Below are 54,764 nucleotides of genomic sequence, written 5' to 3'. Positions count from 1 at the left end.
AGTTTGTATTGCCCGTACTGCTGCTGGTCGGCCTGCTGACCCGTCTCGCCGCCCTTGGCATGATTGGATTTGTCTGGGTGCAGACCCTGACCGATGTTACTGGACATGGCGTCAAACTAGGTGGCTTGTTCGACAACGCGATCACGCTGATGGATCAGCGCGTGATGTGGACATTCCTATTGCTGGTGATCGTAATCAACGGCGCAGGCCCGCTATCACTGGATCGGCTGCTGCGCCTGAAGTGACTTAAAAATGCGCCTTGGGCTCGTCCGGTTTTCCAGCCGCGAGCCCAAGCATTCCTGCTGCTCCGGCAAAGGCAATTGGGAACATTGTGAAGACGCCAAAGCCAAAGGCGTAATACATCCCCGCCGCAGAAATTAGCAGTAATATGCCCGCGACCAGAGCACGTGAATGAGCCATCGCTCCACCCACTATCGCCAATAGTGGTGCCACAATCGAAGCGGTCTGGGTCAGTTCCGGGTTATCGACCTGCTCGGCAATCCCTTCGATCTCACCAAATTGGTCGATCAGTTCCACAAAGCCATAGCCGAAAAATCCGACGACCATTCCGATCAGCCCGGCAATCACACCTAGTATCATGGCAGCGTTTCGCATTCACAGGTCTCCGCTTGTTGTCCATGTCACATAGGCAATTGATTAGGCAACACCAAGGGCCTGACGCGTTTCAGGCGTCCAGCCCAAATACATCCGGCCATCTGCCTCAATCAATGGTCGCTTCATCAAGGTAGGATGATCAACCAACAGCTCAAGCACCGGCCGATTTCGTGTATACTCATCCAATCCGCGCCAGGTTGTTGACCGCGTATTGAGCAAGGCTTTGCCGAAAGCCTCATACGCCTCCGACAGGATATTTTCGGGAACACCTTGCCCCCGCACGTCGACAAACTCCGCATTCGGAAGCGATTTCAATGCCTTGCGACATGTGTCGCAATTCTTCAATCCATAGAGGCGCATAGTTTGATTGATCCTGTCTTCACTGCAAAATCGGGCAATTCCATTGGCATGGCCCAGTTATTCTTGATTTTTTACTTCACCGTGCAATGTTGAAAAAGGCGAAACACGCGACCCGGGCTGTATCGTTTGGGCGAACAGTGATGTGTTGCGGTATTGCCATCCACTACCCCCACCAATTTGTGGGACAACGTGTAAGTAGAAGGAGACACGGGAAATGCCAACTGGCACCGTGAAATGGTTTAATACAACCAAAGGCTATGGTTTTATTGCGCCCGATGAGGGTGGCAAAGATGTGTTTGTACATATCTCGGCCGTAGAACGATCCGGCCTGACCGGACTCGCTGACAATCAGAAGGTCTCGTACGAGCTGGAAGACGGACGTGATGGCCGACAGATGGCGTCTGATTTGAAGCCGCTGTAAGGCAAGGCCCGCCCCGGCGGGAAAGACAAATAAGGTTGGCGGCCAATTTCCGGCCGTTAACCGTTAGCTACCCCTAAAAAACGCGCCCACCTCGGGACGCGCTATTTCTTTTTTCCTGACTATTCAGCTTTCGCGGATAACGCCTTCGAACTCGCGCCACTCACGCGCTGTCATGCCTGAATTTTCCTGAGTAACGGTCTCACCGCTTAGCATGCGGCGCAGGCAGGTCACCATCTGAGCCGAGAGATTGACAGCACCCAAACGATAATCCTCGAACGCGCGATAGGCAAACGGCACCCAGTCAGCGACGATCTTACACATGGTATCAGCATAAACGCGGATTTCGTACTGCGCATGAGGGTCAGCGCGTAGACGCAAAAAGTGGAACAGGTTGTGCAGATCCACCTTCCAATACCATTGCGTATAGATATTGGCTGGCAGGTTCATCCGCGCCAGTTCTCGTGCCAACCCTTGCTGGCCATCCTGACCAATCATAGCTTCGTAGTTGTCATAGCATCGCGCGCTGTCGGCCTTCAAAATCTCCAACACCCGTGCGGCCTCTTCGCCCTGCAACGTGTCGCCACGGCCCTGATTGTTCACCTCAGACTGTGCGGCCACATGTTCGGGCGCGGGGATGTAGAATTCCCGATCCAGAATCGAGTAACGGGCCGAGTATTCGTTCACATTAGCAGTCCGATGGCGAATCCACTGGCGGGCGACAAAAACCGGCAATTTGACGTGCAGTTTGATCTCGCACATTTCAAAAGGGGTCGAATGCCAATGCCGCATCAGATAACGGATCAGGCCTTCGTCATTCTGCACCGATTTGGTGCCTTTGCCGTAGGATACCCGCGCGGCCTGACAGATCGCGGCGTCATCGCCCATATAGTCGATGACCCGAACAAATCCGTGATCCAGAACCTGATGCGCCGTGTACAGGTGATCTTCCATACCTTCGGCAACGACGCGGCGGGTCGGGCTCGATTGTGCGCGTTGCGCTTCAATCTCGGCCAGTTGGTCGGAAGACAGAGGCATGAAATCATCCTTTCCAGCAATGAGTCGCCCACCACTATATATCGGCTTATCAACCACCGGAACCGCGATATGTGCGGCGTAGCGCGCAATTTGCGAATTGTGTCATTCCTTCCCTCTCGACACCGCATCGCGGCGCGCTAAGGTGCTGGGCATCACAATCAATGTAAGGAAAGTCGCGATGGGGCTGACATACCTCCACACTATGGTCCGCGTGAAGGATCTTGAGAAATCCATGGCATTTTATGAGCTTCTTGGCCTGAAAGAGACCCGCCGCTACGACAGTGAAGCAGGTCGATTCACACTGGTTTTCCTCGCCCCTCCTGGTCAGGAAGACGCCCCGATCGAACTGACCTATAACTGGGATGGCGACGATAAACTGCCCAGCGACAGCCGCCATTTTGGTCACCTCGCCTATGGTGTCGACAATATTTATGAGACCTGCCATCACCTTCAGGACAACGGGATCGTAATCAACCGCCCACCCCGCGACGGGCGAATGGCGTTTGTGCGCTCGCCCGACAACATCTCTGTCGAATTACTGCAAAACGGAGAGGCACTGGAACCGGCGGAACCGTGGGCAAGCATGGAAAGCACCGGTCATTGGTGATCCGCCGGATAACATCTCTGGGGTTGCTCGTTTTAGGCGGCCCCGTTTGGGCCGAGCAATGTCGCCTTGCACTTGCCCTTGCTATGGACATCTCAACTTCGGTCGATGCTGTCGAAGATGCATTACAGCGCAAAGGGTTGGCCGCCGCCCTGATCGCACCAGAAGTGCAAGAGGCATTTTTTAGGTCTCCGCAGCCGGTTGCACTGGCGGTCTACGAATGGTCCGGCAGTTTCAACCAGAAACTTCTTTTGGATTGGCTCTTGATCGAGACGCCTGCAGACCTGCTTGCTGCCGCACACAGCATCGGCGATTCCGAGAGGTCTGCCAATGATTATCCAACAGCGATGGGACATGCTTTGGCATACGGTGCAACGCTCATGCAACGCGCGCCCCGCTGCCTGTTCCAAACCATCGACATTTCAGGTGACGGGAAAAACAACGATGGCTACGGGCCTCAAATCGCCTACAAGCATTTTCCGTTCCAGAACACGACCGTGAATGGTCTGGTCATCAACGCTGGCGACTTTGAGGGCGAAATCGACCTGATCCCGTTTTTTCAGTCCAACGTCCTGCACGGCCCCGGAGCTTTCCTTGAAATCGCAAATGGATTTGAAGACTTTGAAAACGCAATGCGGCGCAAGCTGGAACGAGAATTGAAGGGCATTGAACTTACCGAGCTGCACCCCTGATGAATGTTTCACATCTGCAGGCATGAGGTGCCGCTTCATTGGACAGTCCAATGAAATCTGGCCTCTGACCGCTTAGACAGCTAGTAAATATAGCGGATTTGATCTGTCCAGTACCGCTCGACCCGTCGCAATGAACCCGATATCTCTTCAATCCCATCCGCACCAATCACGCCACGATTTTGCAGCCCTTCTGCATGACGGGCAAATAGATCAGATACTATATCGCGAATCTCTCGCCCGCGTTGGGTCAATCGCACCCTGACAGAACGCCGGTCAATTTCGCATCTTTGATGGTGCATATACCCCATCTCGACCAGCTTCTTGAGGTTGTAGCTGACATTGCTGCCTTGATAGTAGCCTCGGCTCGTCAACTCGCCGGCAGTCACTTCATGATCGCCTATGTTAAACAATAATAAGGCCTGCACGGCGTTAATTTCCAACACACCGACACGTTCAAATTCATCTTTGATGACATCAAGAAGCAAGCGGTGCAGACGCTCAACCAGCGCCAGTGCCTCAAGATAACCCGTCATGAACCCTTTGGTCCCTGGCGCGGCGACCTGTAACTCCATACTCATCCGATCCTCCGATTCATCGCGCTGTTTCTGAAAACATGACGCGAATTTCCGAAAAATCGGTTAAGTTGAATTATCGCTTATTTCTGAAATGTTTGCGCAATGTCTGCGATCAAATCTGACAGCTCTGTCGGAGGGCTGGCCTGACCGGTGACCCACTGATACAAATCTTGGTCATTTTCGTGCAGCAACGCATCATAGGTATTCAGCCCGTCGTCATCCATCAAAGTCAGGTTGCGATCAGCGTAGGCTGTCAGGATCAAATCCATCTCTTTGATACCACGTCGCATCGAGCGCATTTTCATGCGCTTGATCCGAGTTTCTCGGGATTCGGTCATTGACTGCGTTCCAGCTTCAGGCGCAGCGACTTTTCCACCCTGGCCAAACGCTCTGAACTGGCACGCATCTCACCCCTGATTGTACGCAGTTCTGCCACCAGATCACGCAGCTCCGAGTCGACATCGCCGTTCAGGCTGGTCTCATCCATGCCGTCGCCTTCGCCGGTCAAAAGCCACATGATCGAGACATTCAACAGCCCGGCCATCATCGACAGCTTGTTGGCACGGGGTTCGGACAGATCATCTTCCCAAGAAATTATCGTCGCCTTTTTAACCCCTAGACGACGGGCCAATTGTGTCTGTGTCATACCCGCAACCTCGCGCGCGCCCGCGACGCGATCTCCAAAGGTTGCAGTGTCCGGTCCGAACCAGTCCGTTTCGTCGTTCATTGGGGTCTCCAATAGGTGAGGTTCAATTGGCTTGATCGATATTTCGGCGCACCCTATGACAGTCAGGCTGAACATACAAACTGAGGCCACCCATGAGTTTCCTGTCTGCGACATTGTCACGCGTAAAACCCTCGCCCACCATCGCCATGACAGCCAAAGCGGCCGAGTTGAAAGCTGCCGGACGCGATGTCATTGGGCTGAGTGCTGGTGAGCCGGATTTTGACACACCGCAGAACATCAAGGACGCCGCTGTTGCTGCTATCGCCGCAGGCAAGACGAAATACACTGCGCCAGATGGTATCCCTGAGCTGAAACAGGCGGTCTGCGCCAAGATGAAGCGTGACCACGGGTTGGATTATACGCCCGCTCAGGTCTCGGTCGGGACCGGGGGCAAGCAGACGCTTTACAACGCCCTTATGGCCACGCTCAATGAGGGGGATGAGGTCGTCATCCCCGCACCCTATTGGGTCAGCTATCCGGATATGGTCTTGCTGGCAGGCGGGACACCGGTGATTACTGAAACCTCGCTTCAGACCAACTTTAAACTGACGGCCGATCAGTTAGAAGCAGCGATTACGCCCAAGACCAAATGGTTCATCTTCAATTCTCCGTCCAATCCAACCGGTGCGGGCTACAGCCGAGCAGAGCTGAAAGAGCTGACTGACGTGCTGATGCGGCACCCGCATGTCTGGGTGATGACCGACGATATGTATGAGCATCTGGCCTATGACGGATTCGAATTCTGCACACCTGCACAAGTGGAACCGGGGCTTTACGACCGGACGCTAACCTGCAACGGCGTCTCCAAAGCCTATGCCATGACCGGCTGGCGCATCGGATATGCTGCGGGCCCGGTCGAGTTGATCGCGGCAATGCGTAAAGTGCAGTCGCAGTCCACGTCGAATCCCTGCTCGGTCAGCCAATGGGCTGCGGTCGAAGCGTTGAATGGGACTCAGGCGTTTCTTGCGCCAAATAACGAGATATTCAAACGCCGTCGCAATCTGGTGGTCGATATGCTTAGCCAGATCGATGGCATTTCATGCCCAACACCTGAAGGCGCATTCTATGTCTACCCGTCCATCGCTGGCCTGATCGGAAAGACCACCCCGGCAGGGACGGTGATTGACTCGGACGAAGCATTTGCCACTGCCCTGCTGGAAGAAGCCGACGTTGCGGTGGTGTTTGGCGCGGCCTTTGGTCTATCTCCCAATTTCCGAGTCAGCTACGCGACATCTGATGAAGCTCTGACCGAGGCTTGCACCCGTATCCAACGCTTCTGCGCGTCCCTGACCTGAGGTTTCCATGTCCACAATCCTGCCCGAATATTACTTCCGCGTACGCGAGAATGGCGCAGCAGTGTTCAAGATCGATACGGAAAACCGCCAACGTCGGATCGAAATGGATCAGATCGCAGTGGTCAACATCCGCAATGGTGAGGTCAAACCACAGGGTCGACGTAGTCTGTCCGACGCGGACAAAGCCGAAATCACGCGCTGGATGGAAGAGCGGAAAGCCCTGCTATCCCTCCGCGACTTGGATGATATTCATCGCGCCGTCGACCATCTGAATCTGACGACGCAATGGGCGCAGTCCAAGGCCACGGATGAGCAGTTGGAGGACGTCACGGATCGGCTATTGATGGCTATGCATGATCTGCGCTCGGTGCTTGTCCGCAAAAAATCAGATCGGATCAGCAAAGGTTGATCCCTTAGGCCGGAACTTCGCCAACCTCGCGCACAGACCGCAGCCAGAATCGCGACATCAAAAGGACAGCGGCACAGGCAAGGCCCAGCACCAGGCCAAGCCACACTCCGATCCCTTCCATGCCCTGAACGAAGCCGAAGTAATACGATGCAGGTATCCCGATCGCCCAATAGCTGAGCGCGGCCATCACCATCGGCACTTTGGCATCCTGCAATCCGCGCAAAAGACCCAGTGCGATCACCTGTGCGCCATCGACCAGTTGGAACAAAGCAGCCATTGCCAGCAGCCCGGTGCCAATCAACAGAATTTCTGGCCGTTTCGGATCATCAAATTCCATAAACAAGGAAATGAGAGGCTCTGCACAGGTCAAGAACAGAATAATGGTCAAGACTGAAACCACCAGCGACATTCCGGTCACTGTAATGGCGCCTTTTTCAAGATGTGCACGATCTCGACGACCCAATGCATTTCCCGCGCGGATTGTTGCTACATTTGACAGTCCCAGATGCACCATGAATGTCGCAGACGCGAGATTCAGAGCAATACCATGCGCCGCCAGTGGCACCGGACCCAGCCAGCCCATCATCACCGCTGAAATAGCGAACAAAGACACCTCTGCCAGTGTCGTCAGGCCTATCGGAACGCCCAGGCGTAGAACGCTCATGAACATTTCCCAATCCGGACGCCAAAAACGTTGGAACAGACTGTGTTCCGGCAACGCCTTCACCGCATAGATCACCACCGCCACCAGTGACACGATCTGCGTCACGACCGAAGCGATGGCCGCGCCCATCACTCCCAACTCAGGCGCACCCAAATTGCCGAAAATCAACGCATAGTTCGTCAATCCATTCACAACAGCGGCAACAACCGTGATCCAGAGCACAATCTGCGTTCGTTCAAGTGCGGCCAAATAGGACTTGAGGGTCATAACCAACAATGCGGGGAACAGTCCCCACCCTGCCACACGCAGGTAAATCGCTGCAGTTTCAGCGACTTGTGGTTCTTGCTTCAATGCAATCAGTATAGGTTGTGACCACCACAGAAGGGGCATCATCACCGTCGCATAGATCAAAGACAGCCACAGACCCATGCGAGTCGACCGGCGTATGCTGGTCTCATTCTCTTCAGCCGCAGCAGTCGCCACCATCGGCATAACGGCCAAGCCAAACCCTGCGCCAAACAGAAAAAGAACAAAGAAATAGCTGCTGGCCAGTGTCACTGCGGCCAGTGCCTCGACCCCGTACCATCCCAGCATGATGGTGTCGGTCAGACCGATCGCATATTGTGCCAAATGCCCACCAATCAATGGCAGGCCCAGCACTGTAATTGCCCGCAAATGGCCGGGATATGTCATCACCTTGTTCATCCCGCCAGCCTTAGGCTTGCCCGCAGCGCAAGACAAGAGCAGAACAGGTTTATTTCAATGTGAGACTTACTTGACTTGTACCAAGTGGGCCATCACCCTGTCTGGTGATGACCCGACCCGTTAGCCAATTTTCACATCCGGATGCAGTGCCGTTCCAAGAATATGGTCCGAGCGATGAATCACATGATGCGCCTGCCCCACGATCAGAGGGTCAGGTTCAACAACAATCTCGTGATCCTTGTCAGGATAATCCAACGTCGACAAAAAGTGACGCATGCAATTCAGACGCGCGCGTTTTTTGTCATTGGATTTTACAATGGTCCAGGGCGCGTCGGCCGTGTCGGTGTAGAAGAACATCGCCTCTTTCGCCTCAGTATAGTCATCCCATTTACTCAGGCTGGCTTTGTCAATCGGCGACAATTTCCATTGTTTCAATGGGTCGGTTTCACGGCTCCGAAAGCGCCGTTGCTGTTCTTCCTGCGTGACCGAGAACCAGTATTTGTAAAGCTGAATGCCCGAGCGTACCAACATCCGCTCTAACTCAGGAGTCTGGCGCATGAATTCCAAGTACTCGTTGGGAGAGCAGAACCCCATAACCCGTTCGACACCCGCGCGATTGTACCAAGACCGGTCATAAAACACCATCTCACCCAAGGTCGGCAACTGTTGCACGTACCGCTGGTAATACCACTGCCCTTTCTCTTCATCCGTCGGCTTGTTCAACGCAACGACACGGGCCTGGCGTGGGTTCAGATGCTCCATAAACCGCTTGATTGTCCCGCCCTTGCCAGCGGCATCTCGGCCCTCGAACAACAACACAAATCGCTGTCCGGTTTCCTGTGCCCACAACTGAACCTTTAGCAACTCGGCCTGTAACTCAGCCTTCTGCGCTTCATAATCCTTGCGCGCCATCTTTCGGCCATAGGGATAGTTACCGCTTTCAAAAGCTTGCCGAATTTTTTCGAGCGTCGGCGCAGAGGCCTCCGCACTCGGGGCAGTTGCCGAATTAATATGAGGTGATTTCTGACTGATCTGGGGCGTTGCATCCATACATTCTCTCCTCGGTTTCCTGTCGAAGAGAAATCTAGCAGTTCGGCACAATCAGCGCTTTGATTGGTGTCAAACAGACTTGTGTTTTAACTGAGCCTCCGGGCAGGCGCGCCGATCTGCCCTTCATCTGGCCAAAAACATCTCGGGGAGCGCGAGGGGCTCGGCCCCTCGCTCCTGTCCTCACCGATGGCCCCAATCATCCGGATTTTCCGAGTTGTTCGGCGACAGTCCCAGAACGTCCCCATCCGTCGAGCACCCTAACCCAAGTACGGTTCGGTTCGCATAGGAAAAGTACGAGCATACCTGATTGATCTCAAGAATCTCTCCATCATCCCAACCAGCGGAGCGCAAACGCTCAACATCGGCTTCAGTCAAATCCGCCGGAGCTTCGGTCAGTAGACGTGCATAATACATCGCAGCAACCTGCGCCGCGTCCAAAGGCGCCTGCCCCGGCTCGCCTGCCTCAATCGCCGCCCAGATCGCGTTCCCTCGTGCTTCATCCTGCAACAACCGCTGCAGACCCGCGAAATGATGCTCGACACAATACCCGCATCGGTTCAGAGAGCTGACCCACACGCCCAGCACCTCAAGAAACCACTTCGGGATAACGTTGCCAGAATGATGCAGTACAGCCTTATACATCGCCATATGGCCTTCCATCGAGTGCGGGCGCAGGCTGTGCGCCATCATGATGTTGTCCACATTGTTGTCCGGGCCGGTGACCCGGTCATAGAGTTTGCGCAGCCTGCCCGTCGCCTCGACATAGGGTATGGTCTTGATCCAGCTCATTTGGGTTCCTGTTGTCGTAACTGATTAATGTCCACAGACTAGGAGTGCTTTGAGCAGGTGGCGAGACGAATTCGACATGTATCCGTTAGATATCGTTTGCGCAGAATGAAATACTACTTGCTTCCTGACGTTTTCAGCGTGCCTGACTTAGGGCGACGAAAAGTTGCGTTAAACGCAACGGTTACACGGCTGTCCTCGCTTTGATTTGGGTGGACCCAATGGGTCAGATAGGATGGAAACAGGATCATTTCACCCGGAGATGGGCGCAGCTTCTTTTTATTCCGAAATGCACTCGCCTCAAGTATCCGCCAATGAGGCAACTCATTCCGAGGGTCGAGAAATTCAATCATTCCAGACGAACCTTCTTCGACCTCGGGTTGAGAGACATAGTATACACCTGACCAATGCGCTCCGGGGTGCGTATGTGGTGCATTGTAACCGCCGGAGGGATTGGCGTTCATCCAGCCGAACAGTTTCAGACGAAGTTCGTCCGGTTTAACCTTGTCCGAGACCTTTCGTGTCATCTGGAAAACCGCATCTTTTGCTGCGTCGCGCAAAGTCTGAATGGCCGGCGCATCGCGTTCAAATAGATTCCCTCGTGAGTGCCAACCCCCGCGATTGGACTTTGAGACGCCTTCATCTTCCTCACGCATCTTTTCTGCCTCAAACAACAACGCCGCATTTAATGCTGCGCTGTTGGGCACTTGGAATCGCATCATTGGAGTGGAGAAAAGCTTCTCGAATTTCTTGGCTTCGGGCATGTCCTTGGCGTTACCTTCAACTAAACTGTTGGTCAAAATATTCAGATCACCCCGAGCGCACCTGCAAGAGTCTTCCTTGCCAGATCTCCTAGGGCTTTCCAAACCCACACCTTAATACTTTACGTGCGTTACCCCCTATCGTTGAGGAAATAGATCTTTGGTTCAAGTATGGCGAAACCATCCAAAGTTATATTCCCAGCTTCAGCGGCGAGTGCTCTAAATTAATCAGCAAAATTGTTGAGGATAGGAACATGAACAAGAAAACTATGGGTCTTACGACAACCTTTGTTTTGATGGCTACAACAGCACTCTCGCAAACCACCAAACAAGACGTCATCGACGAGCTTACTGAACAAGGTTTCCAGAGAATTGAAATAACAAACACGCTTTTTGGGAATCTCCGCTTTGAGGCAACTGGGCCTGGGATCGAGAGAGAAGTGGTATTGGGAAAAGATGGAACCATCGTCCGCGATCGATCTGAGCGTGACGATGAGTACGATGACGAAGAAGACGACGACAGAGATTTTGACGATGAAGATGATGATGAAGGATTTGATGACGAAGAAGATGACGGCGAAGGTGATGATAGCGAACGTGACGACGAAGGCGATGATGGCGAGCGTGACGACGGCGGCGAAAGCGACGGCGAAGGCGACAACGGTGGCGAAAGTGATGGCGAAGGCGACGACGGCGGCGAAAGCGATGGCGAAGGCGACGACGGTGGCGAAAGCGATGGCGAAGGCGACGACGGCGGCGAAAGCGATGGCGAAGGCGACGACGGTGGCGAAAGCGATGGCGAAGGTGACGATGGTGAGGGAGATGATGACTAAGGTGTATTTCCGCTTGCCCGCAAGTGAGTCTCAAGTTTGAACAATTGGTTTAACAAGGACGCCATGTTCAAGGCGGGGATCGCTATATATGCGATCTCCGCATTTGCGTTTGCGGCTGAATTGGTTGGCGAAATCACCGGATATTATCTTTTCTCTGCGAGCTGGGTGGTGCACGAAATCACCGCGCTCATCACCCTGTTCGGCTTTGTTATTGGGGGGGTGTTGATCTGGCAGAGCCACAAACTTTTTTTGCGGCGACATCAGGAGATCAAGCATAGTCTTCAGATGGCTCAAGGTGAGTTTTTCCGGATGCTAGAGCTGCAATTCGACCGCTGGAATCTGAGCGCTGCGGAGCGAGATGTTGCACTACTCACTGTGAAGGGTTTGTCTGTCGCAGAGATAGCTAAATTGCGTGAGACCAGTGAGGGCACAATTAAGTCGCAGAACAACTCCATCTACAGAAAGGCCAATGTTAAATCGAGAACGCAACTTTTGTGTGTTCTGATTGAAGAGCTATTGATTGAAGAGAAAGAGTGAACTCCTCAGTCCTTCGAATCTAGTTTCTTAAGTGTTCTGAAAGCCCGTCCGGAAATCGCCTAAAAGCAAACGTTCAAGAGCGTTTAAAGCAGAGGCTAAGCGTGCTTACAAAGTCCCGTTCTCGCGTAACGCAACAAGCGGTTGATTCAATGCCGCAAAAACTGCTCAGATCAATCGCAGTTCAAAACACCCACAACACCTCGCGTCCCTCTTCCCCCGGACCACATCACCTGCCATAATAGGGGAAACTCAAAAACAAGAGCAGCACCCATGCCCGACGATCTGTTGACGCCAGAAGCGACCACAACTTATGACGCCTCGTCCATTGAGGTGCTCGAAGGGCTGGAACCGGTTCGAAAACGGCCCGGCATGTATATCGGTGGTACCGATGAGCGTGCCTTGCACCATATGGTGGCCGAAATCCTAGACAACTCGATGGACGAAGCCGTAGCGGGCCATGCCAACCGGATCGAGGTCGAACTGCATTCCGATTACGCCCTGACCGTACGCGACAACGGGCGTGGTATCCCGATCGATCCGCACCCCAAGTTCCCCGACAAATCGGCGCTAGAGGTCATCCTGTGCACCTTGCACGCGGGTGGAAAATTCTCGGGCAAGGCTTATCAGACCTCGGGCGGTTTGCACGGCGTGGGTGCGTCTGTGGTCAATGCCCTATCGGATTCGATGGTCGTGCAGGTAGCGCGCGACAAGCAGCTGTTCGAGCAACGCTTTTCACGCGGTATCCCACTGGGCCCCGTCGAAAAGGTCGGCGCGGCGCCCAACCGGCGCGGCACCACTGTCACCTTCCATGCGGACGCCGACATCTTCGGCCATCACAAGTTCAAACCCGCGCGGCTGTTCAAATCCATCCGCTCCAAGGCCTACCTGTTCTCGGGCGTCGAAATCCGCTGGAAATCTGCCATCGATGACGGTGAAACGCCAACCGAGGCCACATTCCACTTCCCCGGCGGGCTCTCTGACTATCTTAAAGAAACTATGAACGGCTCGTCCACCTACGCCGAGCAACCCTTTGCTGGCACCGTGGACTTTCAGGAGAAGTTCAACGCCCCCGGCAAGGTCGAATGGGCGATCAACTGGACACCGTCGCGCGATGGGTTCATCCAGTCCTACTGCAATACCGTCCCCACCCCCGAAGGCGGCACCCATGTGGCCGGGTTCTGGGCCGCCGTCCTCAAAGGAATCAAGGCGTATGGCGAGCTGATCAACAACAAGAAGGCCGCGCAGATCACCCGCGACGACCTGATTACAGGCGGCTGTGCGCTGGTATCCTGCTTTATCAGTGAACCGGAATTTGTTGGTCAGACCAAGGATCGCCTCGCCACTGTCGAGGCGCAACGGCTGGTCGAAAACTCGGTCCGCGACCATTTCGACAACTGGCTGGCCGCGGACACCAAATCCGCCGGCGCCATTCTGGACTTTCTGATCTTGCGATCCGAGGAACGCCTGCGCCGACGGGCCGAGAAGGAAACACAACGCAAGTCCGCCACAAAAAAACTTCGTCTCCCCGGCAAGCTGGTGGACTGTTCCAGCTCAACACGGGACGGAACCGAATTATTCATCGTCGAGGGCGACTCAGCGGGCGGTTCCGCCAAGATGGGTCGCAACCGCAAAACGCAGGCGCTTCTGCCCCTGCGCGGCAAAATCCTGAACGTGCTGGGCGCGGCCAGTTCCAAGCTGGGCACCAATGCCGAGATCAATGATCTGACCCAAGCCTTGGGCGTTGGCCTCGGCACCCGCTTCAACGTCGATGACCTGCGCTATGACAAGATCATCATCATGACCGACGCGGATGTGGACGGCGCGCATATCGCCGCTCTGCTGATGACATTCTTCTTTACACAGATGCGGCCCATGATCGACGCGGGCCACCTCTACCTCGCCTGCCCGCCGCTGTATCGCCTGACCCAAGGCGCCAAGCGCGTCTATTGTCTGGACGAGGCCGAGCGGGACGAATGGCTGGAAAAAGGTCTGGGCGGCAAAGGCAAGATCGACGTCTCGCGCTTCAAGGGTCTGGGCGAAATGGACGCCAAGGACCTGAAAGAGACTACGATGGACCCGGCCTCGCGCAAACTGATCCGCGTCACCATCGACGAGGACGAACCCGGCGAGACCGGCGATCTGGTCGAGCGCCTGATGGGCAAAAAACCCGAACTGCGGTTCCAATACATTCAGGAAAACGCGCGGTTTGTTGAGGAGCTGGATGTTTGATTTTGTGCTTTGAGAAGTGAGCGTCGAAGATTGTGCATCGTCAGTCTAAATGACGCTAAAACTCTTTAGTTCTATCCCTTATAGATTCACAATTAGTTGTTAAAAAAATGAGAAAATTTAAGTTCAATATCGCAGCAGGTTCAATACTTCTCGCCTTCGCAACAGCCGCAAGTTCCGAGCTGTCAAAACCTGCGTGTGATTTCATTGAACTCTATGAGAGCATTGAGGGTGAGGGTTCCTTCTCAGACTTGGTCACGCATATGCCACATGACGTTGAGTACTGCCACTTGGCTGATGGCTGCGACAATGGACTGAAGAAAAGAACAAGCCCCATACAAATTACTATCGAAGATGGTGGTTCTGAGGAAACTAGAAAGCTATTTAATGTTAACTTGGCATACACCGTTAACATAGTGAGCCACTTGTCGGGGCTAAAGTTCTATCTTGATGAATATCCGGATACAGTAACAGGATTCATCCATGTAATTTTGGTTGGCGACTCTGAAGAGATAGATCAAACTACTCTGGTGCCAGAGTTTTTTGCAAAATTCCTGAAATCCGAAAAGCTAACCTGCCTCGCCACGAACTTTGACTGGCACAACGCTGATATTGAGTATTCCGAGGTTTGGATCAAAACATCGATTTCACCAAAGAAGTTTGCAAATTGTGTGAAAGAAGAAATTTTCAACGCAAGTGGCGTGCCGGGAGATCCGTTAGGTTTGGATTCCTTGTATTCGGAAGACACGTTCTCAAGTGAGACCTTTGGCCCCCCCATATTTCAAAATTTCGATGCCCGGCCTCTGATCGCCATGCAGTTAATATATCTGGATGAGATGGTGAATGGGCAGAGCCGCGCTCAAACAGAAGAGACGGTAAAACGTGTCATCGATGAATTCTGCTAGGCTCACGCAAGATTTCGCGCCCGCCTTGAGAAGTAGGCTAGGAGCGTCCATGACGCAAATCTCCGAGGATTGGTTGAATGGCGCGGAAGGTCTCCACAAGCGACGCATTAACACGCCCCTTGCCTAACCCGTTGATCCCGTTCACACTTACCCTCAATCTGTCATCCAAGAACGAGTTTTGAGGTTCCGAGCGTCCAAGACCCAATTGACCACCATCACATTTCCGAACGGGAGGACGACATGAAAACACTAACCCTCGGGCTGGCCCTGACCCTGCTGGCCTCGGCAGCCCCCGCGCAGCAGATGCTCAGCACCGCATCGCCCATTCCAGACGGCGCCGAGACGCGGTTTTGCTACTATGACGGCATGGCCTATTCGCCGGATGCGTTCGTCTTGCTGACCGGTGACAATACCGTCACCTCAACCATCAGCACGCGCGAGGAACGCTTGCTGCGGTGTCATCGCAATGACGATGGCTCTCTGGTCTGGAAACCGCAAAGCACGTTTCAAACCAACAACTGACGTAGGATAGGTTTCCAACCCATCAAAGCGTACCGGGAGCGATGGGGTGAAACCCCATCCTACCCCAATTTCTGGTCCAGCCAATCGGCGATCTGTCCGGCTGGGCCTTCCCAGCCCGGTTCCATGAACAGAAAATGCGCGTGGTTCTCGACTGGCAGAAACGTCGAGCGATCTCCGTAAAGATTCGCCAGCGCACGGCAGGTGTTGGGGTTCACAGCCCGATCCTCGGTGCCTGAAACGATCAGAACCGGGCAGTCGACCTTGTCGATATCCACCTTCATCGCGTGGTGATCGTCGAACATCCAGAAGAACATCTCGAACATCACCCGCCCGCTTTCCGGGCCGAGCTGGTCGAACACCTCATGCTGCTGCGCCTCGGGCATCTTGTTCAGCGCAAAGGGGGCCATCAGGTCGAAATCGACGCGCATGGACTGTTTCCAGAACGCCCCGCCCTCCATCAAAGCGCGCGGCACAGCACGTTCGTCGTCAGTTTCAGGCAAGGTGCCCCAAGCCGCGTTCGGGTTGATCAGGACAATTGCGCTGGCCAAACCGCGAGAGGCCACCTGTTGTGCCACTACCCCCGCGATGGCATGGCCCAGCAGCACCGGTTTGCTGTCCAAACCCTGAACGAATTCAGCTACGTCATTAGCGTAATCCAAGACGCTGGTTTCGGTCAGGCCCGGATCGGGTTCGGCGTTAGGGTCGCCGCCATGATACCGCAACGCAGGTGTGTGTACCGACCAGCCACGTGCGCGAAAGAACTCCGCGTAATCCTGCATGCACCACGGCCCGGCAAAAGCTCCGTGGATCAGAACAATCTCTTTTGTCATGAAAAACTCCCTCACCTGTGACCAATATGTGAGGTGAAGGACGAGGTCTGCAAGCCCGTTACTGCACTGCGCTCAAAGGACTGGGGTATTGTCCCCGGTCCGTTGGATGGCATTCGGGTCGATGAAGGCACATTCGACGAAGTCTGGCTGGGGTATTGGAAACGTTCGGATGAATGCGTCTCGCAGGCCCATGTTGGTAGATTGTGTGCCTGACAGAGCGCCGCGCCCGATGTCGCAGGATCAAATAAACTCGTCCAGTTTGATTGATAATTACCAACGAAAATTTTTTGCGCAGTTGCGACCGGCCCGCTCGCTCGCGGACCGGTCGAGTTGGGTCAGCCGTAGCGATAGGGCCGACCGGCCTTTTGCATTTCGGCGTTATATTTCTTGAAGATTTCAACAACCTTGGCCTTGGTCTCGGATTCAGCTGCAATCTCATCCCAGAATTTGACAGCCGCTTCTTCGACCTGCGCCCATTCGGCATCTGGAATTGTGGTCAGTTGCATCTTGGTGCCATTGACGCGAAGGTTGGCTTCACCACCCCAATACCACCACTGGCGATAATAGTGCGACTGATCACAGCAAGCGCGGAACAACGTCTGCAAGTCTTCGGGCAGTTCGTTCCAACGGTCCATATTGGCAAAGAAGTGACCCGCCCAGGCGCCCGATACGTTGTTGGTCAGGAAGTAGTTGGTCACATCGGCCCAACCGACGGTGTAGTCTTCGGTAATGCCTGACCACGCGATGCCGTCCAGCTCTCCGGTTTGCACCGCGACTTCGATGTCTTCCCACGGCAGGGTCACAGGAACCACGCCGAACTGCGACAGGAACCGACCCGCCGTCGGGAAGGTGAAGATGCGCTTGCCCTTCATATCCTCCAGCGAGTTGATCGGATCCTTGGTGGCAAAGTGGCAGGGGTCCCACGCGCCGGCACTGATATGCTTCACGCCGACCTTGGAATATTCCTCATCCCAGATCTCGTTCAGGCCCCACTGGTTAAACAGAACCGGTACATCCAGCGAATAGCGCGAAGCAAATGGGAAATAGCCGCCGAAAACAGTGACCTCGGTGGGTGAAGCCATCGAGTCATCATCCGACTGCACCGCATCGATGGTGCCCTTCTGCATGGCACGGAACAGCTCTCCGGTGGGCACAAGCTGATCGGCATAGAACAGCTCGATCTGCATCCGGTCACCTGCGATCTTGTTGAACATCTCGATGGCTGGATCGATCACATGGGCCGCAAGCGCTGGCCCCGCATAGGTCTGCATCCGCCATGTAATCGTACTTTGCGCCAGCGCCGGTGCGGCCAATGGTGCAGCTGCAACCCCCACCCCGGCAGTTTTCAGAAACTTACGTCTTGTCGTCATGTCAATTTCCTCTCCGTTAAAGTTCAAGTGCCCGTTTGCCGGGCCTTCTGGTTAATTTCCGTAAACATATCCGGGCAGCCAAAGCGCTATTTCCGGGAAGATCATGATTATCGCGAGCGCCAGAACCATTACGCCCACAAAAGGAAAGATCGAGCGATAGATATCGCGCAGCGTAATCTCGGGCGGGGCCATCGCTCGCATCAGGAACAGATTGTAACCGAACGGCGGCGTCATATAGGCGATCTGGGTCGTGATCGTATAAAGCACGCCATACCAGATCAGATCAAAACCCAATGCCCCCACCAGCGGTACATATAGCGGAGCAACGATGACGAGCATCGCGGTATCATCGAGGAACGTGCCCATGACGATAAAGCTGAGCTGCATCAGGATCAGGATCATCCATGGTGAAAGATTGAGTTGTTCGGTGAACAGATTGTCGATGGCCTTAACCGCACCCAATCCATCAAATACGGCTCCAAATCCCAGCGCGGCCAGAATGATCCACATGAACATGCAGGATATGGCCAGCGTTTGCTTGGTGCAGTCCTCAAAGATTTTCCACGTCATCCGGCGTTTGAGAACCGAGGCCGCTAAAGCCGCCAGCGCCCCGATCGCTGAACTTTCAACAAGCGAGGTCCAGCCATTGACGAAGGGGATCATCATGGACGCGAAGATAATCAGCGGCAGAGCGCCTGCCCCCAACAACCGGATTTTTTCGGCCCGAGGCACTTCGTGCGCGTCCTCCATCGCTGGGCCGAGCTGAGGTTGAATGCGACAGCGTATCCATATGTAGAGGATGAACATTGACGCCATCAGCAGCCCGGGCACAATACCGGCCAACCACAGCTGACCCACAGGTTGCCGCGCGATCATGGCATAGAGCACTAGAACCACGGAAGGCGGCACGAGAATCCCCAGGCTCGATCCGGCTTGAATGACCCCGGTCACCATGGTCTTGTCGTATCCGCGCCGCAAAAGCTCGGGCAAAGCAATTGTCGCCCCAATGGCCATTCCGGCGACACTGAGGCCGTTCATAGCAGAAACCAGAACCATCAGCCCGATTGTACCGATCGCAAGGCCTCCGTTCACCGGCCCCATCCAAACGTGAAACATGCGATAGAGGTCGTCAGCCAGGCGGCTTTCGCTCAGAACATAACCCATGAAGATAAACATCGGCAGCGTGAGCAGCGGATACCACTTCATCAGTTTCATCGCGGCCGAAAAGGGAATATCCTGCCCGCCTGTTCCCCACAGTGCCAGCGCCGCAATCGCCGAAACCGCGCCGATGGCCCCGAAAACGCGCTGGCCTGTAAACAGCATCAGCATCATTGAGGCAAACATGAAAATGGCGATATATTCCTGACTCATGCCCGGCTGACCCCGATTTCCTGCCCGTTGATCCGTGCGATGTCTTTGAAGAGTTCAGAAATTGCTTGCAGCAGCATAAGAAAGAAGCCGAACACCATAATTGCCTTGACCGGCCAGATATAGGGCCTCCATGCAGTCGATGAGCGTTCAAGTCTCCCGATCTCTTCACTGCCGGTCAGAAGACCTGTGAAATAGGAAACCGGTTCATCGCCCCAATAGCCGAGGCTGTAGGCGGTCGAACCAAGTCCACCGTAGAACAGCACGCCAAGATATAGGATCAGTAACAACACCGTGCAGGCGTCGAACCAAGCTTTCCGGCGCGGACTCCAATTGTGATAAAACAGATCCATCCGTACGTTCGAACCCAATTGGATCGAGTACGGACCTCCTATGATGTAGTAGGTCACCATTGCAAACTGCGCCATTTCCAGCGTCCAGAGCGAAGGTAGAAAGAACGTTTTCGAGATCGAGGACCACAGCAAAATACCCATCATCACAAACAGGCCCCACATCATGACCCGCCCGATCCGATAGTTCACCGCATCAACGATGCGCACATATGCGGCCATCATTTTCATTGCCGCGCGCCCTCGCTTTGGATCGCGCTCATCGTGTTTTCGATCCAGTGCACCAGATCATCAGCAATCGCTTGTTGTTGTTCAGGCGTCTCGATCAGATCATTGCGAATTTCGATCATGACGTTCAGCAAACCTCTTGGTTTCGCGTGAACATCCAGCGTATGTGCTACGCCATCGCGGGCTGAGTATGGCTCATTCAGGCGCGTCTTCAGCGGCAGGTCTGCAGGGGCCTTTTCCAGCATTTTCAACGCAAAGCGCTCGTCTTCGCCATGCAATAAGCCCAATTCGACGGTCCGTTTCTGTCCCCGATACACGGGCGTAAAGCTGTGTATTGTCACCATCAACTCAAGTGTTTCGCGATGACGATCCAACATTCCTGCAAGTTCCAAACAAAATGGCTTATAGACCTCATCGACTCGGGCCTTGCGATCAGCGTCGGACAGGGAGGCGTTGCCCGGAATGGCGAAATCCTCGCTGTTAGCAGGCATCGCATCGTCGGCTTCAGGTGGCCGATTACAATCATAAACAAGCCGCGAAACGCCTCCGTAGATCAATGAAGCAGACATTTGTCGTGCCATAGCCTGCGCGACAGGCAAAGCACCCGGATCCCATGCGATATGGCTGCGCAAAGCATCCGCGTTTAGACCCAAGTCCCTCAATTCTTTGGGTATCCGGCACGATGCATGTTCACAGACCACGATGACCGATGGGCTGCCCGCCGGTTCGCGTGCGTGAACAACTGGTCCAAAATCCAGATCCCCGACCGGCGAAAGGTTGTTTTGCGATTCCATGGGGAAAAATTTCTACACCCAGCCTTAACCTGTCAATAATTTTCCTGTAAAATATTCCACACAACCGTTTCAGATGTCAAAAATTGCACATCAGATGGTGGTCAACCAAAGAGGATGTAATCCGTGCGCGTAACTGAAAGACTCCTTGCCCATCGCGAAACGATGACCCCATCGGAGCGGCAATTGGTGAATGTGCTGCTGGATGATTATCCAATGGCAGGTCTTGGCAGCATTACGGAACTCGCAAGCATCGCCTCGGTTTCAACCACGACAGTCGCGCGTATGCTGCAGAAAACCGGATTTGTCGGCTATCCTCAGTTTCAGGCCGCTATCCGCAGCGAAGTGAAAGAGATGATCTCGGGTCCCGTTGCCAAGCGGGATGTCTGGCAAAATGATCTGCCAGAGGAACATATCCTAAACCGCTATTCCCGGCAGGCGCTGGACAACCAACGGCGTTCAATCGATGAGGTGGCTCCGGAAGAGTTCGACAGCTTTTGCCGCCTATTGTGCGATCCAGATCGACGCATTTTCATAACCGGAGGACGCATTACCGGGACGCTGGCGCAGTATCTGTATCTGCACCTGCAAATGATACGACCCGACGTGAAACTGCTATCAGATGCGGCCTCCTGGACTCATGATCTGCTTGAGGTGCGTGAAGGAGACGTGTTGGTGGCCTTGGATGTGCGGCGGTACGAAAACACCACGCTGCTGATCGGACAGCTTTGCCATGAACGAGGCGCCGAGGTCGTGCTGCTGACGGATCAATGGCGTTCGCCGATCCATCGGCTGGCAAAGCACACATTTGCAGCGCGTATCGCGGTTCCGTCTGCGTGGGATTCCATGGCCTCGATCCTGGTACTGTTGGAATGTGTGATCGCCGAAATGCAAGAACGTCTGTGGGACAGCGTGAAAGAACGTACGGAAGAGCTTGAGCAGGCATTCGACAGGACCAAACTGTTCCGCAAATTCGGCCAAAGCTCGGGATCCTGACGCCTTTTTCGTGGTGTCATGAGATACAACTGCGCGTGAACACTATTGTCTGAACAACCTCAGATCGTACATTCTGTACACATGACATTTATTGCCGACAATCAACTACCGTTGCTTATTCTTTCGTTTCTGATCGGCCTATTGGGAACGGGCTTCTTATTCCGGAAGCCAGCGGGACATCGAGCCTGGAAACTGGCAGATCTTGTCTGGGTGGTTTTGGGCGGGATCGGCGCATTGGTCGCCGTACTGGCGGGGCTCTATACATCAGACAGTTCACGATTGGATCGGCAAATTGACGTCGCTTATGCTGCAACTTTGGCCTTCGACCGCGATGCAGCACGCTTTCGACTGCGGTTTTGCGACCCGGCATATGATCCCGATACCGCCGTTTTGTGTGAAAAGGTGGAATTCTTGTCTGCCTCGACCGCCAGCAATGCGGATTTACCGCTCTTTATTGCGGTCACAAACGAAGTTGCACCGCTGCAAGGGCTGCATTTTCTGTTTGGCCGGACATCAAAGGACGAGATGGAAGAGGCTCGCGATATGGCCGCTAAGGCCGATGCTTTTGATATCCAGCAGTTTCTGGTGTTCACCTCTCTGGATGAAACCACGCAAGCCGCCGTTGACAACATGCGCCGCAAAGTACCTGCCATCGCAGGCGACTACCTGATCCTCGCCCAGAGCTATGACGATCTGATTGATCAGGTGGGCAAATTGAAGGAGGAATGGGAATATCTGCAGGCCAATGCGCATATTCTGGTCTTACAGATCATCGCCCTATGTCTGGTCAGTTTTGCGGCCCCGTTTCGCCTAGGGAAGTCCATTGTTGAACTGCGCACCGCCTTTATCCCCGATATGCCTTCGCCAACTTCGCCGGATCAGCCCCAAGAAAATAGCGCGCCAATGTCCAGAGATTCCGCGCACCCCGCCGAAACCAGCCCTGACGGATATAGCGTTCCGCATTCGTAACCGCATTCGCTTTTAACAGCACCGAGCGCGGCAGGGCGCGAACCAGGGCAACATCTTCCATCAATGGCTGATCCGGATACCCACCCGCCGACAGATAGGTCTGGCGCTGGACCAACAGTCCCTGATCGCCGTAAGGCAACCCGAACAGGCGGCTGCGCAAGTTCGCCCAGCCAGCAACCCAGAGTGGGGCCACACCCTTGGCGCGGAACCGCAAACGAAAGGCCGCAGGTTGGCCTGTGTTCAGATGTTCTGCAACCGCTGCGGTCCAGCCCGGTTGCAACTCGGTATCCGCGTGCAGGATCAGCAACCAGTCAGCCTTGGCCTCAGCGCATCCCCTCCGCAATTGCCCGCCGCGTGATGGGGCACCTGACACGATCCGGGCCCCTGCCTCATCAGCGATCTCTAGCGTGTGATCATCCGAACCAGCATCGCTGACGATCAACTCGCGGATCAGTCCCTGTTGCAGACCTTCCATCAGCGATTGCAGTGTACTTGGCAGCTCCTGCCCTGCATTCAATGTCGGGATTACGATGCTGATTGGGGCGGACACGTCTGATACCCTCTGGTCATGGCGGCGCGTTCTCCTATATCACGAGGCCAGACCAAATGACGAGGATCAACCCATGCCCAATCGCCGCATTCTGCGCCTGACCGGCAAGGATACAGACAGCTTTCTGCAAGGGCTGATCACAAATGACGTACAGCGGTTGAATGAGGGATTGGTCTACGCTGCCCTGCTGACCCCGCAGGGCAAGTATCTGGCTGATTTCTTTTTGAAACGGGACGGATCATCGGTTCTGCTGGACGTGGCAGAGGATCTGGCCGACGCGCTGAATAAGCGCCTGACGATGTACAAGCTGCGAGCTGATGTTGCGATCGAAGCAACCGACCTCAATCTGCAGCGCGGCACAGGCCCCGCGCCAGAAGGCGCCCTGGCCGATCCAAGGCATCCTGATCTTGGCTGGCGCGGCTATTCTTCGGCACCGGAAGACGAAGATGGTACAGACTGGGATGCGATCCGCGTACGTCATTGCATTCCAGAGACAAATATCGAACTAACGCCAGACAGCTATATACTTGAAGCCGGTTTCGAAGCCCTGAATGGCCTCGACTTCAAAAAAGGTTGCTATGTTGGTCAGGAAGTCACCGCGCGCATGAAGCACAAAACCGAACTGCGCAAAGGCTTGCGTGTTGTTGAAATTATGGGCGCTGCACCGATCGGATCCGAGATACAGTCTAGTGGGAAGCCCGCCGGAACTTTGTTTACGCAATCCAATGGCAAGGCTATTGCCTATCTGCGCCTTGATCGCGCCCAAGGGGACATGCTGGCGGGCGATGCGATCGTGCGTTTGACCGACTAACCCCACGGATAGCCACGCGCCACGTTTTCGCTGGAACCCATCGCGCTGCGCGGTAACACTGGCGCCGGAACTGCAAGAGGGATGTAAAAGATGTTCCGGCTGTATCGGGCAATCTGGCGGGCCAGTGCGGGCCGGCAAGTAATACTAATCCTGCTGTCATTGGCAGTTGCAGCGCTGGCTGCAGTTCCGCTGGAATTTCAGCGCGACATCATCAATCACCTGACATCCGCAGATGTCGGGGTTGAGCGATTGTTGACATTGGGTGCTGGCATGATGGCTGTCATTTTGCTGAGCCTTGCGCTGAAATGGGTGCTGGGCTATCGGGCGGGCACTTTGGGCGAGGACCTGATCCGCCTGATCCGTCAACGCCTGTTGGTGCGCGCAGCTGATCTCAACCAAACCGGAGAATCCTTTCGCAAGGGAACCATGAGCACAGCCGTCTCTGCCGAGGCTGAAGAGCTTGGTAAATTTGCAGGCGGCGCCTTTTCCGACCCCGTTGTTCAGATCGGAACGTTGATCAGTGTGATTGGCTATATCTCTTCCACACAACCCGGCCTGGGTCTGATCGCGTTTTCGATGATCCTTCCACAAATCATCATTGTTCTGGTCTCGCAACGGCGCGTGAACGTCTTTGTCGCCGAACGGGTCCGTATTCTGCGCAATTCGACCGACCGTTTGACGACCGAAGATATCGAGGCTGTATCTACAGATATCGACGCACTGTTTGATGACATTTACGAAACACGCCGTCGCATGTTCATCTGGAAATTGTCTGCCAAATTCTTGCTGAGCGTTATCAACGGCGCCGGGACGGTTGGCATTCTGATGCTTGGCGGATGGCTGGTTTTGCAGGGGCGTACGGACGTCGGCACGGTGGTTGCTGCCACCAGCGGGCTAACACGCATACAAGGTCCAACCGCATTCCTAATCGCATTCTATCGCCAAGTCAGTGCCAATCGCATCAAGTTCGAATTGATGCTTGAACTGTTCGGTCCAGACCCCGAGCGATACCGGCGACCGCGCAACAAAAAAGACCGCACCTGAAGGATGCGGTCTTTCGAATGTGGTTGGAACAAGCTTAGGCGCGCTCGGAATATTCCATCGTTTCTGTATTCACGATGATCATTTCATCCTGACCAATAAACGGTGGAACCATGACCTTGACGCCATTATCCAAGATTGCAGGTTTGAACGAGTTTGCAGCGGTTTGCCCTTTGACGACCGGTTCGGTCTCGACAATCTTGCAGGTCACCTTTTGCGGCAGCGTCGCATTCAACGCCTCGCTCTCATAGAATTCGACAACAATGGTCATGCCGTCCTGCAGAAACGGGCGGCGCTCGCCCAGCAATTCCGACGGCAGCTCGATCTGTTCGTATGTCTCAGAATCCATGAACACCAACATGCCATCGGATTCGTACAGGAACTGCTGATCTTTTTGCTCAAGCCGTACGCGCTCAACCTTGTCCGCAGAACGAAAGCGTTCGTTCAGTTTTGAGCCATTACGCAGGTTGCGCAGTTCGACCTGTGCAAAAGCACCGCCTTTACCGGGCTTTACGTGATCCACCTTAACAGCCGCCCACAGCCCATCGTTATGCTCAAGCACATTGCCAGGGCGTATTTCGTTCCCATTTATCTTGGGCATGACTTAAATCCTTCACAAACGGTTGATGCGTCAGTTGTTGTCCCTATATCTGGCGTGACCACACCTGACAAGACAACGAAACCTAGTGCTGCACATGCAGCGAGCCATGCAAATGACGCAACGTAGTTATGCAATTTAGGTGTATCCGAATCGCATGTAATAGGTCATAAGGACCGTCACGCCGAAAATTGCAAGAGCAAGAAAAACAGGAAAAACGAGATGAGAGATTTCGTTGACGGCACTGCCTTCAATAACGAACAAGGCAATCGTGCACGCAAACTTTTCGCAGCCGTTGTACTGGCTGCTCTGGATGATGCCATCGCTGACGACAAGAAATACGGCAATGGGCCAGAACAAATTGCCCGCTGGGCCCGTTCACGCGATGGTCGCGAAGTACTGTCCTGCGCCGGTATCGACCCCAATGAGCGGGTTGTTGGCGGATTGATGGAATTCGTCGGTCGCGGCGTCCGGACTTCGGTGGCTCTGTCACGCGAAGAAAGCGAACGCCGGAATGCGGCTCAGCAGGCCGAAGCGGCCTGATTGAACCCCGCATCCGATTGAAAAAACGCGCCCTGACGACGGGGCGCGTTTTTCATTGACCAGGCTAAAAGTACATTATCCATTGCCTTGCAACCCAGAGCTCGGCTGCAAGAAAAACAGCAAAAAAGAGCTTAGCCCCTATCGAAAGGCCGCGTTGCCACAACACCGCATAGGCCGCCAAACACACCGCCATGGATATGGGCGCGACCCAAATGGCGTGATGCGTACTGTCCCAATAGCTGATGGGGCTTTCGAAGACCCAAGAACTGAGCGGCCAGAATTGTGGCCGACCATCTCCTGCGTGCAATAAGAAATCCATCACCAAGTGCAGCAGCCCTGCGGACGCACCTATGGGTCAATAGGTGCCAACCTCGCCACAGCCCTAGGCCAAGCGCGGTTCCCCACACAAAGAACGAGTTGTCGACGGCGAACACCGTTTGCCAGGCTGGCGAAAAGTAAAGCTGGTCGAATACAACCTGTGCCGGGATGTTCAGAATATACAGCGAGGCACTTGCCATCACATACAACGACAAGTCCGGCAACACCGATCCAAGTAACGCTGCGCATAATGCGGCTCCTTGGGCTGGGCGTGCAAAAGCGGCGGCGCCGATCAAAAGATGCGCAGGTGTGTTCATAGGGGGCTTTTCCTTTGCCCTTAAATCAGGTCATCTGCGCGTCAACATAGGAGACAGGCCATGGCGCGGTCCATCATGATTCAAGGCACCGGCAGCAATGTCGGAAAATCGGTTTTGGTGGCCGGACTGGCACGCGCATATACCCGACGCGGGCTGAGGGTTGTGCCGTTCAAACCACAGAACATGTCGAACAACGCCGCTGTCACCGAAAACGGCGGAGAAATCGGGCGCGCGCAAGCCCTGCAGGCGCGGGCGGCGAAACGGCCGACGCATACCGACATGAACCCGATCCTGTTGAAGCCAGAAACCGACACAGGCGCGCAAATCATCCTTCAGGGCAAGCGCGCAGGCACAATGAAAGCGGGCGACTATCGCAAAGATAAATCCAAGCTTCTGGGTGCAGCTTTGGAAAGCTTCGGCCGGTTGTGCAGCGACGCCGATTTGGTGCTGATCGAGGGCGCAGGCAGCCCGGCTGAGACCAATTTGCGCAAGGGTGATATTGCCAATATGGGATTTGCGTGTGCCGCTGACGTTCCGGTTGTTCTGGTCGGGGATATCCATCGTGGCGGAGTGATCGCCCAAATCGTTGGAACACAGGCAGTCCTGGACGCAAGGGATCTCGAGATGATCCGAGGCTTTGCCATAAATCGGTTCAAAGGCGACGTGTCCCTATTTGATGAAGGTCGCGATGACATCGCGGCCCGGACCGGTTGGCCCTGTGTCGGCGTGGTGCCCTGGTTTCACGATGCATGGAAGCTGCCCGCCGAGGATATGATGGATATTCGTTCTCATGCCGGAGGCGCGTGCAAGATCGTTGTGCCTCAGCTAGAGCGGATGGCGAATTTCGATGATCTTGACCCGCTGTCGGCAGAACCGGGTGTGACGGTAGAGATCATTCCTGCCGGCCGCCCCCTGCCCGGCGATGCCGATCTGGTGTTGCTGCCCGGCAGCAAATCCACGATTGGCGATCTGGCCTATTTTCGAGCGCAAGGCTGGGACATAGACCTCTATGCCCATGTCCGTCGGGGAGGACACGTTCTGGGCCTTTGCGGCGGATATCAGATGCTGGGAAAAACCATCGCGGATCCGGATGGCGTAGACGGTCGCCCAGGTCACGTCGAAGGTTTGGGGCTGCTGGATGTCACCACCACTATGGCCGGTGAAAAGCAGGTTACATTGCGATCAGCGACCACCCTACCCGGTAAGGAACCTGTCAGCGGTTATGAAATCCATATGGGTAGGACCGAAGGTCCGGATTGCGCCCGCGCGTGGCTGCAGGTCGGGGGGAGGCCAGAAGGTGCCGCCAGCGCCAATGGACGCGTACGCGGCAGTTATTTGCACGGGATTTTCACATCAGACGCGTTTCGCGCCAGCTATCTGTCCGGATTGGGCGTTGTATCAGAAAACGCCTATGAAGACGGCGTCGAACAGGTTCTGGACGACCTTGCCGACCATCTTGAGCGGCACATGGATTTGGACCTGCTTCTCTCGATGGCGCAGACACCAAATCGGGGCTGAGGATTAGTCTCGATCCCCAGCGGCCAATGCGCGCACAATTTCACGCCGAACCATCTTGCGCAGGTTCTTGGTAATCCGCTCGCCCAATGCGCCTTGCAGCTCCTCTCGGACGATCTGCGCAACAAGCTCGCGCAACTGCTGCTCCTCAAACACCGCACCGGTGGGCTTTGGTGTCGGATCCGCTTTGACCGAACGATCGCGTATGAACACGGCCTCTGTTTTGGACTCTGTGTCAGGTTGTGCGACTTTAGACTGCGCAAATCCCTTGTCCACTGGCCACTCGACAGCCTTTGTCTTTGTACCAGAGTACTCATCGTCGCTTTCACCATCCGGTTCCCACTGATCTTCAGTCCGGGCGATCGCGGCTTCCAAGGCTTCGATTTTTGCGCTCAAACTCCCCGCAAGGTCACGCTTTGGTTCTCCGGTGCTGACCTCCGCATGTTTGGCAGGCACAACATCGTTGGGCTGCAAACGCATCGGTTCGTCTGGGTTGTCAGGCGTATTCGCGGCCTGTCTTTCTGCCTCATCGCCCGCGCTGCTATGAGGCATCAACTTCAGAGGTGCCCGCTTCTTGGCAATCAGCGGTTCCTCGCTGACACGCAGGGCGTCGGTCAAAACCAGCCGCCCAGGCTTGGACGCCGGGGGCGAAGGGACAAAGATAAATTCCGATTCGCCACTGGCGTCTTCGTCGACCATTCGTTTAACCGACGAGAGAACGTCCTGAATATTGGCGTTTACAACACGATCCGACATATTTTTCTACCGCTCTAACCTTGGTTCGATTGTAGCCAATCAAAACCATCGCCACAACAGGTAGCGATACTGTTTAATCCCGGCGCAATGCCTTGAGCACCCGATCCAAATCGCGGCTTTGCTTGCTAACCTGCGATGGCGCCTTTTTGACGAGGTTGTAATACAAGGTCGGGTCATAAATCTGCACCGCCAGCCCCAAACGTTCTGCCGTCAACAAACCCTGCGCCTGCAGCAACTCATACGCAGCACGAGACCGCTCAGTCCGAGACGCAACTTCAGCCAACTGTGCGTCCAACAAATCCTGCTGAGCGTTCAGAACATCCAAAGTTGTACGCGCACCTAGCGTCGCTTCTTCGCGGATACCGTCAAAGGCAACTTGCGAGGCGCGAACACGCTCGGTCGAAGCCCGCAAGCTGGCCGTAGCGGCCTGAAATGCCGCATAGCGATCCGCAACTCCTTGCGTGATGTTTTTCTGTACATTCAGCAAATTCGCGCGAGACGCGTCACGCGTTGCCATCGCCCGACGCACTGCAGCCGCCAGACCACCGCCAGCATAGATCGGCTGATTGAAATTCAACGAGATCGTTGCATCGTTGATATAGTCATCGTTGTCATAGCTCTCGGTAATACCTGCATCAGCATTCAAGCTGACATTCGGTCCAAGATTGGCTCGCTGTTGCTGCACGATCAGATCCAGCGCGCGAACCTGATGCTGCGCCGAAAGTATAGCCGGGTGGTTACGCTGTGCCAGATTGACAGCATCGGATTCCGAACGCGGCAGATTTGGCAACCTCGGCTGGCCAGCCGTCCTTCCTGGCGTTTTGCCAACTGCATTCACGTATTCAGCCTGAGCAATGCTCAGGTTACCACGGGCAACGGCCAAGTCCGCTTGCGAACTGGCCAACTGTGCCTCGGACAGCGCAACGTCTGTACGTGTCACTTCACCAACCTCGAAACGGTCTTGCGAGGCACGGAGTTCCTCGGCTGACACTTCCACGTTGTTTTGGCGGATCGCGACAGTTTCTTCCTGCAGTAAAACACCTAAATAAGCATTCGCTGCACGAATTAGGATTTGCTGTTCGATATCGATCAAAGACTGACGCGTGGAAAGAACGGTTTCCTGCGCCGATTGCTTGCCCAGAACCGAAGCGCCACCGTCATAGATCAACTGGCTAAGCGTAAGGCCCGAGAAAAAACTGGAGGGTTCGGTCGTGTTGATTAGGCTGCTTGTATTGGTCCGCGTGTAGTCGCGGCTAACACGCACCGTCCAGTTGATGATGGGACGTAATGCAGACAGCGCAATTGCGACGTCTTCATCCGCTGCCCGCAGCAATGCACGGTTCTGTTCGAGCAGACCGCTGGTATTATACGCACCGATAAACGCATCTGTCAGATTGTCAGCCCAAACTGACCGTCCGGGTATTGCACTAAACGCAATACCAGCAGCCAAAGTGAGACCTTTGAGCAGCTTTCCTGTCGTCGTCCCGCGCATTACCAAATCCTCTCAAATCGAAATTACGCAACCACCGGAGCAGTTTGCGCCGGTGTTTTCAAGTAATCAAGGCATCAAAAATACTTCTATTGCCAACTATAGCGAAAATGCACACTCAGCGCAAAACGCGGGCAAAACCGGAGCGCTGGCATTAAACGCATAGCGCCACGAAATCCGGCCTGCAGCCTTAATACCTACCCGCACAGTCCCAAGACTGCCCTCCATGAACAGGCAGACGATCCGTCCACCATCCTTGAGCTGATCCAGCAGCGTGGCGGGCAACTGCTCAACACCGCCCTGAACCAAGATTACATCATAAGGGCCATGCTCAACGGCACCCATTTCGAGAGGGCCTGTGTGAACAATTGCATTATCTGCATCGGCTTCCATCAGAAGTGTCTGCGCTTCTGCCGCCAAATAGTCTTCGGATTCCACAGCCACGACTAACTCAGCCATTCGCGCCACAATCGCAGTCGAATAGCCCAATCCAGGTGCAATATCCAAAACCACTTCATCGTTGGAAATATTCACTGCATCCAACATCTTGGCCAAAGTTCTGGGCTCCAGCAGGCAACGCCCGCCTCCCAATTCAATCAGATCGCCGACATAGGCTGCCTCGCGCTGCGAATCCGGCACGAAATTTTCACGTGCCACTGACAGCATCGCATCAATGATCGGGAATTTTGTCACATCCGAGGGCCTGACTTGAGTATCAACCATCGTAAGACGCCGGGCTGCGAAATCTGTCATTTGATCGCTCAATCCTTGTCATTCTGCTTATTGGCTTGTGCCACATCCGCCTGCCAGCAGCAACGGCTCAGACGGCAAATTCGGGCGCGGCAAAATGATCATATCAGAGCGCTTCGGAATTTCGTACAAGAGCAGAAACAATCGCACTTAAAGCTCTGGACGTTCACTCAGAAAGCTGTTAGAACGCCGACCACACCACAGCAAGTATTTGATATTGCTTGAAAAGGCGAGTTGGCGGAGTGGTGACGCAGCGGATTGCAAATCCGTGTACACCGGTTCGATTCCGGTACTCGCCTCCACTACTTTTCAATGAGTTAGAAGCATTGGCAATTTCTGCCGAAGCGCGTTTTACAATCCATTTTACAATTCCGTTCACGCTTTGCTCTCCTTGGCCTCACTTAGAAGCGTCAAAACGTCATCAGTTTCACCCGGCGAACCCATTCACTCGGACTCACTCATTGAGCCTATCAACGCTTTCCGTTTCCACATGGTCTTGCTGCGTGTGATGATCGAAAATAACTCGGGTCTGGATAGTCGACTCATCCACGACGCTAAATCGACGTGCGGCACTTACCAGAAACCAGTTCAGCGGATCACGTGGACAGAACAATTAGCGTGGTGAACGACCCGGTTCGCAGTCGACCCAATAAATATGTTCTCGATTCCCGGCTTGTGTGAGGCCAGCACTATGCAATCGATGTCGTTTTCATTTGCGAAATCAACGATCGCTCGGCCAGCGCTCCCCGAGGTAAGCCGCGGTTTCGCGCCCGGTAGCTCTGCAGCATCCCGATGTAAGCCTTCCTGAAGCTCTTTTCGAGTGTTTGCCAGAACTTCCTCGGGTATCTGGGATGCCACATATGCAGGGATCGGTTCCTGCACATGGAGCACTGTGAATTCCGCATTTGCATTCGCCAGCAAACGAGCAGCTTCAAATGAGGCCTGTGTATCATGATCTTTGTCCAGCGCGACTGGTACCAGAATGTTATTGTACATATTAGCTACCTTCCATTGCTCCAGCTACGATCTATCTGGCCTCCGCAGTGATACGGCACACTAAACCGGTTCTGATTTCGAAGACTTACCCGCTTTCTTTGCTGTGCTTGCAACATCATCTATCGTCTTTTCTACTGCTTCGGCTTCGGTTTCCGCTGCATATGCTGCACATCGGGCAACTGTTTCGAACCATTCCTGTGCGTCAGCTACAAGGCGTTCGGCTGAATGCTTCTGCCACTCTGCTATGGTTTGCAGTGCTTTCGCCGGATCAGTCGGGTCTGCGGCAGACGCCGAACGCGCAGCTTCCAGCGCGGTTCGAACAGCCTCGTGACGCCTCTCAAACCAATGTTGAGCAAAGGCCTCTGCCTCTTTAAGTGATTTTTTCTGCGTGTCCCAGAATTGCTCAAGCTGAGCGCCTAAAAACGGATTGGCCGTGGTAGTCGGCTGCATCTGCTTGAAAACATCGACAAGTGGGTTGGAGTAACATGATTTTGGCTTCTCTTCAGGCATTGGAGATTCCTCCTCATCTTCCAAATGCTGAATGTTACCAGATCTCGCAAAAAATAACCTTAATGTAGATCAACCAGTGTCACCAAACTTAAGCAGAGGTGCTCTACAATCTAATGGCGGCATTTGTACCATCCTACTCGATTTGAATAGACTCCAGATAATAAATTACATTTGCCAACGGAACACCTGCGAACATCGGCTGGCCGTCAGGCATCGTCAGCGCAACTTTTTGATCCGAATCCAAAGCTGGTCCAAAAATGGGCATTTCTCCGCCATGCGCGAGCAATGGCGCGCGACCATCAATTTGGCGCGCCACCGCCTCAATCGGAAAAACACCTTCGTTTTGGGCCGCGAGCCTCGTCAGATCAGGTGTTCTTATTGCCAGCATCTCCGCCATTGGACCATCTCCTGTGGCCTCGAAACCATGGCATTGCCAACAATAAGTTCTGTAGAGATCGTGCCCATTTTGAAGGTCTATGTCCTGCGCCAGTGCAGCGCTTGCAGTAAAAATTGACAAAAGAAGTGTACGACAAACTAGCATCTGTTCCTCCGACAAGTTCAGCATTTCGAGTTCAAAATACGCGATATCGAATGAATGTTTCATTGATCTCGCTCATATTCAGCCTTTGAGTACCAACTGAGAAAAACCTTCACGAAAGGACGGTCGTAGCAGTCGAATCCGCCTCGCTGATCGGGTCTTAGCGCCTAATGATATAGATCAATGCCAAATGAAGCATTACATATCAAAGTATGAATGTTTCAGCGGAAGCTCGGCATGAGTGGTGACGAGCCCTTGATTTATGATTGGGGCGCTTGTTCGCGGCACTGCTTCGGTGCCCAGGCAATTGTCCATCAAGGAGTGAGGTGAATGCATACAGTTGATCCACCGGCACCTAAACTCCGGCGTTCTCTTACCACCCCGTTGCTTACACTATATGGACTCGGTGTTACCGTCGGTGCGGGAATTTATGTGCTGGTCGGCGCTACCGCCGAGGCCGCGGGCCCTTATGCTGCAATTTCGTTTCTTGTTGCTGCTCTCGTCGTTTCGCTGACGGCTTTGTCATACGCCGAACTCGCGACACGCTTTCCCGTAAGCGCGGGAGAAGCGGCATACATTGAAGCGGGATTTCAAAGGGGCTGGATGGCGGTTCTAATCGGTCTTGCCGTTGCTGCGTCTGGGATTATTTCAGCCTCCGCTGTTGCGATCGGGGCGGCCTCATACCTTCACACCCTGACGGGGCTTGGCACCGCGTTGCTTACGATCGGCGTTGTGTCGGTCATGGGTCTGATTGCACTCTGGGGCATTACACAATCGGTATTTGTGGCAGCCGTGATCACGGTCATCGAGATTGCGGGGCTTCTTTTTGTGATTGGCTGGGGCATGTCCGTACAGGAAGCGCAAGGCTATGAAATTAGTGAGATGGTGCCGGGACTCGAGCTCGATACCTGGCGCGGTATTATGGCGGCATCTCTGCTGGCCTTTTTTGCCTTTGTCGGGTTTGAGGACATGGCAAACGTCGCCGAAGAGGTAAAAGACCCAACCCACACAATTCCAAAGGCCATCCTTTTGACACTCGTTCTGGCGACGGGTCTTTATCTGGTGACCTCAATGACGGTTCTGCTTGTTGTTCCTATCGATGCCTTGTCAGCTTCGGCAGCCCCGCTTACCCTGGTTTTTTCGAACGCACCCGAAGTGATTAAACAGGGGTTCGCCGCAGTCGCGGTTGTTGCGACAGTCAACGGCGTCCTGATCCAGATGATCATGGCGTCGCGAGTGATCTATGGCCTTGCCGACCGGGACCATCTGCCGAAAATACTGGCAACTGTCCCGCAGGTAACCCAAACACCGGTCGTCGCAACACTGTTGGTTGTTGCGATAATCCTTCTGCTGACGCAAACTCTGCCAATCGGCATACTGGCAGAGCGCACATCCCAGATCGTTTTGGGAGTGTTTGTTTTGGTCAACATCTCGCTGATATTGATGAAGTCCCGGCCTGGGTCAACTCGGGAACATTTCCGCGTACCTCTTGTTGTACCAATCCTTGGGGTGCTGACCAGCGCCCTGCTTTTTGGTGCCGGATTTCTCTGAGAGGAAAACCGACAGCACAGGGTCACCAGAACGGGGTCCGACTGACGCATGAACACTGACCGATCAACACTTGGAAGGCGGATTTCAGGCTGGTGGCACCAGACCTTTGTTGATCTGATCGAGCAATTGCAATGGTCTTACCTACCACCATTGATGGTTTACTTTGCGGCCGGGGTTTCGGGACTAACATCCGTCGTCGGTGCGTTTTTTCTTAAGGAATATCTGAATCTATCCGCCGCTTTTGTTGCGGGATTGGCATTCTGGGCCGGGTTGCCGTGGATTCTAAAAATGCCGCTGGGTCATCTAGTTGATCTGTTCTGGCGCTGGAAATCCCTGCTGATTGTCGTTGGCGCAACCCTTATCACGGCGTCATTGCTCATCATGTACAGGCTTGTGGCTGCGCCTGACCATATGGCCGGCATTATGCCACTAGAGGATTGGTACGTCGTTGCTTTGATGTTGGCTCCTTCAGGTTATGCCATTCAGGATGTCGTTGCTGACGCCATGACAGTAGAAGCGGTGCCGCAATCGGACCGCGACGGACGCGCTTTTGCGTCGGAAGAAGTTCGTGCCCGGCACACCACTATGCAGACCCTCGGCAGGATCGCGATCATATCCGGGTTTGCAGGAGTCGCAGCGGTTAACATCTGGATTTTTTCGGGGGCAGAAGATCTGGAGAAAGGCGATCGTTTGGTTCTCTACGGTCAGGTCTATCTTGTCGCTCTGGTTATCCCCTTGCTTTCGATCAGCGGAGTGGTTCTTCACGCTCTGATACAGCGTCGCCTCGTTCGTCGAGGACACCTTCCGCACAGACCAGATCAAACCACCGAGGTCAGGTGGCCCATTCTGCTGGGTGGCTTTGCGTTTGTTGTTCTCAGCATAGTTTTGGGAACCGCAAATTTTGCCTTCGCGCAAGAGACCGTTTTTGCGGTGTCGCTCACGGTCATTCTCTACCTCATGTCGCGTTTGCTGAGAGAGCTGGAGTCGAAACAGGCCAAAGTACTGATCGGGACAGCAACTATCATTTTCGTTTTTCGAGCAGTTCCCTTGCCAGGACCGGGCCTGACCTGGTTCGAGATAGACGAGCTTGGGTTTGACGAACAGTTCCTGGCCATTCTAGCGCTTCTGACCTCACTACTTGCTCTGCTTGGCCTGATTATCCTCAGGCCATTTATGGCAAGTCGTTCGATTGCGCAGGTTGTAGTGTTACTCACGATTGCCGCAGGAGTGCTGGCCCTGCCAAACCTTGCCTTGTACTACGGAGTGCATGAATGGACGGCCGCGCGCACAGGTGGGGTCGTGGATGCAAGGTTTATCGCCATACTCGACACAGCAGTCGAGTCACCGCTGGGTCAGATCGCGATGGTCCCAATGTTGGCCTGGATCGCGCGCAACGCCCCAACACATCTGAAAGCTACCTTTTTCGCAGTCATGGCGTCGTTCACCAACATGGCATTGTCAGCAAGCAGCCTCGGTACAAAATACCTGAACCAGATCTTTACCGTTACCCGCGCGGTTACCGATCCCAGAACGGGTACTGTTGCCTCCGTCGCTGACTATAGCCACTTGGGGAACTTGCTGATTACCGTGGCCTTGATCTCTGTTATCGTTCCTCTGGCTGTGGTTTTTCTTGTGCAAAACTCGTCTTATCAAACACGCGATTGAATATGCCGATCAATCGCTTTCATCGAGAAGTGTCTTGAGGTGTGACACCGGAACGCCAATATTCGAGCCGCCAAATTCCGGTAAGATCGCGGCATTGATGGCAACCACCTCGCCGTTTCGGTTCAGGGCAGGTCCGCCACTTCCGCCGGTTGTGGTTTCCGCATCATAAACGACCGCACCAGGGCTGGTCTGAGCGACGATCCCCCGGCTGGCCAGAGGCCGGATCTTGTTCTGCTCTGAAAGGTGTTTTGCAATCGTCCAGAAATCGACGGTGCCATCGCTCTCAAGCGTTTTCAGAAAGTCCGGCCCGGCCTGCACAATTAAAGCCTTGAGGCCAGTCGGAAATCCAAGCAGGAAAACTTCTTCACCTGCCCGCGGCGATTCAGGTGCCAGTGGAAGCCCGAGCCCTTGAACCCGGCTCGCATCAACAGACAGAAGCGCCAGATCGGCCGTTTTGCTTGCCCTAAGCAATACCGCTTCCATTGGCTTGGATTGCTCTGGCAGATAAGCCAGCAGACTAAGTATCTCGGCTTCAAGCCCTGCTGCCTTCAGGGCCTGCGCCCGATCCCCGGTCGTCCAGGGCAAGGCCACGTGACGGTTGGTCACCAGCAGGGGGGTGCCCTGCAACAGAAACCCGGTTCCGGTAAACTGAAACTCTGCCGGCGCGCCGACCGCATCAGGCTCAATCCATGGTTTCCCGAATGGAGTTTTTAGTTTCTCCCCGTCCGGGCCAAGCACATGCCGCAGCAATTTTCCGCTTTCGGTTTGTCGCAATCCGTAGGCCCCTTGGATAAAGGCAATGGATCGCGTCGAGGCCGTGACTACCCGCCTGGACGCACCTGCACGGTCTTCCAATGTCCCAAGGCGTTGCTCGGTGGAAATTACCTGGTGGTCAAACGCCTCTCTGAGCGCGACCAGATCATCCGCCGTCAATGCATCTTCTCGTGTCTGCGCGAGCATCACGGCAACCGCCTCGATCTTGAGAGATTCCTGTTTAAGGCTGTCCGCCAGTTTCCGGTCGTTCTGAAAAAGCAAATAGCCAAAGGCAAAGATCAGAAGAAGCACACCGATAACGGCAACCCTGAACAAAACCGTGGTTTGTGATGTCAGCCGACGCCCGCCTTCGCGCAGCGCACCGGACATTTTTCTGGCGAAGGGTCGTCGGCTGGAGCGCGTATACACATACGCGTCACTTATTATGTCTTCGACCGTGTGATGTGCAGGGAATGAGTGGTCACACACCCTGTAGCGCGACATGGGCCCCTCTTCACCGAACTCAATCATGTCGCCATGCCCAAGAACTGCCGAAGCAGTTTTTTGACCATTGACCCAAATATCCCGGCCAGGCAACGCGTTTAACGCGTAACCGCCTTGCGACCACTGAATGGTCGCCACGTCTTCATCATGCGGGGGCAAGTCCTCTTTCCGCCTGAACTTCAGGATACGATCAGGACCCACCGAAGCAGCCAAAGCGTTGCCGACAAGCCAGGTAACGGTTCCGCGGGACGGCCCCGTCAAGCTCTCCAGAAATGCACGGACATCGCCCGTTTCACTTTCCACATCGCTTTTGTCAGGCGTCCGCATCGTCCATCTCTGTTCTCCAGCGCTATTGACACATTATCATGCCCAGCAGTGAAACCGCTATGGTGGGCAATAATGTGCTCGTTTTAAGAACACCAAGGGTCCGCGCATGCTGCCCGGACCATGATGGTTGCGCGTGTGCCTCCATCGCGCCTATTTCGATGAGACCTTAATCTTTCGGCTGGGATCCTGAGGTTCGGTTTTCGGCATCGTGACGTGCAGGACCCCTTTGTCGAACGCAGCAGAAATCTCCTCGATATCGACTGCATCAGGCAGCGTCATTGTCCGGGTAAAACTGCCATAGCTTCTCTCACTAAAGCGCAGATCGCCCGTGTCATCATGCGTGACCTTCTTCTGGCCTCGTAGGGTCAATCTGCGGTCCTTGATTTCGACTTCGACATCGTCTTCTTCGAAGCCCGGCAATTCAGCGGTGAGAATGATCGCCGCATCCGTCTCGTGGATGTCAATCGCCGGCGAAATCGCACCCGTCATGTCCAACGACGGAAAGCCCGTGCGTTGCGCGGCTGTTTCCAGTGGCAGGAATGGCGCTGCGCCCCCGAAAAAGCGCGACATCATGGATTCCATTTCGCGTCGAAAATTATCAGATAGCGGATGTGTTCCAGCAAACAGTTGCGGGTTTTTTTTGTCTTCAAGCATTTTCTGATCCTCCTCCTTTGGTGCGATTGGGGTGAGGCAGCATTATCGCAAAAAATGCATCTAATTACCTTGATCTTGCGCAACCAAGCATCCTCGGTATCGCGTCAAAAGACATCACGGCCGTATCGGCATTCTGAATGAAACAAGGCGTATTACCGGTCATACGTCCAGGCCAAGGGGCAAACTAATCTGACTCTATTGCGCCACCGAGCGTCTGAAAAACGTCAGGCTTGACGCCAGAAGGACTGCGCCCGGTAGCGCCATCCATAGGAACTCCGGCCAGATCGTCTCAAACCCCACGCCCTTGAAGATGATGGATTAGCTGGCGGACATGTAGCCGATCATGACGAGGATCAGTGATTTAAGATGTTAGTGAAGAATCCAGTTCGGGATCGAGAGGGCGACCAGTGCAGTGGCAACGTGCGGCCCAATTCCCGGCACCTTCATCAGCCAGTGCGCCATCTCCTTGCCTCGTGGTCGGTGAGTTACCTCCACATCCAACTCTAATATCTGACTGATCAACCGGCCCGCATCCCAATCAGCGGACTTAGGCAAGCCTGTGCCGCTTCCCCTCGTGTTGCACCATCATGCGACAACCGATATCGACCGCGAAGACAAGCCAATGAACAATTTCAACCAACAATCCCGCAACATTCACAAACCCACGTAACGCCAACATCTCACAAAAAATTGTGATTTATTAAGAAATAGAGTTCCTTTACGCAGGTTCGAAATTGGTACTCGCCTCCAAAAGAATTCAATAGCTTACACGACCTCCCCAGACCGAGCGATACAAATGCTTGTTCTTTGGGGTTACATAGGGGAAATGTAGCCCGATTTGAGCTTTTATCCCGCCACAAGACTTGCCGTGTGATTCCATGCGCAATGCCCATTTACCTCTACAATTGGGTGACTCGATTTCAGACCAAGTCCCGCAAATTGAGATATTGTCTCGTTGTGTGATAGTCTCGTTTCATTCTGGTTTGCTTAAGGTGATGTATGTGTGGGTAGTGCGTGCGAGATGGTTGTTGATTGGTGCAATACTGTTTGTGTTGGCCTTTTCCGTATGGATTCTTCTTCCGCGAAATAGCGAGCAAGAAGCGTTCTCCCTGCTTACTCCAGCCGAAATGGCAGAACTCGACAATCAACCTAAAGTTACTGAGTCTCTAGACCGAGGATTGACCGTTACTCAATCCGATGGCCCATTCGTAAATTTCAATTCGCCCAAAAAGGATATTGTCCAGTCGCCTGTTAATATTGACGTAGACATTAGCCCGAGAGGAGATACGGCAGTTGATTTGTCGTCAATTCGGATCGACTATCGTATGGGTCCAGCATGGGTCAATGTGACCAAACGAATAATGAAGCACGCCTCAGTCGAAGGTTCGCGCCTGCTCGCACGTTCGGCTGAACTGCCGGTTGGGCGGCACACAATGCGACTCTCCATACAGGACGAGGATAAAAGGCGGACGAGGGTTACGGTGTCGTTTGTCGTGCAGTGAACTGTTAGAAGAAGCAACTACTCGCGATATCACTCGGCCGGCCACTCAACCCTGCGCAACTTCCAACGGCGGCTCCTTCGGAAACGGGCTGATATCGGACCACTTGAAACATTTTTCTGTTAGGATTGCGCTCGTCTCCCATTTGTTGGAACACTCTCGCTGTTCGGTGCCGTATTGCATCCCTGATTGATAGAACCCAAGAGCGCTAACGCCGCCGGCAGCCCTGCCAATAAGCTGTGCCTCAGCGTCTTTGTATGGTGCCCCGTCGAAGACTTCTTACGGCCCTGAGATGCGTCAGCGACCGGGGCCCATGGTCTTGTACCGGTGCAAAAACTCTCGGAATTCCACCCAATCCGGTCTTTGATTTAGCTCGACAATTTTCTGCGCGTGCCAGGAGCACGCGGCGGCATGCAAGGACGCCAGTTGGTCATCGGACATCAAACGTTCCCGCTCTACCGCAGCCTTTTCCCAAAGCGGCAAGATCGACCGGTCCTCAACCAAATTCGCGTTCATATTGTTCCAATAGGATTCGGCCTGATCATCGTGAATATGATTGGTTTTACCCCGATCCCGTTTAACCATGAACGACCCAATTGAACGCGTCACATAGTGATGGATACGCGCAAAATCATGGCGGTAGTTGGATGTGGCGCGCCAGGTTACAGCTTCGGGGTCAAGAAGTTGCCCCCCACCATCAACCCATCTGATCTCGGACATGCGCTCAGGCGCAACCCCTTTGGGGCGATGCGGACCATATCGGGTGAATAACCCGTTGTTGCGCGTTATACTCTTCAGCCCGCCCGCAACGCCCGAATAATAGCCCTGCTCGGTATCGCAAAGAAAGAACTGCTCAGCCACTGGAATATCGCTGAAATCTTCAATGCCTCCGCATCCGAATAGTTTCCAGGCAAAAGAGGCAACATCAAAAGGCTCTCCTGCGGTTTCCTGTAACTTTTCCAGCAACTTGTGCATGGAGGGATCAGGAAGGCGGATGTTCAGATATTCATCAACGTCCAGCGAAAAGGTCCAGTCCGCATCAAGAAACCTCGGATGTGAACGAACTCGCCTGAGCATCGTGTTCTGCGGGCTTTGCTTTGGCTTGACCCAATTATCAACATGGGTTGCAATGCCCAGATCCCCGAGCCGTTCTGCAATCAGATCGGTGCCGTCATCACAATCGTTGGTGTAAATGAGGAAATGGTCGATGCCGAGTGACAGGTAGTAGGACACCCAATCAATCATGAACGGGCCTTCGTTCTTCATTGTCGTGTAGACAACGATCCTGTCAGTCATTGCAAGTCCTGCGGTTGAACCAAAGTGGCGCCATCTTCTGTAGGTCCTTCTCGGGTGCCAACATCCCCAATTCGATATGAAACTGGCTCATTGACTATAGCTTTTGAACCGCGACCTGAGCGCCTTTGATCGCCTTAAGACGCAAGCCCGCCGAGTTTGCGCCCAAAAACTCGTGGAATGCACGCATCACGCCATCTTTCCACCATCCCCTCCGATGGTAGTCATCCAACATGATGACACCGCCTTCGATCATCTTCGGCAATACCGCATCCAGATCCGCTTTGACCCCTTCATATGAATGGTCTCCATCAAGATAGGCGAAACCGATACTCTGATCTTCGAACAGGCGCAGTGCAGGAACCGAAAAATCGCGAATTACCGAAACTTGACCCTTCGCTATCTCAGAGGCGTATGTGTTTTTCACCGCTTCATAGATGCGGTCCATATCGTTTTGGCTACGCGCTCCGGCCAAAGATGCGCCACCATCTGCGTCGGGCTGCACGCCCCATGGATCGATGAGGCACAGCTTAGAAGGCTTCAATTCATCGAGTAGTATCCGCGAAAACTCGCCCCGCCAGACGCCGATTTCGATGCTGAGCTTTCCGTGCGGCATTGTCTTGAGCATTTCGCGCCTCAGCGCATCTTTCCGCTCGCGCTGCAGGGCTTGTTTCTTGCGGCGGTCCTCGGCGGATACGGTTTCAGCCATGGGCGTCTTCTCCGATATGAGAATTCTGCAAAGCCTCAACCAAATCTAGCCAATCAGGTCTGGCCTTCAATTCTTCGGCTTTTGCACTATGCCATTCGCAGGCTTTGTGGTGAAGTTCGGCCAACTGAGGATCAGCCATCATCTCGGCTTTGATGTCATGCATGGCGGGCATGTGGCCCAAGATCGAGCGATCTTCGACGTCGTTGTGATTCATTACAAGCCAGTATTTCAGACCTTGGTCCTGGCCAACATGGTTAGTCCGCCCCCGTTCACGTTTGACAAGAAAGCTATCGGTACTTCGTACTGCATAGTGGTGAATACGCGCGAATTCATGGCTGAATCCGCGCCACGCCTTCCATTTCACCTGATCTGCCGGGTAGAGGTTTCCGCCTGCATCTCTCCACAACACCCCTTCGTACGGTGCGTCAGGATTTGGGGCATCCTCTGGATTTATCCGAGGGCGATGGGCGCGAAACCGGCTGAACTTGCCGTTATTTCGGAATAGCGTTTTGAAACCTTTTGTCCGGTGATGGGGGTAGCTGTCTTCGGTGGCCGCCTGAAAGAATGTCTCAGGGACAGGTTGATCGACAAAGTCGTTTAAGCCGGCATTTCCGAACATACGCCAACAGATCGATATTGCATCAGCTTCACCGCTTGCCTCTACCAGTGACTGAACATTGCCTTCAGGCAAACGGATATTGATGTATTCATCCACATCCAGGCTCATGATCCAATTTGCGGACTGATAGCTTGGATGACTGCGAGATCGGGTAAAAGCCCGGTTCTGGGGCGCAGCGCGTGGTCCGACCTTGTTGCGCTCATGATGCGCCCAGCCTAAGGCCTGCATCCGATCACCGATGACATCTGTGCCATCAGAACAGTCGTTGGTGTAGATCAGGATATCATTGAACCCGATTGCGCGATTGTAAGCCACCCAATCGATCATAAATGGCCCTTCGTTCTTCATCGTCGTCACGATGAGAAAGGTCTCGTTTCCCATAAGTTAAACTCTTGCCTGTGCCATTATCGGACTATTGTTGATCTGTTTAGAATAGCCTCCAGAATTTGTCCAACGCAGCAAGTTCCAGGAAGAACTGGCTACCGCACCTCGGCCCCCAGGGGGGGCTGATGAAAATGATGGAACTCAATATGCATTCAGCGCCAACTAATATTGAGTTAACCGCTGACTTGATCAGAACTTTCCTGCGACAATCCGAATAACCACCTCCGAACCGCAGATAACCGTGGCATCAACAAACGAAACTCTTCCTGAACGTCAGCACAATATGTTTTACCGATTCTGAGGAACCACTTCGTAACCCGGCTCTTCCGGCTCATCATCCTGCATTTCGGCGGGGAACCCCGGTGCACGGATATCCAGTCCCGTGGCGTCCTCAAGGCGTTTGATAATGTTAGGGGAAAGTTCACGGTCACCGTAGCGTGCGATTCCGTCGTCGAAGATTTCCATCATCACCGGGTTTATCTCCAGCGGCACCCCGGCGCGGTCGGCGACCTCCTGAAACAGACCGATATCCTTTTTGACCAGATCCATGGTGAATGAAATATCGCGGGACCCATTCAGAATCACTTGGCTTTCCGTTTCGTGCACAAATGATGTGCCCGACGAAATTTTGATCGCCTCATAGGTCGTGCCAAGATCCATCCCTGCGGCCTTTGCGGTCACCAAAGCCTCGGCGCAAGTGATCAGATTTGCGGTTGCCAAATAGTTTGTTAGCACCTTCAACACTGAGGCCGATCCCAAATCGCCTGTGTGCAAAACGCGGCGCCCCATCGTCGTCAGGAACGGCAGAATGCGCTCAAATGTTTCTCGATCGCAGCCTGCGAAGATCGAAATATTGCCCGTAGCCGCCCGATGACATCCGCCCGATACCGGGCAATCGACTGCAGCCCCCCCACGTTCGATCACCGAAGCACCCAATCGTTTTACTTCCGCTTCGTCGGTGGTGGACATTTCCATCCAGATCTTACCGGATGTCACTTCGGACAGCATCTCCTGCATTACCGCGTCCGAGGCGGCAGGAGATGGCAGACAGGTAATCACAGCGTCACAATCCCGCATCAATTGAGCGGGGCTTTCAGCTGCCTTCGCACCCTGCGCGACAAATCCAGACACAAGATCAGGGTTGAGGTCATGAACGGTCAGGTCAATCCCATTGCGCAGCAGCGAGCCCGACAATTTTCCGCCCACGTTTCCCAGCCCGATGAAGCCTACTTTCATATGACGCTCTCCCTGTTCGTCTTTCGATGCACATGCGAACACGCCTGTTGACCTAAGTCATGCCGTCCAGCGACCCTCAGAGGTCGCTTTTTTGCCCCTGTACGCACTGTTGAGCGAGACTCGCTTGACAAGGGGGGTAATGCTGTCCCAAGAGCCAAGTGTTGGTGTCTGCAGCAGCAGATGAAAAGGGAATGCGTCAGCGGATTTTCCGTCAAACGCAGCCGCCCCCGCGACCGTGACCGGAGAGGGTGCCCAAGCCACTGGCGAATGCCGGGAAGGCGGGACATCCGACAGAGCACTGCTCTGACATCCGCAAGCCGGGAGACCTGCCAACGCCCGAAGATGAAACCGGACGGGGTGTTCCGGTGTGGGGCTTTGATCGGCCCGCATGAAACCCCGTCCCCCACGAAGAGGATTGGGGGGATGAGAGACATGACCGAGACCACACCGGTCGAGCTGCTGGTCTGCACTACATGCCGTCGCGGCCTACCCGTCGAAGACGACGCCCAACGCCCCGGCACATTGCTGCACAAAGCGCTTGAACAGGCCGCCCTGCCCGAGGGCATCACCTTGAAAGCAGTAGAATGCCTTTCAAACTGCGATGAGGGCTGTTCTATCGTGCTGCGTGGCGGACCTGATCGCTGGACATTCGTTTACGAACACCTCAGCGAAACCGATCACGTCGAAACCATCATTGAAGGTGCCACCAAGTACCTTCAGACCGAGGACGGGCTGGTCAAATGGCGTGAACGCCCCGAACACTTCCGCAAGAATTGCGCGGCCCGTATTCCCCCGATTGGAGCCCTGAAATGAGCAATCTCGAAAAACTGCCCGTCACCGTGATCACTGGCTTTCTGGGCTCGGGCAAAACGACACTGGTCAAGCATTTGATGCAGAACCCGCAAGGCAAGCGCTTGGCTGTTGTAGTCAATGAGTTCGGCGATGTGGGTGTCGATGGCGATATCCTGAAATCCTGCGCAATCCCGGATTGCCCAGCAGAAAACATCATGGAACTGGCCAATGGCTGCATCTGCTGCACTGTGGCCGACGATTTCATTCCCACGATCGAAGCGCTTATGGCCTTGGAGCCGCGCCCCGATCACATTCTGATCGAAACCTCGGGCCTGGCTCTGCCTAAGCCGCTGCTTAAAGCGTTCGACTGGCCAGACATTCGCTCGAAAATCACAGTCGACGGCGTGATCGCTTTGGCCGATGCCGAAGCGGTTGCCGCTGGTCGGTTTGCACCCAATGTCGAAGCGGTAGACGCCCAGCGCCTCGCCGATGAGTCGATCGACCACGAGACGCCACTATCGGAAGTGTTTGAAGATCAGATCTCTTGCGCCGACATCATCCTGCTGACCAAGCCCGATCTGGCCGGTCCCGAAGGTGTCGCCAAAGCCAAAGAGGTCATCGCGGCCAAAGCCCCTCGCCCCCTACCCGTCGTCGAAGTCGCCGAAGGTGTCGTGGACGTGCGCGTTGTCTTGGGCCTTGAAGCTGCCGCCGAGGACGACATGGAAGCGCGTCCCAGCCATCATGATGGTCATCACGATCACGAGCATGACGATTTTGAAAGCATCATCGTCGAACTGCCGGAACAGACTGATCCGCTGGATCTGGTCGCCAAGATCGAACGCCTGGCAAAGGAACTGAACATCCTGCGCGTCAAAGGCTATGCCGCGGTTCAGGGCAAGCCCATGCGCCTGCTGGTACAGGCCGTCGGCTCGCGGGTACGTCATCAGTATGACCGCCCGTGGGAACCTGGTGAAGAGCGCCACTCGCGCCTTGTGGTCATCGCCGAGCATGATGATATCAAAGAGGCCGAAATCCGTGATATCCTTGTGGGTGTGACCGAGGCCGCCGAGTAAGATTCATGCACGTCGTCTTCCGCGAAAGCCACGGGTTAGAGGAAACCGAGACCCCAACCGATCTGGGCCAGAGCCCGGCGGACTTGGTGGTGCTGTCATTTTCTGACAGTGACCTTGGCGCTTTCGCGGCGGGCTGGCATCGCGGTGGCGGGCCAGACGGGCGCATGCCAACCCTGCGGCTGGCCAACCTGACAGCTCTAAAACATCCCCTGTCAGTCGACACATATGTGGAACAGACGCTTGAGGGGGCCAAAGGCATCCTGATCCGCCTGATTGGCGGCGTGCCATATTGGTCTTACGGCTTGCAGCAGGTTCTGGCACTGGCACAGGCCAAGGGGATCGCACTGGCTGTCCTGCCTGCGGACGGGCGCGAAGATACGCGGCTGGATGAGTACTCCACCCTGCCCGTCTCAACCCTGCGGCGCTTGGCGCATCTGTGTGATACCGGCGGAGAGGTTGCGGCACAGGCCGCGCTCGCACAGACGGCGCTGGCGGCGGGACTATATGCCGGTCCGGTGATGGGGGCAAAGACCATACCGGATTACGGCGCCTGGTGCCCGGATCGTGGCGTGATACCGGCGGACACAGCTTTTTCGGGCGATGCAAAACGCATTATTGTCACGTTTTATCGGGCCTACCTGACCTCTGCCGACACTGCCCCGATCGCGGCTTTGATCCGCAGTGTGAGATCGCGTGGATTCGAGGCCATTGGCCTGTTCGCCCCGTCGCTCAAAGCGCCAACCGCCGCTGACTGGTTGCGTGAGACGATCGTGGCGCTGAAACCTTCAGCGATCATCAATGCCACCTCCTTTTCGGGCAAGGGCGCATCAGGCACTTCACCCTTGGATGCTGCCAATGTGCCCGTCTTTCAGGTCGCCCTCGCGACCTCGCGCCGCAAAGCCTGGGCAGAAGCGGAACGCGGGCTTTCGCCTGCTGACCTCGCCATGCATGTGGTTCTGCCCGAGGTCGACGGGCGGATTAACGCGGGCATCGTGTCGTTCAAAGAACCGGGCAAGCGCGATCCTTATCTGGAATATTCGCGTTTTGCCCACCAGCCCGAACCTGACCGGATCGAAGCTGTCATCGATCGGGTCTCTGGCTGGCTGGACCTGCACGAAAAGCCCAGTTCAGATCAAATACCGGCGCTGGTTCTGTCGACTTACCCGGGTAAGGACTGGCAGATGGCGCATGCAGTTGGCCTTGATGCGCTTGCTTCAGCCGAAGCGATGCTGACCGATCTTCAGAATGAGGGATATGCAACCGCACCGGCCGAGCCGATTGCCGAAACCCTGCTGGGCGTCCGGATTTCATGGTCATTGCAGGACTACCTGATTGCGCATGCAGAGCTACCCGATCAATTGCGCGCCGATCTGCAGGCGGTCTGGGGAGACCCCGAGGACGATCCAGTGTTCGCAGATGGAGCATTCCATTTCACGGCCCTTCGGCGTGGCAACGCTGTGGTTGCGCTGCAGCCAGAACGCGGCACGCCAGAGCTGCGCGAGGATGACTATCATGACCTTTCGCGCACTCCTCGTCACAGCTACGTCGCCTTTTACCTTTGGCTACGCAAAGGGATAGGCGCGGATGCTTTGATCCATATTGGTGCCCATGGCACGCTGGAATGGCTGCCAGGTAAATCGGTCGCTTTATGCAGTGAATGCTGGCCCGAGGTGTTGATCGGCGATCTGCCGGTGATCTACCCGTTCATCGTCAATGACCCCGGCGAAGCTGCGCAGGCCAAGCGCCGGATCGGCGCTGTTACGCTGGGCCATATCCCGCCCCCGATGAAAGAAAGTGGTACGCCAGATCGCATGGCTCGGCTGGAAGCACTGCTGGATGAGTTCTCGAACGCGGACGGTCTGGACCCCAAGCGCCGTGATCGCCTGCAAGGAGATATCCGCGACGAGGCACAGGCCATCGGGCTGGAGAGCGACCTTGGTCTCGACCAAGCCACCTGCATCGCCGAGGCGATCACCCGCATTGATCGATTTGTCTGCGACATCAAGGAAAGCCAGTTCAGCGACGGCCTGCACATCTTTGGACGGGTGCCCGATGCGACTGGCACCTTCGACCCTGCCCCGTCGGCCCACGCTGAACGCTCCGCCCTGATTGACGCTTTGGCGGGCAAACGGATTGAGGCCGGGCCGTCCGGTTCCCCTTATCGCGGGCGTACGGATGTATTGCCTACCGGGCGGAATCTTTACACGACCGACCCGCGCTCAGTTCCTACGCGCGCGGCCTATACACAAGGCGTCAAGCTCGCTGAAGAGCTGGTTCGGCGGCATCTGCAGGAAGAAGGCGACTACCCCAAGGGCTTGATAGTCGATCTATGGGGTTCGGCCACGATGCGCACAGCGGGCGAGGAATTCGCCATGGCGCTACACCTGCTGGGGGTGAAGCCGGTTTGGGATAAAGGGTCCGAGCGGGTCTCTGGCATCGAAGTTTTGCCAATCACCGATCTCAGCCGCCCGCGACTGGACGTGACATTGCGCGTCTCAGGCCTGTTCCGGGACGTGTTCCCGACGCTTTCCGCGCTGTACGGTCAGGCCGTCCGCGCACTGACAAAACGAGATGAAGCAGCCGACTGGAACCCTTACGCCGGTCAGGAGCCAGCCGCGCGGGTCTATGGGCCAGCCCCCGGCAACTATGGTTTGAACATGACCCATCTGTCCGAAACCTATACGGATGAGGCACGCGTGCAGGCGGGTGAGGCTTGGCTGGACGCCAGTTCCTTCGCGTTGGAAGGCGAACACATCGCACAGGATAAGGACGGCATTACTCAGCGCGTCGCCAATGCCGACAGCTTTGTGCATCTCCAGGACCTGACCGAAACCGATCTGCTATTGGCGAATGACTATGCCACGCATGAGGCTGGTTTTGCTGCCGCCAAGAAAATCACCGGTGGTAACGCTCAGCTCTATCACCTGGACAATACCAACCCGGAAAATCCACGCGCCCGTACCTTACCCGAAGAAATTAGCCGCGTGGTTCATGCGCGCGCCGCCAATCCAGGATGGATAGCGGGGATGCAGCGGCATGGTTTTCGAGGCGCGGCCGAGATTGCGGCGACGCTTGATCACATGGCCTCGTTTGCACATTTGTCTGGCACCGTCGCGCCGCATCTGTTCGACCTTTATCACGAAGCCACGCTTGGCGACGAAGACGTCGATGCCTTTCTACAAGAGGCCAACCCGCGTGCGCATCAGGCGATGCAAGACCGATTCCGTGCCTTGTTGGACGCTGGATTATGGAACACGCGCCGAAACTCGATCCGTGCCGGTTTGGAAGGTCTGGGATGAGCGCCCTTACCGACAAACCTGTCGTCCAAGGCTGGTGCCCCGGCGCACATCGCCCGATGATGTCCGGCGATGGGCTGGTCGTGCGCGTACGCCCGCGGTTGGCGCGGCTTAGCGCTCAGCAGGCTTTGGGTCTGTGCGAATTGGCCGACCGTTTCGGCAATGGCACTATCGACCTGACCAACCGTGCGAACCTGCAACTACGTGGCGTCAAGGAAGCCGACCACCAGCCACTATTGACCGAGCTGTCTGATCTGAACCTTCTCGATGCCGAGCCCGGCATCGAGATTAGACGGAATATTTTGGTCACACCGCTCTACCGTGCAGGTGATCTGACAGCGCGACTAACGCAGCATCTGATTGACCGCCTAGCAGAGTTGCCCTCGCTGCCCGCCAAGTTCGGATTTGCAATCGATACGGGACCTGAGCGCATGTTAGCCGGAGACTCGGCTGACATACGCGTGGAAACCGGCGAAAACGGCCTGATTCTGCGTGCAGATGGTGCAGAGACCGGACGGACTGTTTCTGAATCTGATGTCATCGATCGACTGATCGAACTGGCAAAGTGGTTCTCTGACACCTATACGCCTGAGACCCGCCGAATGGCCCGCGTGATCTCTGCGCAAGACCTTCCGCTCGAATGGCAAGGCAGCCCACCTGGCCCAATAAGTACCCCTCTACAGCCTGGCGCTTGCGATTTGGGAACACTTTTGGGCGCGACGTTTGGGCAATTGCCCGCAGGCCCGCTCTCGAAACTGATCGAGAGCAGCGGTGCGTCTGCCCTGCGAGTTACACCGTGGCGGTTGATCCTGCTGGAAGGCGGAGCAGATACTCCCGCACCAGCCTTCGTCACAGACGGTACTGACCCGCTGATGACCACCGACGCCTGCCCTGGCACGCCGTTCTGTCCGCAGGCGCAAGTGGAAACGCGAGAGATCGCGCGCGTTTTGGCGGCTCGAGTGCCCGGATCTCTGCATGTCTCGGGGTGTGCAAAGGGTTGCGCCCGGATGATCCCTGCAGATGTCACCTTAGTAGGATGCAATGGACGATTTGATCTTGTCAAACAAGGTCGCGCAGGTGATGAGCCCTGCCAACGCGGCCTGACCGAAGAAAAACTTATGACCATGGACTTCACCTGATGCCCTATGAATACGAAACCGACGGCGCGGCGATTTACAAACAGAGCTTTGCCACCATCCGCTCGGAGGCCGATCTCGCTCGGTTCGATGCCGATGAAGAGCAAGTGGCCGTGCGCATGATCCATGCCGCTGGAATGGTTGGGCTGGAGGAGTTCGTGCATTTCTCGCCCGGCTTCGTCACAGCTGCCCGCACCGCGCTGGAAAATGGCGCACCGATCCTGTGCGACGCGCGCATGGTCAGCGAAGGTGTGACCCGCTTCCGCCTGCCTGCGGATAATGAGGTAATCTGCACTCTGCATGACGAACGCGTGCGCCCATTGGCCGCTGAGATGAGCAACACGCGCTCTGCCGCTGCGCTAGAGCTGTGGCGTCCGCATCTTGGCGGCGCGCTGGTCGCGATCGGTAACGCTCCGACTGCGCTATTCCATCTGCTAAACATGCTGGAAGACCCAGATTGTCCGCGCCCGGCCGCCATCATCGGCTGCCCTGTGGGCTTTGTCGGCGCAGTCGAATCCAAGGACGCCTTGTGGGACGCGCAGCCCGTACCCTCCTGCATCGTCAAAGGTCGCTTGGGCGGCAGTGCAATCACCGTTGCTGCCATCAACGCCATCGCGAGTCGTGTGGAATGAGCGGGGGCAAGATCTACGGCGTGGGCCTTGGCCCTGGTGACCCGGATCTCATGAGCGTCCGTGCAGACCGCCTGTTGCGCAATGCCCGACACGTGGCGTTCTTCCGCAAGCCGGGCCGCACGGGGCAGGCCCGCAAGATCGTCAATGGAATGATCCCCGGCGACGCTATCGAGTTTGCGATGGAGTATCCCGTAACAACCGAAATCCCGGTGACGGACCCGAGGTACAACGAGCTGCTTTCCGTATTTTACGAGGATTGCGCCGCCCACCTGAAGACGCTGACAGAGAACGGCGAAGACGTCGTGGTCCTGTGCGAAGGAGATCCTTTCTTCTACGGGTCATTCATGCATCTTTACAATCGATTACGGGATATATCTAAGGTCGAGGTCGTACCAGCCATTACCGGAATGTCGGGTGCCTGGACCGCTACCGGCGATCCGATAACCTGGGGTGATGACGTCCTGACGGTTCTGGTCGGTACATTGTCCGAGGACACGCTGACCGAACGCATGACCCAAACCGATGCGTTGGTGGTCATGAAGATCGGTCGCAACTTTGACAAGGTAAAACGCGCCTTGAAACGGGCCGATCTCTATGACCGTGCATGGATCGTCGAATACGCCCAGATGCCCAACCAGCGGGTTTGCAAACTCTCGGACAATTGCGAGGGTATCACACCCTATTTCTCGATCATCCTGGTTCACGGTCAGGGCCGTCGCCCATGAGTGGCTGGGTCAAAATAGCCGGCCTCGGACCGGGAGACGAAGCTCTGGTCACGCCCGAGGTTACCGCTGCTCTGGCCGAGGCGACGGATGTTGTTGGATACATCCCCTACGTCGCGCGCGTTGCTGAGCGTGAAGGGTTGACCCTACATGCCAGTGACAACCGGGTCGAGATCGACCGCTCGCAGCACGCATTAAGGATGGCGGCCGAGGGCAAGCGTGTCGTGGTTGTTTCCTCCGGAGACCCAGGCGTGTTCGCGATGGCCGCTGCCGTGTTCGAGGCATTGGAGAATGGTCCTGTTGAATGGCGAAGCATTCAGATCGACGTACTGCCGGGGATCACAGCGATGTTAGCTGCGTCTGCCCGTGCGGGTGCGCCGATGGGGCACGATTTCTGCGCCATCAACCTCAGCGACAATCTGAAACCATGGTCTTTGATCGAAAAACGACTGCGCCTTGCCGCGCAGGGAGATTTCGCGATGGCGTTCTATAACCCCCGCTCGAAGTCACGCCCGGAAGGCTTTGTAAAAACACTGGAAATCCTTCGCGAGGAATGTGAGCCAGAACGCCTGATCCTGTTCGCCCGCGCAGTGTCGCGTACGGATGAGAAGTTGCGGATTTCAACACTGGCAGAGGCCACACCAGACATGGCGGACATGCAGACCATCGTGATCGTCGGCTCGTCATTGACCCGGGTGATCGAGCGCGACGGCGCGCCGATCGTTTACACGCCGAGATTCACGCCTGACAAGGATCAGGTATGAACCAGCCAGTCCAAGACCTGCGAAACCTTTTCGAACTCAGTCCGCTGCGGCAACAGCGGACGGTCGATCATCAGAACCGGAAGACCCAGCGCCCGTGCGGCATCCAACTTTGCGCGCGCCCCGATGCCACCCGCGTTCTTGGACACAACCAACTGCGTCCCGTGACGCTGCATCAGCCCCCGGTCCTCAATTTCAGTGAACGGACCGCGCGAAATAATGACGTCTCTATTAGGAAACGGCACGGTTTCAGGCTCATCCACCAGCCGCAAAAGATAGTGATGCTGAGGCTGTGCTGCAAAGTCCTGAAGATGCATGCGACCGACGGCAAGGAACACGCGCTGAGCGGAACCGGAAAGCGCGTCGACGGCACCGTCGATGTCCGGAACATGCTGCCAACTGTCGCCATCTTGAGCGACCCAGGCAGGCCGCGTCAGCGCCGCCAGCGGAGTCGCCGTCGCAGCACAGGCTTCCGCGGCGTTGCGGCTCATCTGCGCGGCAAAGGGGTGGGTTGCGTCTATGATATGGCTGATCTCTTGGTCGCGGATGTAACGCACCAGCCCCTCCGCTCCTCCGAAACCGCCCACGCGCGTGGGAACGGGCTGCGGGCGTGGCGTGTCGACACGGCCCGCGTAGGAATACGTGGCCGGAATACCTTGTTCGGAAACGGATTTTGCCAGAGCATTTGCCTCGGTCGTCCCGCCAAGAATCAGGAGGTTGGGCATGTCTGAAACTCCGTGGCTAACCGTATTGGGTTTGGGCGAAGATGGACTGGATGGCCTGTCTCCCGCAAGCCGTCAAGTGCTGGATCGCGCCGAGATCGTCATGGGTCCGTCGCGCCACCTATCTTTGATTACCAAAAGCAACGCCGAACAGATTGAATGGCCAGTTCCATTTGCCGATGGTCTTCCGATACTGACCGGATTACGCGGTCGGCAAACTATTGTTCTGGCCTCGGGTGATCCGTTCTGGTTCGGGGCCGGCTCCGTCATCGCGCGAAATTTCGATGCGAGCGAATGGACCGCCATACCCGGTCAATCGACCTTTTCGCTAGCCGCTGCAAGGCTCGGCTGGCCGCTTGAAAACACGTTAACCTTTGGACTGCACGCCGCCCCCCTGACCCGTTTGCGCCCCCACCTGGCGCAGGGCCTCCGCGCCATTCTCTTGCTGCGTGATGGAAAAGCGGTGGCTGAGCTTGCAACTTATCTGGGTGAAACCGGCTTTGCCGATTGTACCCTGCATGTCATGGAGGCCCTTGGCGGCCCCCGTGAACGCGCGCGGAGCGTGTCGCTGACCGAAGCGCTACTGGGAACATTCGAACATCCGGTCTGTGTCGGGCTGGACGTCGCGGGCACAGGGTGCGCCTTTCCCAAAGCCTCGGGCAAGCCTGATGATATCTTCGAAACCGACGGGCAAATCACCAAGCGCCCTATCCGCGCACTGACCCTGTCGGCCCTTGCCCCGCGTAGAGGAGAACATCTGTGGGATATTGGCGGCGGCACCGGTTCGATCAGCATCGAATGGCTGATGTGCGATCCGACGCTGACTGCAACGACAATCGAGCCGCGTGAAGATCGGGTCGAGCGCATTCGCCGAAACGCCGATGCGCTCGGGCAGGATCGGTTGCGGGTCGTTCATGGTATCGCACCTGAGGCGTTGGTTGACCTTGACCAACCAGATGTCGTTTTCATCGGAGGCGGCCTGAGCGCGGAGCTGTTGAACTGGCTACACGCAAATCTCCGCGCCGGTACGCGGCTTGTCGCCAACGCAGTGACATTGGAAAGCGAAGCCTTGCTGGCTGC

At 55.2% G+C, this 54,764-nt stretch carries 60 protein-coding genes, 1 tRNA gene, 1 pseudogene and 1 riboswitch (2 of these 63 running past the window's edge); of the genes and pseudogenes, 30 read left to right on the top strand and 32 right to left on the bottom strand.

Going from position 1 to position 54,764, the window contains the following annotated elements; translation table 11 throughout:
- A protein-coding gene (locus G7G_RS0105025) for a DoxX family membrane protein (RefSeq protein WP_010439120.1) crosses the window boundary here: on the top strand, positions 1-245 show its final stretch. It extends 274 nt beyond the left edge of the window; only the last 245 of its 519 coding nucleotides appear in the window; its start codon lies beyond the left edge, outside the window; the stop codon is at positions 243-245.
- A gap of 1 nt (position 246) precedes the next feature.
- Here G7G_RS0105025 and G7G_RS0105020 read toward each other — a convergent pair whose 3' ends face one another.
- Positions 247-615 (bottom strand): hypothetical protein, encoded by a 369-nt coding sequence (locus G7G_RS0105020; RefSeq protein ID WP_010439117.1) that lies wholly within the window; start codon positions 613-615, stop codon positions 247-249.
- A gap of 42 nt (positions 616-657) precedes the next feature.
- The gene (locus G7G_RS0105015) at positions 658-975 is read right to left on the bottom strand and encodes an ArsC/Spx/MgsR family protein (protein ID WP_010439114.1); all 318 of its coding nucleotides are present in this window, start codon (positions 973-975) and stop codon (positions 658-660) included.
- A gap of 214 nt (positions 976-1,189) precedes the next feature.
- Between G7G_RS0105015 and G7G_RS0105010 the strand changes: the two genes are divergently transcribed.
- A complete protein-coding gene (locus G7G_RS0105010) occupies positions 1,190-1,396 on the top strand; it encodes a cold-shock protein (RefSeq protein WP_010439113.1) in 207 nt (68 codons plus the stop codon).
- 123 nt (positions 1,397-1,519) lie between these two features.
- Here the strand turns inward: G7G_RS0105010 and thyX are convergent, their stop codons facing one another.
- Positions 1,520-2,431 (bottom strand): FAD-dependent thymidylate synthase, encoded by a 912-nt coding sequence (gene thyX / locus G7G_RS0105005; protein ID WP_010439110.1) that lies wholly within the window; start codon positions 2,429-2,431, stop codon positions 1,520-1,522.
- A gap of 178 nt (positions 2,432-2,609) precedes the next feature.
- Between thyX and G7G_RS0105000 the strand changes: the two genes are divergently transcribed.
- On the top strand, positions 2,610-3,038 hold the full coding sequence (locus G7G_RS0105000; protein WP_010439108.1) for a VOC family protein: 429 nt from the start codon (positions 2,610-2,612) through the stop codon (positions 3,036-3,038).
- On the top strand, positions 3,032-3,727 hold the full coding sequence (locus tag G7G_RS0104995) for a DUF1194 domain-containing protein (protein ID WP_010439106.1): 696 nt from the start codon (positions 3,032-3,034) through the stop codon (positions 3,725-3,727). Before G7G_RS0105000 ends, G7G_RS0104995 begins: the two co-directional genes overlap by 7 nt.
- Positions 3,728-3,807: 80 nt before the next feature.
- On the opposite strand, the gene G7G_RS0104990 is transcribed toward G7G_RS0104995, so the two are convergent.
- The 3 genes from G7G_RS0104990 to G7G_RS0104980 all read right to left on the bottom strand — a co-directional run bounded on the left by G7G_RS0104990 (position 3,808) and on the right by G7G_RS0104980 (position 5,029).
- Complete coding sequence (locus G7G_RS0104990; RefSeq protein WP_183085401.1) at positions 3,808-4,305, bottom strand: MarR family winged helix-turn-helix transcriptional regulator; 498 nt, start codon at positions 4,303-4,305, stop codon at positions 3,808-3,810.
- A gap of 77 nt (positions 4,306-4,382) precedes the next feature.
- Positions 4,383-4,640, bottom strand: a complete 258-nt coding sequence (locus G7G_RS0104985; RefSeq protein ID WP_010439104.1) for a succinate dehydrogenase assembly factor 2 — start codon at positions 4,638-4,640, stop codon at positions 4,383-4,385.
- Positions 4,637-5,029: a helix-turn-helix domain-containing protein gene (locus G7G_RS0104980; RefSeq protein WP_010439102.1), complete on the bottom strand. Its 393-nt coding sequence runs from the start codon at positions 5,027-5,029 to the stop codon at positions 4,637-4,639. The genes G7G_RS0104985 and G7G_RS0104980 overlap by 4 nt, the downstream gene beginning before the upstream one ends.
- 92 nt (positions 5,030-5,121) lie before the next feature.
- On the opposite strand from G7G_RS0104980, the gene G7G_RS0104975 reads away from it, so the two are divergent.
- Together G7G_RS0104975 and G7G_RS0104970 are read left to right on the top strand one after the other, a co-directional pair.
- On the top strand, positions 5,122-6,324 hold the full coding sequence (locus G7G_RS0104975) for a pyridoxal phosphate-dependent aminotransferase (RefSeq protein WP_010439100.1): 1,203 nt from the start codon (positions 5,122-5,124) through the stop codon (positions 6,322-6,324).
- Positions 6,325-6,331: 7 nt separating this feature from the next.
- Positions 6,332-6,733 (top strand): hypothetical protein, encoded by a 402-nt coding sequence (locus G7G_RS0104970; RefSeq protein WP_010439098.1) that lies wholly within the window; start codon positions 6,332-6,334, stop codon positions 6,731-6,733.
- 4 nt (positions 6,734-6,737) lie between these two features.
- Here the strand turns inward: G7G_RS0104970 and G7G_RS0104965 are convergent, their stop codons facing one another.
- The 4 genes from G7G_RS0104965 to G7G_RS0104950 form a co-directional block, all read right to left on the bottom strand.
- On the bottom strand, positions 6,738-8,102 hold the full coding sequence (locus G7G_RS0104965) for an MATE family efflux transporter (RefSeq protein ID WP_010439094.1): 1,365 nt from the start codon (positions 8,100-8,102) through the stop codon (positions 6,738-6,740).
- A gap of 120 nt (positions 8,103-8,222) precedes the next feature.
- Complete coding sequence (gene ppk2 / locus G7G_RS0104960; protein WP_010439091.1) at positions 8,223-9,152, bottom strand: polyphosphate kinase 2; 930 nt, start codon at positions 9,150-9,152, stop codon at positions 8,223-8,225.
- A 180-nt stretch (positions 9,153-9,332) separates the two neighbouring features.
- Positions 9,333-9,941: a carboxymuconolactone decarboxylase family protein gene (locus tag G7G_RS0104955; protein WP_010439088.1), complete on the bottom strand. Its 609-nt coding sequence runs from the start codon at positions 9,939-9,941 to the stop codon at positions 9,333-9,335.
- A gap of 113 nt (positions 9,942-10,054) precedes the next feature.
- On the bottom strand, positions 10,055-10,738 hold the full coding sequence (locus G7G_RS0104950; RefSeq protein WP_139056595.1) for a TIGR02466 family protein: 684 nt from the start codon (positions 10,736-10,738) through the stop codon (positions 10,055-10,057).
- A gap of 215 nt (positions 10,739-10,953) precedes the next feature.
- Between G7G_RS0104950 and G7G_RS24355 the strand changes: the two genes are divergently transcribed.
- The 5 genes from G7G_RS24355 to G7G_RS0104925 all read left to right on the top strand — a co-directional run bounded on the left by G7G_RS24355 (position 10,954) and on the right by G7G_RS0104925 (position 15,722).
- A complete protein-coding gene (locus tag G7G_RS24355) occupies positions 10,954-11,532 on the top strand; it encodes a hypothetical protein (protein WP_010439084.1) in 579 nt (192 codons plus the stop codon).
- 63 nt (positions 11,533-11,595) lie between these two features.
- Positions 11,596-12,069 (top strand): helix-turn-helix transcriptional regulator, encoded by a 474-nt coding sequence (locus G7G_RS22750; protein ID WP_037320777.1) that lies wholly within the window; start codon positions 11,596-11,598, stop codon positions 12,067-12,069.
- 270 nt (positions 12,070-12,339) lie between these two features.
- Entirely contained in the window at positions 12,340-14,298 is a 1,959-nt protein-coding gene (gene parE / locus G7G_RS0104935) for a DNA topoisomerase IV subunit B (protein WP_010439079.1), read from the top strand.
- Between the two features lie 107 nt (positions 14,299-14,405).
- The gene (locus G7G_RS0104930) at positions 14,406-15,200 is read left to right on the top strand and encodes a hypothetical protein (RefSeq protein WP_010439076.1); all 795 of its coding nucleotides are present in this window, start codon (positions 14,406-14,408) and stop codon (positions 15,198-15,200) included.
- 240 nt (positions 15,201-15,440) lie between these two features.
- Complete coding sequence (locus G7G_RS0104925) at positions 15,441-15,722, top strand: hypothetical protein (RefSeq protein WP_010439073.1); 282 nt, start codon at positions 15,441-15,443, stop codon at positions 15,720-15,722.
- Positions 15,723-15,781: 59 nt separating this feature from the next.
- Here G7G_RS0104925 and G7G_RS0104920 read toward each other — a convergent pair whose 3' ends face one another.
- Complete coding sequence (locus G7G_RS0104920) at positions 15,782-16,552, bottom strand: alpha/beta hydrolase (protein WP_010439070.1); 771 nt, start codon at positions 16,550-16,552, stop codon at positions 15,782-15,784.
- 33 nt (positions 16,553-16,585) lie between these two features.
- On the opposite strand from G7G_RS0104920, the gene G7G_RS0104915 reads away from it, so the two are divergent.
- Positions 16,586-16,765 (top strand): hypothetical protein, encoded by a 180-nt coding sequence (locus G7G_RS0104915; protein ID WP_010439067.1) that lies wholly within the window; start codon positions 16,586-16,588, stop codon positions 16,763-16,765.
- Between the two features lie 122 nt (positions 16,766-16,887).
- Here G7G_RS0104915 and G7G_RS0104910 read toward each other — a convergent pair whose 3' ends face one another.
- Genes G7G_RS0104910 through G7G_RS0104895 form a run of 4 tightly spaced genes read right to left on the bottom strand, consistent with a single transcriptional unit; the run spans position 16,888 to position 20,662 of the window.
- The gene (locus G7G_RS0104910; protein ID WP_010439065.1) at positions 16,888-17,922 is read right to left on the bottom strand and encodes a TRAP transporter substrate-binding protein; all 1,035 of its coding nucleotides are present in this window, start codon (positions 17,920-17,922) and stop codon (positions 16,888-16,890) included.
- Positions 17,923-17,973: 51 nt separating this feature from the next.
- Complete coding sequence (locus G7G_RS0104905; RefSeq protein ID WP_010439063.1) at positions 17,974-19,293, bottom strand: TRAP transporter large permease; 1,320 nt, start codon at positions 19,291-19,293, stop codon at positions 17,974-17,976.
- Complete coding sequence (locus G7G_RS0104900) at positions 19,290-19,871, bottom strand: TRAP transporter small permease subunit (RefSeq protein WP_010439060.1); 582 nt, start codon at positions 19,869-19,871, stop codon at positions 19,290-19,292. Before G7G_RS0104900 ends, G7G_RS0104905 begins: the two co-directional genes overlap by 4 nt.
- Positions 19,868-20,662 carry an N-formylglutamate amidohydrolase gene (locus tag G7G_RS0104895; protein WP_010439057.1) on the bottom strand — a complete coding sequence of 265 codons (795 nt, stop codon included), beginning with the start codon at positions 20,660-20,662 and terminating at the stop codon, positions 19,868-19,870. Before G7G_RS0104895 ends, G7G_RS0104900 begins: the two co-directional genes overlap by 4 nt.
- A gap of 123 nt (positions 20,663-20,785) precedes the next feature.
- Here G7G_RS0104895 and G7G_RS0104890 point away from each other — a divergent pair, with 123 nt between their 5' ends.
- The gene (locus tag G7G_RS0104890; protein ID WP_029621737.1) at positions 20,786-21,655 is read left to right on the top strand and encodes a MurR/RpiR family transcriptional regulator; all 870 of its coding nucleotides are present in this window, start codon (positions 20,786-20,788) and stop codon (positions 21,653-21,655) included.
- An 81-nt stretch (positions 21,656-21,736) separates the two neighbouring features.
- A pseudogene (locus tag G7G_RS0104885) lies at positions 21,737-22,492 on the top strand (hypothetical protein); the annotation flags it as partial.
- Positions 22,493-22,499: 7 nt separating this feature from the next.
- Here the strand turns inward: G7G_RS0104885 and G7G_RS23880 are convergent.
- Positions 22,500-23,174 (bottom strand): TIGR04283 family arsenosugar biosynthesis glycosyltransferase, encoded by a 675-nt coding sequence (locus tag G7G_RS23880; protein ID WP_029621734.1) that lies wholly within the window; start codon positions 23,172-23,174, stop codon positions 22,500-22,502.
- 73 nt (positions 23,175-23,247) lie between these two features.
- Here G7G_RS23880 and ygfZ point away from each other — a divergent pair, with 73 nt between their 5' ends.
- Together ygfZ and G7G_RS0104870 are read left to right on the top strand one after the other, a co-directional pair.
- Positions 23,248-23,985 carry a CAF17-like 4Fe-4S cluster assembly/insertion protein YgfZ gene (ygfZ, locus tag G7G_RS0104875; protein ID WP_010439047.1) on the top strand — a complete coding sequence of 246 codons (738 nt, stop codon included), beginning with the start codon at positions 23,248-23,250 and terminating at the stop codon, positions 23,983-23,985.
- Between the two features lie 90 nt (positions 23,986-24,075).
- Positions 24,076-25,029: an ABC transporter transmembrane domain-containing protein gene (locus G7G_RS0104870; RefSeq protein WP_010439045.1), complete on the top strand. Its 954-nt coding sequence runs from the start codon at positions 24,076-24,078 to the stop codon at positions 25,027-25,029.
- A gap of 34 nt (positions 25,030-25,063) precedes the next feature.
- On the opposite strand, the gene efp is transcribed toward G7G_RS0104870, so the two are convergent.
- Positions 25,064-25,627, bottom strand: coding sequence for an elongation factor P (efp, locus tag G7G_RS0104865; RefSeq protein ID WP_010439041.1), 564 nt, complete (start codon positions 25,625-25,627; stop codon positions 25,064-25,066).
- 219 nt (positions 25,628-25,846) lie between these two features.
- Between efp and G7G_RS0104860 the strand changes: the two genes are divergently transcribed.
- Entirely contained in the window at positions 25,847-26,167 is a 321-nt protein-coding gene (locus tag G7G_RS0104860) for a DUF6280 family protein (protein WP_008757056.1), read from the top strand.
- 131 nt (positions 26,168-26,298) lie between these two features.
- Here G7G_RS0104860 and G7G_RS22745 read toward each other — a convergent pair whose 3' ends face one another.
- Positions 26,299-26,802, bottom strand: a complete 504-nt coding sequence (locus tag G7G_RS22745; protein WP_010439034.1) for a hypothetical protein — start codon at positions 26,800-26,802, stop codon at positions 26,299-26,301.
- A 60-nt stretch (positions 26,803-26,862) separates the two neighbouring features.
- Here G7G_RS22745 and G7G_RS0104850 point away from each other — a divergent pair, with 60 nt between their 5' ends.
- Positions 26,863-28,320 carry a cobyric acid synthase gene (locus G7G_RS0104850; protein ID WP_010439031.1) on the top strand — a complete coding sequence of 486 codons (1,458 nt, stop codon included), beginning with the start codon at positions 26,863-26,865 and terminating at the stop codon, positions 28,318-28,320.
- A gap of 3 nt (positions 28,321-28,323) precedes the next feature.
- On the opposite strand, the gene G7G_RS0104845 is transcribed toward G7G_RS0104850, so the two are convergent.
- The 3 genes from G7G_RS0104845 to G7G_RS0104835 form a co-directional block, all read right to left on the bottom strand.
- On the bottom strand, positions 28,324-29,073 hold the full coding sequence (locus tag G7G_RS0104845) for a hypothetical protein (protein ID WP_010439029.1): 750 nt from the start codon (positions 29,071-29,073) through the stop codon (positions 28,324-28,326).
- Between the two features lie 73 nt (positions 29,074-29,146).
- Positions 29,147-30,565 carry a TolC family outer membrane protein gene (locus G7G_RS0104840; RefSeq protein ID WP_010439027.1) on the bottom strand — a complete coding sequence of 473 codons (1,419 nt, stop codon included), beginning with the start codon at positions 30,563-30,565 and terminating at the stop codon, positions 29,147-29,149.
- Between the two features lie 96 nt (positions 30,566-30,661).
- Positions 30,662-31,315, bottom strand: a complete 654-nt coding sequence (locus tag G7G_RS0104835; protein WP_010439025.1) for a protein-L-isoaspartate O-methyltransferase family protein — start codon at positions 31,313-31,315, stop codon at positions 30,662-30,664.
- A gap of 225 nt (positions 31,316-31,540) precedes the next feature.
- On the opposite strand from G7G_RS0104835, the gene G7G_RS0104830 reads away from it, so the two are divergent.
- Positions 31,541-31,614 (top strand) — tRNA-Cys (locus G7G_RS0104830).
- Positions 31,615-31,900: 286 nt separating this feature from the next.
- Here G7G_RS0104830 and G7G_RS0104825 read toward each other — a convergent pair.
- The 3 genes from G7G_RS0104825 to G7G_RS0104815 all read right to left on the bottom strand — a co-directional run bounded on the left by G7G_RS0104825 (position 31,901) and on the right by G7G_RS0104815 (position 33,422).
- On the bottom strand, positions 31,901-32,308 hold the full coding sequence (locus tag G7G_RS0104825) for a universal stress protein (RefSeq protein ID WP_010439022.1): 408 nt from the start codon (positions 32,306-32,308) through the stop codon (positions 31,901-31,903).
- A gap of 60 nt (positions 32,309-32,368) precedes the next feature.
- Complete coding sequence (locus tag G7G_RS0104820) at positions 32,369-32,818, bottom strand: phasin family protein (protein ID WP_010439020.1); 450 nt, start codon at positions 32,816-32,818, stop codon at positions 32,369-32,371.
- A 133-nt stretch (positions 32,819-32,951) separates the two neighbouring features.
- Positions 32,952-33,422 carry a c-type cytochrome gene (locus G7G_RS0104815; protein WP_010439017.1) on the bottom strand — a complete coding sequence of 157 codons (471 nt, stop codon included), beginning with the start codon at positions 33,420-33,422 and terminating at the stop codon, positions 32,952-32,954.
- Positions 33,423-33,686: 264 nt separating this feature from the next.
- Between G7G_RS0104815 and G7G_RS0104810 the strand changes: the two genes are divergently transcribed.
- Both G7G_RS0104810 and G7G_RS0104805 read left to right on the top strand, forming a co-directional pair.
- Positions 33,687-34,907 carry an APC family permease gene (locus G7G_RS0104810; RefSeq protein ID WP_010439014.1) on the top strand — a complete coding sequence of 407 codons (1,221 nt, stop codon included), beginning with the start codon at positions 33,687-33,689 and terminating at the stop codon, positions 34,905-34,907.
- A 48-nt stretch (positions 34,908-34,955) separates the two neighbouring features.
- The gene (locus tag G7G_RS0104805; protein ID WP_010439012.1) at positions 34,956-36,572 is read left to right on the top strand and encodes an MFS transporter; all 1,617 of its coding nucleotides are present in this window, start codon (positions 34,956-34,958) and stop codon (positions 36,570-36,572) included.
- 9 nt (positions 36,573-36,581) lie between these two features.
- On the opposite strand, the gene G7G_RS0104800 is transcribed toward G7G_RS0104805, so the two are convergent.
- From G7G_RS0104800 to G7G_RS0104790, 3 genes are all read right to left on the bottom strand, one after another.
- Positions 36,582-38,156, bottom strand: a complete 1,575-nt coding sequence (locus G7G_RS0104800; RefSeq protein WP_010439010.1) for a trypsin-like peptidase domain-containing protein — start codon at positions 38,154-38,156, stop codon at positions 36,582-36,584.
- A 150-nt stretch (positions 38,157-38,306) separates the two neighbouring features.
- A complete protein-coding gene (locus tag G7G_RS22740; protein ID WP_010439008.1) occupies positions 38,307-38,810 on the bottom strand; it encodes an Hsp20/alpha crystallin family protein in 504 nt (167 codons plus the stop codon).
- A gap of 369 nt (positions 38,811-39,179) precedes the next feature.
- Positions 39,180-39,365: a hypothetical protein gene (locus G7G_RS0104790; protein ID WP_010439007.1), complete on the bottom strand. Its 186-nt coding sequence runs from the start codon at positions 39,363-39,365 to the stop codon at positions 39,180-39,182.
- A 323-nt stretch (positions 39,366-39,688) separates the two neighbouring features.
- Between G7G_RS0104790 and G7G_RS0104780 the strand changes: the two genes are divergently transcribed.
- Positions 39,689-40,312, top strand: a complete 624-nt coding sequence (locus tag G7G_RS0104780) for a hypothetical protein (protein ID WP_029621729.1) — start codon at positions 39,689-39,691, stop codon at positions 40,310-40,312.
- 294 nt (positions 40,313-40,606) lie between these two features.
- On the opposite strand, the gene G7G_RS0104775 is transcribed toward G7G_RS0104780, so the two are convergent.
- From G7G_RS0104775 to G7G_RS0104755, 4 genes are all read right to left on the bottom strand, one after another.
- Positions 40,607-41,605: a glycosyltransferase family 2 protein gene (locus G7G_RS0104775; RefSeq protein ID WP_010439000.1), complete on the bottom strand. Its 999-nt coding sequence runs from the start codon at positions 41,603-41,605 to the stop codon at positions 40,607-40,609.
- Positions 41,606-41,699: 94 nt separating this feature from the next.
- On the bottom strand, positions 41,700-42,311 hold the full coding sequence (locus G7G_RS0104765) for a class I SAM-dependent methyltransferase (RefSeq protein ID WP_010438997.1): 612 nt from the start codon (positions 42,309-42,311) through the stop codon (positions 41,700-41,702).
- On the bottom strand, positions 42,304-43,311 hold the full coding sequence (locus G7G_RS0104760; RefSeq protein WP_010438994.1) for a glycosyltransferase family 2 protein: 1,008 nt from the start codon (positions 43,309-43,311) through the stop codon (positions 42,304-42,306). The genes G7G_RS0104765 and G7G_RS0104760 overlap by 8 nt, the downstream gene beginning before the upstream one ends.
- Before the next feature lie 291 nt (positions 43,312-43,602).
- On the bottom strand, positions 43,603-44,550 hold the full coding sequence (locus G7G_RS0104755; protein ID WP_010438992.1) for an NAD(P)-dependent oxidoreductase: 948 nt from the start codon (positions 44,548-44,550) through the stop codon (positions 43,603-43,605).
- Positions 44,551-44,695: 145 nt separating this feature from the next.
- A riboswitch (cobalamin riboswitch) is annotated at positions 44,696-44,898 on the top strand.
- Positions 44,899-44,982: 84 nt separating this feature from the next.
- On the opposite strand from G7G_RS0104755, the gene G7G_RS0104750 reads away from it, so the two are divergent.
- Genes G7G_RS0104750 through cobJ form a run of 7 tightly spaced genes read left to right on the top strand, consistent with a single transcriptional unit; the run spans position 44,983 to position 52,965 of the window.
- On the top strand, positions 44,983-45,363 hold the full coding sequence (locus G7G_RS0104750; RefSeq protein WP_010438989.1) for a DUF1636 family protein: 381 nt from the start codon (positions 44,983-44,985) through the stop codon (positions 45,361-45,363).
- Positions 45,360-46,415, top strand: a complete 1,056-nt coding sequence (gene cobW, locus G7G_RS0104745; protein ID WP_010438987.1) for a cobalamin biosynthesis protein CobW — start codon at positions 45,360-45,362, stop codon at positions 46,413-46,415. Before G7G_RS0104750 ends, cobW begins: the two co-directional genes overlap by 4 nt.
- A gap of 5 nt (positions 46,416-46,420) precedes the next feature.
- Positions 46,421-49,714 (top strand): cobaltochelatase subunit CobN, encoded by a 3,294-nt coding sequence (cobN, locus tag G7G_RS0104740; RefSeq protein WP_010438984.1) that lies wholly within the window; start codon positions 46,421-46,423, stop codon positions 49,712-49,714.
- Positions 49,711-50,850, top strand: coding sequence for a precorrin-3B synthase (locus G7G_RS0104735; RefSeq protein ID WP_010438981.1), 1,140 nt, complete (start codon positions 49,711-49,713; stop codon positions 50,848-50,850). Before cobN ends, G7G_RS0104735 begins: the two co-directional genes overlap by 4 nt.
- Positions 50,850-51,479 carry a precorrin-8X methylmutase gene (locus G7G_RS0104730; RefSeq protein WP_010438978.1) on the top strand — a complete coding sequence of 210 codons (630 nt, stop codon included), beginning with the start codon at positions 50,850-50,852 and terminating at the stop codon, positions 51,477-51,479. Before G7G_RS0104735 ends, G7G_RS0104730 begins: the two co-directional genes overlap by 1 nt.
- A complete protein-coding gene (gene cobI, locus G7G_RS0104725) occupies positions 51,476-52,204 on the top strand; it encodes a precorrin-2 C(20)-methyltransferase (RefSeq protein WP_010438975.1) in 729 nt (242 codons plus the stop codon). The genes G7G_RS0104730 and cobI overlap by 4 nt, the downstream gene beginning before the upstream one ends.
- Positions 52,201-52,965, top strand: a complete 765-nt coding sequence (cobJ, locus tag G7G_RS0104720; protein WP_010438972.1) for a precorrin-3B C(17)-methyltransferase — start codon at positions 52,201-52,203, stop codon at positions 52,963-52,965. Before cobI ends, cobJ begins: the two co-directional genes overlap by 4 nt.
- Here the strand turns inward: cobJ and G7G_RS0104715 are convergent.
- The gene (locus tag G7G_RS0104715) at positions 52,956-53,687 is read right to left on the bottom strand and encodes a cobalt-precorrin-6A reductase (protein WP_010438969.1); all 732 of its coding nucleotides are present in this window, start codon (positions 53,685-53,687) and stop codon (positions 52,956-52,958) included. The genes cobJ and G7G_RS0104715 overlap by 10 nt on opposite strands.
- Here G7G_RS0104715 and G7G_RS0104710 point away from each other — a divergent pair.
- A protein-coding gene (locus G7G_RS0104710) for a bifunctional cobalt-precorrin-7 (C(5))-methyltransferase/cobalt-precorrin-6B (C(15))-methyltransferase (protein WP_010438968.1) crosses the window boundary here: on the top strand, positions 53,686-54,764 show its 5' portion. Its footprint extends 121 nt past the window's final position; 1,079 of the gene's 1,200 nt are visible here — the first part of the coding sequence; the start codon lies at positions 53,686-53,688; its stop codon lies beyond the right edge, outside the window. The two genes, G7G_RS0104715 and G7G_RS0104710, sit on opposite strands and share 2 nt — an antisense overlap.

This window comes from Ruegeria conchae, assembly GCF_000192475.1.
Lineage (GTDB): Bacteria > Pseudomonadota > Alphaproteobacteria > Rhodobacterales > Rhodobacteraceae > Ruegeria > Ruegeria conchae.
The sequence above is the reverse complement of the archived record's forward strand: the minus strand, read 5'-3'. Positions and strand labels throughout refer to the sequence as shown.

What these genes read in the sequence shown, in the direction of transcription:
- G7G_RS0105020 (WP_010439117.1), bottom strand. Translation starts at nt 615, where the DNA reads ATGCGAAACGCTGCCATGATACTAGGTGTGATTGCCGGGCTGATCGGA.
- G7G_RS0105015 (WP_010439114.1), bottom strand. Translation starts at nt 975, where the DNA reads ATGCGCCTCTATGGATTGAAGAATTGCGACACATGTCGCAAGGCATTG.
- G7G_RS0105010 (WP_010439113.1), top strand. Translation starts at nt 1,190, where the DNA reads ATGCCAACTGGCACCGTGAAATGGTTTAATACAACCAAAGGCTATGGT.
- thyX (WP_010439110.1), bottom strand. Translation starts at nt 2,431, where the DNA reads ATGCCTCTGTCTTCCGACCAACTGGCCGAGATTGAAGCGCAACGCGCA.
- G7G_RS0105000 (WP_010439108.1), top strand. Translation starts at nt 2,610, where the DNA reads ATGGGGCTGACATACCTCCACACTATGGTCCGCGTGAAGGATCTTGAG.
- G7G_RS0104990 (WP_183085401.1), bottom strand. Translation starts at nt 4,305, where the DNA reads ATGAGTATGGAGTTACAGGTCGCCGCGCCAGGGACCAAAGGGTTCATG.
- G7G_RS0104985 (WP_010439104.1), bottom strand. Translation starts at nt 4,640, where the DNA reads ATGACCGAATCCCGAGAAACTCGGATCAAGCGCATGAAAATGCGCTCG.
- G7G_RS0104980 (WP_010439102.1), bottom strand. Translation starts at nt 5,029, where the DNA reads ATGAACGACGAAACGGACTGGTTCGGACCGGACACTGCAACCTTTGGA.
- G7G_RS0104975 (WP_010439100.1), top strand. Translation starts at nt 5,122, where the DNA reads ATGAGTTTCCTGTCTGCGACATTGTCACGCGTAAAACCCTCGCCCACC.
- G7G_RS0104970 (WP_010439098.1), top strand. Translation starts at nt 6,332, where the DNA reads ATGTCCACAATCCTGCCCGAATATTACTTCCGCGTACGCGAGAATGGC.
- G7G_RS0104965 (WP_010439094.1), bottom strand. Translation starts at nt 8,102, where the DNA reads ATGAACAAGGTGATGACATATCCCGGCCATTTGCGGGCAATTACAGTG.
- ppk2 (WP_010439091.1), bottom strand. Translation starts at nt 9,152, where the DNA reads ATGGATGCAACGCCCCAGATCAGTCAGAAATCACCTCATATTAATTCG.
- G7G_RS0104955 (WP_010439088.1), bottom strand. Translation starts at nt 9,941, where the DNA reads ATGAGCTGGATCAAGACCATACCCTATGTCGAGGCGACGGGCAGGCTG.
- G7G_RS24355 (WP_010439084.1), top strand. Translation starts at nt 10,954, where the DNA reads ATGAACAAGAAAACTATGGGTCTTACGACAACCTTTGTTTTGATGGCT.
- G7G_RS22750 (WP_037320777.1), top strand. Translation starts at nt 11,596, where the DNA reads ATGTTCAAGGCGGGGATCGCTATATATGCGATCTCCGCATTTGCGTTT.
- parE (WP_010439079.1), top strand. Translation starts at nt 12,340, where the DNA reads ATGCCCGACGATCTGTTGACGCCAGAAGCGACCACAACTTATGACGCC.
- G7G_RS0104930 (WP_010439076.1), top strand. Translation starts at nt 14,406, where the DNA reads ATGAGAAAATTTAAGTTCAATATCGCAGCAGGTTCAATACTTCTCGCC.
- G7G_RS0104925 (WP_010439073.1), top strand. Translation starts at nt 15,441, where the DNA reads ATGAAAACACTAACCCTCGGGCTGGCCCTGACCCTGCTGGCCTCGGCA.
- G7G_RS0104920 (WP_010439070.1), bottom strand. Translation starts at nt 16,552, where the DNA reads ATGACAAAAGAGATTGTTCTGATCCACGGAGCTTTTGCCGGGCCGTGG.
- G7G_RS0104910 (WP_010439065.1), bottom strand. Translation starts at nt 17,922, where the DNA reads ATGACGACAAGACGTAAGTTTCTGAAAACTGCCGGGGTGGGGGTTGCA.
- G7G_RS0104905 (WP_010439063.1), bottom strand. Translation starts at nt 19,293, where the DNA reads ATGAGTCAGGAATATATCGCCATTTTCATGTTTGCCTCAATGATGCTG.
- G7G_RS0104900 (WP_010439060.1), bottom strand. Translation starts at nt 19,871, where the DNA reads ATGAAAATGATGGCCGCATATGTGCGCATCGTTGATGCGGTGAACTAT.
- G7G_RS0104895 (WP_010439057.1), bottom strand. Translation starts at nt 20,662, where the DNA reads ATGGAATCGCAAAACAACCTTTCGCCGGTCGGGGATCTGGATTTTGGA.
- ygfZ (WP_010439047.1), top strand. Translation starts at nt 23,248, where the DNA reads ATGCCCAATCGCCGCATTCTGCGCCTGACCGGCAAGGATACAGACAGC.
- G7G_RS0104870 (WP_010439045.1), top strand. Translation starts at nt 24,076, where the DNA reads ATGTTCCGGCTGTATCGGGCAATCTGGCGGGCCAGTGCGGGCCGGCAA.
- efp (WP_010439041.1), bottom strand. Translation starts at nt 25,627, where the DNA reads ATGCCCAAGATAAATGGGAACGAAATACGCCCTGGCAATGTGCTTGAG.
- G7G_RS0104860 (WP_008757056.1), top strand. Translation starts at nt 25,847, where the DNA reads ATGAGAGATTTCGTTGACGGCACTGCCTTCAATAACGAACAAGGCAAT.
- G7G_RS22745 (WP_010439034.1), bottom strand. Translation starts at nt 26,802, where the DNA reads ATGAACACACCTGCGCATCTTTTGATCGGCGCCGCCGCTTTTGCACGC.
- G7G_RS0104850 (WP_010439031.1), top strand. Translation starts at nt 26,863, where the DNA reads ATGGCGCGGTCCATCATGATTCAAGGCACCGGCAGCAATGTCGGAAAA.
- G7G_RS0104845 (WP_010439029.1), bottom strand. Translation starts at nt 29,073, where the DNA reads ATGTCGGATCGTGTTGTAAACGCCAATATTCAGGACGTTCTCTCGTCG.
- G7G_RS0104840 (WP_010439027.1), bottom strand. Translation starts at nt 30,565, where the DNA reads ATGCGCGGGACGACGACAGGAAAGCTGCTCAAAGGTCTCACTTTGGCT.
- G7G_RS0104835 (WP_010439025.1), bottom strand. Translation starts at nt 31,315, where the DNA reads ATGACAGATTTCGCAGCCCGGCGTCTTACGATGGTTGATACTCAAGTC.
- G7G_RS0104825 (WP_010439022.1), bottom strand. Translation starts at nt 32,308, where the DNA reads ATGTACAATAACATTCTGGTACCAGTCGCGCTGGACAAAGATCATGAT.
- G7G_RS0104820 (WP_010439020.1), bottom strand. Translation starts at nt 32,818, where the DNA reads ATGCCTGAAGAGAAGCCAAAATCATGTTACTCCAACCCACTTGTCGAT.
- G7G_RS0104815 (WP_010439017.1), bottom strand. Translation starts at nt 33,422, where the DNA reads ATGAAACATTCATTCGATATCGCGTATTTTGAACTCGAAATGCTGAAC.
- G7G_RS0104810 (WP_010439014.1), top strand. Translation starts at nt 33,687, where the DNA reads ATGCATACAGTTGATCCACCGGCACCTAAACTCCGGCGTTCTCTTACC.
- G7G_RS0104805 (WP_010439012.1), top strand. Translation starts at nt 34,956, where the DNA reads ATGAACACTGACCGATCAACACTTGGAAGGCGGATTTCAGGCTGGTGG.
- G7G_RS0104800 (WP_010439010.1), bottom strand. Translation starts at nt 38,156, where the DNA reads ATGCGGACGCCTGACAAAAGCGATGTGGAAAGTGAAACGGGCGATGTC.
- G7G_RS22740 (WP_010439008.1), bottom strand. Translation starts at nt 38,810, where the DNA reads ATGCTTGAAGACAAAAAAAACCCGCAACTGTTTGCTGGAACACATCCG.
- G7G_RS0104780 (WP_029621729.1), top strand. Translation starts at nt 39,689, where the DNA reads ATGCGCAATGCCCATTTACCTCTACAATTGGGTGACTCGATTTCAGAC.
- G7G_RS0104775 (WP_010439000.1), bottom strand. Translation starts at nt 41,605, where the DNA reads ATGACTGACAGGATCGTTGTCTACACGACAATGAAGAACGAAGGCCCG.
- G7G_RS0104765 (WP_010438997.1), bottom strand. Translation starts at nt 42,311, where the DNA reads ATGGCTGAAACCGTATCCGCCGAGGACCGCCGCAAGAAACAAGCCCTG.
- G7G_RS0104760 (WP_010438994.1), bottom strand. Translation starts at nt 43,311, where the DNA reads ATGGGAAACGAGACCTTTCTCATCGTGACGACGATGAAGAACGAAGGG.
- G7G_RS0104755 (WP_010438992.1), bottom strand. Translation starts at nt 44,550, where the DNA reads ATGAAAGTAGGCTTCATCGGGCTGGGAAACGTGGGCGGAAAATTGTCG.
- G7G_RS0104750 (WP_010438989.1), top strand. Translation starts at nt 44,983, where the DNA reads ATGACCGAGACCACACCGGTCGAGCTGCTGGTCTGCACTACATGCCGT.
- cobW (WP_010438987.1), top strand. Translation starts at nt 45,360, where the DNA reads ATGAGCAATCTCGAAAAACTGCCCGTCACCGTGATCACTGGCTTTCTG.
- cobN (WP_010438984.1), top strand. Translation starts at nt 46,421, where the DNA reads ATGCACGTCGTCTTCCGCGAAAGCCACGGGTTAGAGGAAACCGAGACC.
- G7G_RS0104735 (WP_010438981.1), top strand. Translation starts at nt 49,711, where the DNA reads ATGAGCGCCCTTACCGACAAACCTGTCGTCCAAGGCTGGTGCCCCGGC.
- G7G_RS0104730 (WP_010438978.1), top strand. Translation starts at nt 50,850, where the DNA reads ATGCCCTATGAATACGAAACCGACGGCGCGGCGATTTACAAACAGAGC.
- cobI (WP_010438975.1), top strand. Translation starts at nt 51,476, where the DNA reads ATGAGCGGGGGCAAGATCTACGGCGTGGGCCTTGGCCCTGGTGACCCG.
- cobJ (WP_010438972.1), top strand. Translation starts at nt 52,201, where the DNA reads ATGAGTGGCTGGGTCAAAATAGCCGGCCTCGGACCGGGAGACGAAGCT.
- G7G_RS0104715 (WP_010438969.1), bottom strand. Translation starts at nt 53,687, where the DNA reads ATGCCCAACCTCCTGATTCTTGGCGGGACGACCGAGGCAAATGCTCTG.